At 66.1% G+C, this 56,831-nt stretch carries 52 protein-coding genes and 1 pseudogene (1 of these 53 only partly in view); 37 read left to right on the forward strand and 16 right to left on the reverse strand.

The window, feature by feature from the left end:
- The 15 genes from AC1DP9_RS13880 to AC1DP9_RS13950 form a co-directional block, all read left to right on the forward strand.
- Nucleotides 1-149 carry the 3' end of a methyl-accepting chemotaxis protein gene (locus tag AC1DP9_RS13880; protein ID WP_092295952.1) on the forward strand. Its footprint begins 1,510 nt before the window's first position, so only the last 149 of its 1,659 coding nucleotides appear in the window; its start codon lies off the left edge, out of view; its stop codon occupies nt 147-149.
- Nucleotides 150-278: 129 nt separating this feature from the next.
- Nucleotides 279-2,132: a methyl-accepting chemotaxis protein gene (locus AC1DP9_RS13885; protein ID WP_477107684.1), complete on the forward strand. Its 1,854-nt coding sequence runs from the start codon at nt 279-281 to the stop codon at nt 2,130-2,132.
- Between the two features lie 101 nt (nt 2,133-2,233).
- A complete protein-coding gene (locus tag AC1DP9_RS13890; RefSeq protein ID WP_092295946.1) occupies nt 2,234-2,986 on the forward strand; it encodes a DUF4088 domain-containing protein in 753 nt (250 codons plus the stop codon).
- Between the two features lie 413 nt (nt 2,987-3,399).
- Nucleotides 3,400-3,717, forward strand: coding sequence for a flagellar transcriptional regulator FlhD (gene flhD, locus AC1DP9_RS13895; protein WP_010812713.1), 318 nt, complete (start codon nt 3,400-3,402; stop codon nt 3,715-3,717).
- Nucleotides 3,714-4,319 (forward strand): flagellar transcriptional regulator FlhC, encoded by a 606-nt coding sequence (flhC, locus tag AC1DP9_RS13900; protein WP_092295943.1) that lies wholly within the window; start codon nt 3,714-3,716, stop codon nt 4,317-4,319. The genes flhD and flhC overlap by 4 nt, the downstream gene beginning before the upstream one ends.
- A gap of 122 nt (nt 4,320-4,441) precedes the next feature.
- A complete protein-coding gene (gene motA, locus AC1DP9_RS13905) occupies nt 4,442-5,305 on the forward strand; it encodes a flagellar motor stator protein MotA (RefSeq protein WP_092295940.1) in 864 nt (287 codons plus the stop codon).
- Between the two features lie 13 nt (nt 5,306-5,318).
- Nucleotides 5,319-6,314, forward strand: a complete 996-nt coding sequence (gene motB / locus AC1DP9_RS13910) for a flagellar motor protein MotB (RefSeq protein WP_092295937.1) — start codon at nt 5,319-5,321, stop codon at nt 6,312-6,314.
- A 61-nt stretch (nt 6,315-6,375) separates the two neighbouring features.
- Nucleotides 6,376-8,394, forward strand: coding sequence for a chemotaxis protein CheA (gene cheA, locus AC1DP9_RS13915; RefSeq protein WP_477107685.1), 2,019 nt, complete (start codon nt 6,376-6,378; stop codon nt 8,392-8,394).
- A 33-nt stretch (nt 8,395-8,427) separates the two neighbouring features.
- Nucleotides 8,428-8,922, forward strand: a complete 495-nt coding sequence (locus tag AC1DP9_RS13920; RefSeq protein ID WP_092295931.1) for a chemotaxis protein CheW — start codon at nt 8,428-8,430, stop codon at nt 8,920-8,922.
- A gap of 79 nt (nt 8,923-9,001) precedes the next feature.
- Nucleotides 9,002-9,919 (forward strand): CheR family methyltransferase, encoded by a 918-nt coding sequence (locus AC1DP9_RS13925; protein ID WP_092295928.1) that lies wholly within the window; start codon nt 9,002-9,004, stop codon nt 9,917-9,919.
- Complete coding sequence (gene cheD / locus AC1DP9_RS13930; RefSeq protein WP_092295925.1) at nt 9,919-10,575, forward strand: chemoreceptor glutamine deamidase CheD; 657 nt, start codon at nt 9,919-9,921, stop codon at nt 10,573-10,575. The genes AC1DP9_RS13925 and cheD overlap by 1 nt, the downstream gene beginning before the upstream one ends.
- Before the next feature lie 22 nt (nt 10,576-10,597).
- A complete protein-coding gene (locus AC1DP9_RS13935; RefSeq protein WP_441592652.1) occupies nt 10,598-11,674 on the forward strand; it encodes a protein-glutamate methylesterase/protein-glutamine glutaminase in 1,077 nt (358 codons plus the stop codon).
- Nucleotides 11,675-11,745: 71 nt separating this feature from the next.
- The gene (gene cheY / locus AC1DP9_RS13940) at nt 11,746-12,132 is read left to right on the forward strand and encodes a chemotaxis response regulator CheY (protein WP_144199859.1); all 387 of its coding nucleotides are present in this window, start codon (nt 11,746-11,748) and stop codon (nt 12,130-12,132) included.
- Between the two features lie 12 nt (nt 12,133-12,144).
- The gene (gene cheZ / locus AC1DP9_RS13945) at nt 12,145-12,780 is read left to right on the forward strand and encodes a protein phosphatase CheZ (protein ID WP_092295916.1); all 636 of its coding nucleotides are present in this window, start codon (nt 12,145-12,147) and stop codon (nt 12,778-12,780) included.
- 192 nt (nt 12,781-12,972) lie between these two features.
- On the forward strand, nt 12,973-14,322 hold the full coding sequence (locus AC1DP9_RS13950) for a M20/M25/M40 family metallo-hydrolase (protein ID WP_441592651.1): 1,350 nt from the start codon (nt 12,973-12,975) through the stop codon (nt 14,320-14,322).
- A 20-nt stretch (nt 14,323-14,342) separates the two neighbouring features.
- Here the strand turns inward: AC1DP9_RS13950 and AC1DP9_RS13955 are convergent, their stop codons facing one another.
- From AC1DP9_RS13955 to AC1DP9_RS13965, 3 genes and pseudogenes are all read right to left on the reverse strand, one after another.
- The gene (locus AC1DP9_RS13955) at nt 14,343-15,293 is read right to left on the reverse strand and encodes an ABC transporter substrate-binding protein (protein ID WP_477107686.1); all 951 of its coding nucleotides are present in this window, start codon (nt 15,291-15,293) and stop codon (nt 14,343-14,345) included.
- Between the two features lie 143 nt (nt 15,294-15,436).
- Nucleotides 15,437-16,072 (reverse strand): maleylacetoacetate isomerase, encoded by a 636-nt coding sequence (maiA, locus tag AC1DP9_RS13960; protein WP_477107687.1) that lies wholly within the window; start codon nt 16,070-16,072, stop codon nt 15,437-15,439.
- 79 nt (nt 16,073-16,151) lie between these two features.
- Nucleotides 16,152-16,679: pseudogene (locus AC1DP9_RS13965) on the reverse strand (thioredoxin family protein); the annotation flags it as partial.
- 238 nt (nt 16,680-16,917) lie between these two features.
- Between AC1DP9_RS13965 and AC1DP9_RS13970 the strand changes: the two are divergent.
- The 5 genes from AC1DP9_RS13970 (at nt 16,918) to AC1DP9_RS13990 (ending at nt 22,796) form a co-directional block, all read left to right on the forward strand.
- Nucleotides 16,918-17,661, forward strand: a complete 744-nt coding sequence (locus AC1DP9_RS13970) for a response regulator (protein ID WP_092295903.1) — start codon at nt 16,918-16,920, stop codon at nt 17,659-17,661.
- A complete protein-coding gene (locus tag AC1DP9_RS13975; protein WP_092295900.1) occupies nt 17,658-18,986 on the forward strand; it encodes a sensor histidine kinase in 1,329 nt (442 codons plus the stop codon). The genes AC1DP9_RS13970 and AC1DP9_RS13975 overlap by 4 nt, the downstream gene beginning before the upstream one ends.
- Nucleotides 18,987-19,084: 98 nt before the next feature.
- Nucleotides 19,085-19,792, forward strand: coding sequence for a YceH family protein (locus AC1DP9_RS13980; RefSeq protein ID WP_092295898.1), 708 nt, complete (start codon nt 19,085-19,087; stop codon nt 19,790-19,792).
- A gap of 197 nt (nt 19,793-19,989) precedes the next feature.
- On the forward strand, nt 19,990-21,777 hold the full coding sequence (locus AC1DP9_RS13985) for a sensor histidine kinase (protein ID WP_477107688.1): 1,788 nt from the start codon (nt 19,990-19,992) through the stop codon (nt 21,775-21,777).
- Nucleotides 21,778-21,932: 155 nt separating this feature from the next.
- Nucleotides 21,933-22,796 carry an oxidoreductase gene (locus tag AC1DP9_RS13990; RefSeq protein WP_092295895.1) on the forward strand — a complete coding sequence of 288 codons (864 nt, stop codon included), beginning with the start codon at nt 21,933-21,935 and terminating at the stop codon, nt 22,794-22,796.
- A gap of 40 nt (nt 22,797-22,836) precedes the next feature.
- Here AC1DP9_RS13990 and AC1DP9_RS13995 read toward each other — a convergent pair whose 3' ends face one another.
- Nucleotides 22,837-23,118 (reverse strand): type II toxin-antitoxin system RelE/ParE family toxin, encoded by a 282-nt coding sequence (locus AC1DP9_RS13995; RefSeq protein WP_441592683.1) that lies wholly within the window; start codon nt 23,116-23,118, stop codon nt 22,837-22,839.
- 9 nt (nt 23,119-23,127) lie between these two features.
- Nucleotides 23,128-23,595: an antitoxin PaaA2 family protein gene (locus AC1DP9_RS14000; protein ID WP_177219945.1), complete on the reverse strand. Its 468-nt coding sequence runs from the start codon at nt 23,593-23,595 to the stop codon at nt 23,128-23,130.
- A 428-nt stretch (nt 23,596-24,023) separates the two neighbouring features.
- On the opposite strand from AC1DP9_RS14000, the gene flhB reads away from it, so the two are divergent.
- The 6 genes from flhB to AC1DP9_RS14030 all read left to right on the forward strand — a co-directional run bounded on the left by flhB (nt 24,024) and on the right by AC1DP9_RS14030 (nt 31,912).
- A complete protein-coding gene (gene flhB, locus AC1DP9_RS14005; RefSeq protein WP_092295889.1) occupies nt 24,024-25,166 on the forward strand; it encodes a flagellar biosynthesis protein FlhB in 1,143 nt (380 codons plus the stop codon).
- Nucleotides 25,163-27,250 carry a flagellar biosynthesis protein FlhA gene (gene flhA / locus AC1DP9_RS14010; RefSeq protein ID WP_092295886.1) on the forward strand — a complete coding sequence of 696 codons (2,088 nt, stop codon included), beginning with the start codon at nt 25,163-25,165 and terminating at the stop codon, nt 27,248-27,250. Before flhB ends, flhA begins: the two co-directional genes overlap by 4 nt.
- A gap of 9 nt (nt 27,251-27,259) precedes the next feature.
- Nucleotides 27,260-29,818: a flagellar biosynthesis protein FlhF gene (flhF, locus tag AC1DP9_RS14015; protein WP_477107689.1), complete on the forward strand. Its 2,559-nt coding sequence runs from the start codon at nt 27,260-27,262 to the stop codon at nt 29,816-29,818.
- Nucleotides 29,819-29,830: 12 nt separating this feature from the next.
- Nucleotides 29,831-30,634 (forward strand): MinD/ParA family ATP-binding protein, encoded by an 804-nt coding sequence (locus AC1DP9_RS14020; RefSeq protein WP_092296232.1) that lies wholly within the window; start codon nt 29,831-29,833, stop codon nt 30,632-30,634.
- Between the two features lie 109 nt (nt 30,635-30,743).
- Entirely contained in the window at nt 30,744-31,460 is a 717-nt protein-coding gene (locus tag AC1DP9_RS14025) for an RNA polymerase sigma factor FliA (RefSeq protein ID WP_092295880.1), read from the forward strand.
- Entirely contained in the window at nt 31,460-31,912 is a 453-nt protein-coding gene (locus tag AC1DP9_RS14030) for a flagellar protein FlhE (RefSeq protein ID WP_255370854.1), read from the forward strand. Before AC1DP9_RS14025 ends, AC1DP9_RS14030 begins: the two co-directional genes overlap by 1 nt.
- 26 nt (nt 31,913-31,938) lie before the next feature.
- Here AC1DP9_RS14030 and AC1DP9_RS14035 read toward each other — a convergent pair whose 3' ends face one another.
- Together AC1DP9_RS14035 and AC1DP9_RS14040 are read right to left on the reverse strand one after the other, a co-directional pair.
- Nucleotides 31,939-32,895 carry a tripartite tricarboxylate transporter substrate-binding protein gene (locus AC1DP9_RS14035; RefSeq protein ID WP_092295877.1) on the reverse strand — a complete coding sequence of 319 codons (957 nt, stop codon included), beginning with the start codon at nt 32,893-32,895 and terminating at the stop codon, nt 31,939-31,941.
- Nucleotides 32,896-32,944: 49 nt separating this feature from the next.
- Nucleotides 32,945-34,054, reverse strand: coding sequence for a TauD/TfdA family dioxygenase (locus tag AC1DP9_RS14040; protein WP_477107690.1), 1,110 nt, complete (start codon nt 34,052-34,054; stop codon nt 32,945-32,947).
- Nucleotides 34,055-34,198: 144 nt separating this feature from the next.
- Here AC1DP9_RS14040 and AC1DP9_RS14045 point away from each other — a divergent pair, with 144 nt between their 5' ends.
- Nucleotides 34,199-35,077: a LysR family transcriptional regulator gene (locus AC1DP9_RS14045; protein ID WP_477107691.1), complete on the forward strand. Its 879-nt coding sequence runs from the start codon at nt 34,199-34,201 to the stop codon at nt 35,075-35,077.
- On the opposite strand, the gene AC1DP9_RS14050 is transcribed toward AC1DP9_RS14045, so the two are convergent.
- The 4 genes from AC1DP9_RS14050 to AC1DP9_RS14065 form a co-directional block, all read right to left on the reverse strand.
- Entirely contained in the window at nt 35,074-35,427 is a 354-nt protein-coding gene (locus tag AC1DP9_RS14050) for a DUF1428 domain-containing protein (protein WP_092295869.1), read from the reverse strand. The two genes, AC1DP9_RS14045 and AC1DP9_RS14050, sit on opposite strands and share 4 nt — an antisense overlap.
- A 68-nt stretch (nt 35,428-35,495) precedes the next feature.
- Entirely contained in the window at nt 35,496-37,433 is a 1,938-nt protein-coding gene (locus AC1DP9_RS14055) for a hybrid sensor histidine kinase/response regulator (RefSeq protein ID WP_477107692.1), read from the reverse strand.
- Between the two features lie 108 nt (nt 37,434-37,541).
- A complete protein-coding gene (locus AC1DP9_RS14060) occupies nt 37,542-39,785 on the reverse strand; it encodes an NADP-dependent isocitrate dehydrogenase (RefSeq protein ID WP_092295863.1) in 2,244 nt (747 codons plus the stop codon).
- Between the two features lie 225 nt (nt 39,786-40,010).
- Nucleotides 40,011-40,895, reverse strand: a complete 885-nt coding sequence (locus AC1DP9_RS14065) for a YihY/virulence factor BrkB family protein (protein ID WP_441592644.1) — start codon at nt 40,893-40,895, stop codon at nt 40,011-40,013.
- A gap of 204 nt (nt 40,896-41,099) precedes the next feature.
- Here AC1DP9_RS14065 and AC1DP9_RS14070 point away from each other — a divergent pair, with 204 nt between their 5' ends.
- Complete coding sequence (locus AC1DP9_RS14070) at nt 41,100-41,732, forward strand: LysE family translocator (protein ID WP_092295857.1); 633 nt, start codon at nt 41,100-41,102, stop codon at nt 41,730-41,732.
- A gap of 6 nt (nt 41,733-41,738) precedes the next feature.
- On the opposite strand, the gene AC1DP9_RS14075 is transcribed toward AC1DP9_RS14070, so the two are convergent.
- Nucleotides 41,739-42,767 (reverse strand): FUSC family protein, encoded by a 1,029-nt coding sequence (locus AC1DP9_RS14075; protein ID WP_092295854.1) that lies wholly within the window; start codon nt 42,765-42,767, stop codon nt 41,739-41,741.
- A 267-nt stretch (nt 42,768-43,034) separates the two neighbouring features.
- Here AC1DP9_RS14075 and AC1DP9_RS14080 point away from each other — a divergent pair, with 267 nt between their 5' ends.
- From AC1DP9_RS14080 to AC1DP9_RS14105, 6 genes are all read left to right on the forward strand, one after another.
- The gene (locus tag AC1DP9_RS14080) at nt 43,035-45,992 is read left to right on the forward strand and encodes a type VI secretion system Vgr family protein (RefSeq protein WP_477107693.1); all 2,958 of its coding nucleotides are present in this window, start codon (nt 43,035-43,037) and stop codon (nt 45,990-45,992) included.
- A 38-nt stretch (nt 45,993-46,030) separates the two neighbouring features.
- The gene (locus AC1DP9_RS14085; protein ID WP_477107694.1) at nt 46,031-50,758 is read left to right on the forward strand and encodes an RHS repeat-associated core domain-containing protein; all 4,728 of its coding nucleotides are present in this window, start codon (nt 46,031-46,033) and stop codon (nt 50,756-50,758) included.
- A 2-nt stretch (nt 50,759-50,760) separates the two neighbouring features.
- Nucleotides 50,761-51,150: a hypothetical protein gene (locus AC1DP9_RS14090; RefSeq protein ID WP_477107695.1), complete on the forward strand. Its 390-nt coding sequence runs from the start codon at nt 50,761-50,763 to the stop codon at nt 51,148-51,150.
- Between the two features lie 69 nt (nt 51,151-51,219).
- Nucleotides 51,220-51,567: a hypothetical protein gene (locus tag AC1DP9_RS14095; RefSeq protein WP_477107696.1), complete on the forward strand. Its 348-nt coding sequence runs from the start codon at nt 51,220-51,222 to the stop codon at nt 51,565-51,567.
- Nucleotides 51,568-52,066: 499 nt separating this feature from the next.
- Entirely contained in the window at nt 52,067-52,324 is a 258-nt protein-coding gene (locus tag AC1DP9_RS14100; RefSeq protein ID WP_144199916.1) for a hypothetical protein, read from the forward strand.
- Between the two features lie 156 nt (nt 52,325-52,480).
- Nucleotides 52,481-52,891, forward strand: coding sequence for a hypothetical protein (locus tag AC1DP9_RS14105; protein WP_250025747.1), 411 nt, complete (start codon nt 52,481-52,483; stop codon nt 52,889-52,891).
- A gap of 43 nt (nt 52,892-52,934) precedes the next feature.
- Here the strand turns inward: AC1DP9_RS14105 and AC1DP9_RS14110 are convergent, their stop codons facing one another.
- The 4 genes from AC1DP9_RS14110 to flgA form a co-directional block, all read right to left on the reverse strand.
- Nucleotides 52,935-53,105, reverse strand: coding sequence for a hypothetical protein (locus tag AC1DP9_RS14110; RefSeq protein ID WP_177219943.1), 171 nt, complete (start codon nt 53,103-53,105; stop codon nt 52,935-52,937).
- Between the two features lie 172 nt (nt 53,106-53,277).
- Entirely contained in the window at nt 53,278-53,739 is a 462-nt protein-coding gene (locus AC1DP9_RS14115) for a flagella synthesis protein FlgN (protein WP_092295848.1), read from the reverse strand.
- Nucleotides 53,740-53,748: 9 nt separating this feature from the next.
- Nucleotides 53,749-54,066, reverse strand: coding sequence for a flagellar biosynthesis anti-sigma factor FlgM (gene flgM, locus AC1DP9_RS14120; protein ID WP_149138701.1), 318 nt, complete (start codon nt 54,064-54,066; stop codon nt 53,749-53,751).
- Between the two features lie 184 nt (nt 54,067-54,250).
- On the reverse strand, nt 54,251-54,988 hold the full coding sequence (gene flgA, locus AC1DP9_RS14125) for a flagellar basal body P-ring formation chaperone FlgA (RefSeq protein WP_477107697.1): 738 nt from the start codon (nt 54,986-54,988) through the stop codon (nt 54,251-54,253).
- A 288-nt stretch (nt 54,989-55,276) separates the two neighbouring features.
- Here flgA and flgB point away from each other — a divergent pair, with 288 nt between their 5' ends.
- From flgB to flgD, 3 genes are read left to right on the forward strand one after another with little or no spacing between them, the layout of a single operon-like run.
- Nucleotides 55,277-55,684 (forward strand): flagellar basal body rod protein FlgB, encoded by a 408-nt coding sequence (gene flgB, locus AC1DP9_RS14130; protein WP_092295839.1) that lies wholly within the window; start codon nt 55,277-55,279, stop codon nt 55,682-55,684.
- Between the two features lie 12 nt (nt 55,685-55,696).
- Complete coding sequence (gene flgC / locus AC1DP9_RS14135; protein WP_092295836.1) at nt 55,697-56,104, forward strand: flagellar basal body rod protein FlgC; 408 nt, start codon at nt 55,697-55,699, stop codon at nt 56,102-56,104.
- Between the two features lie 45 nt (nt 56,105-56,149).
- A complete protein-coding gene (gene flgD / locus AC1DP9_RS14140; RefSeq protein ID WP_092295833.1) occupies nt 56,150-56,812 on the forward strand; it encodes a flagellar hook assembly protein FlgD in 663 nt (220 codons plus the stop codon).
- Nucleotides 56,813-56,831: the final 19 nt, after the last annotated feature.

Here is a 56,831-nt window from a genome sequence, read left to right on the forward strand (position 1 = left end):
CCGGCGCACTGGAAGAACAGGCCAACCGGTTGCGCGAGTCGGTATCCACCTTCCGCGTCAGCATGCAGGCCGAAGTCCGGCCGGCGCGCCCGCGCAAGGGCTTGCCGGCGCCGGAAGTGGGAAGCGGAGCCGGGTACGCAAGTATCTGAACGTCAAGACGCCGCGGGCACAACGTGGCGCCAGGAACGGGGTAAGAGCGGCCTAGCGGCCGCGATAACAACGCGGGAGGCGGCAACCGATGCCCATCCCGGTCTTTTTTGACAGAAGGGGGTAGTTCTATGCAGTGGTTCAATCAACTGCGCGTTACGACCAGGCTTATTGCCGGCTTCCTGGTCGTTTCCGTGATCGGCGCCATCATCGGCCTGCTGGGCGTTGTCAATATGGGGCGCATGGCGGAATGGACCGGCAAGATCTATAACAGCGATCTGCAGGCCCTGAAGGCCGTGCAGGACGGCAATATCAACCTCGTCTACGCCAGCCGCTCGCAGATCGCGCTGCTGTCCGCCTCGACGATGGGCGAGCGCGCCACCGAGCGCGAGACCATCGAGAAATCGCTGGCCGCCATGGAAGCGCGCGTGAAGGCCGCCAAGGACTCGTTCACCTCGCCGGAAGGCCAGGCGATGGTCAAGCAGTACGAAACGCTGGTGCCGGCCTTCCGTGAACGCATGGAGAAGTACGTGGCGCTGGTCGGCAAGCAGCCGCTGGACACGTCGCAGTTCGAATCCACCGTGTTCACCGAGAGCGCGGACCTGCTCAAGGACAGCCGCGCGCTGGAAGACGTGCTGTTCAAGATGGTCAAGCGCCGCGACGAGCGCGCCAAGCTCAACATGGACGAATCGACCAGCGTCTATAACAGCTCGCGCGTGCTGATGCTGATCCTGGTGGTCGGCGGTCTGGCGCTTTCCGTGCTGCTGGGCTGGTTCCTGGCGCGTCAGCTGTCGAAGCAGCTGGGCGGGGAGCCCGATTACGCAGCGTCGATCGCCTCGCAGATCGCCGATGGCGACTTCTCGGGCAAGGTGGCGCTGCGCAACGGCGACCGTGGCAGCCTGCTGCTGGCGATGAGCCAGATGCAGGAGCAGCTGTCGTCGATGGTGCGCGAGTTCAAGGAATCGGCGGAATCGATTGGCACCGCATCGCGCGAGATCGCGGCCGGCAACAACGACCTGTCGCAGCGTACCGAGCAGCAGGCGGCCTCGCTCGAGGAAACCGCATCGAGCATGGAAGAGCTGACCAGCACGGTCCGCCAGAACGCCGACAACGCGCGTCAGGCCAGCGGGCTGGCCGCCAATGCCTCGGAGACCGCCGTGCGCGGTGGCGAGGTGGTGGGTCGCGTGGTGAAGACGATGGACGAGATCAACGAGGCCTCGCGCAAGATCGTCGACATCATCGGCGTGATCGAAGGCATCGCCTTCCAGACCAACATCCTGGCGCTGAACGCCGCCGTGGAAGCGGCGCGTGCCGGCGAACAGGGCCGCGGCTTTGCCGTGGTGGCTGGCGAGGTGCGCAGCCTGGCGCAGCGTAGCGCCAATGCGGCCAAGGAAATCAAGGGCCTGATCGGCGACACCGTGGCGCGCGTGGACAACGGCGCAGCGCTGGTGGGCCAGGCGGGCACGACCATGGGCGAGATCGTCCAGGCCGTGAAGCGCGTGACCGACATCATGGGCGAGATCAGCGCGGCCTCCGCCGAGCAAAGCTCGGGCATCGAACAGGTGAACCAGGCCGTGGCGCAGATGGACGAGGTGACGCAGCAGAATGCGGCGCTCGTGGAGCAGGCCGCTGCGGCGGCCGGCTCGCTGCAGGATCAGGCGTCGAAGCTCCAGGATTCGGTGTCGGGCTACAAGCTGTCGCATGACGATGTGGCGCCGTCGGCGCCCGCGCTTGGCCTGTCGGCCGCCCCTGCGGCGCGTTCGGCGGCCCGGCCCGGCGTCAAGGCGGTGACCTCGGCGCTGAAGGGTGCCAAGGCCCGTGGCGCGCGTAACAAGGCCGCTGGCACGGCGCTGGTCGTGGCCGGTGCCAGTGCGGCGGCAGCGGAAGCCGCCGACGACACGGCAGCGACCGAGCCGAAGCTGTTGCGTCCGTCCGCCACGGCGGCCGGTAATGGATCCGACAACGGCGACTGGAGCGCATTCTGACCGGCGCCACGCCGCTCTGATTGCCGTGCCCAGTCGCGCCGTGCGCCCCGGCTGCAGCGTTGTAAAAGCTGCGCCGGGGCGCGTTTGCATGCGATGACATCATGACTACCGATATCAACCTGTCGCTGTCGGCCGAAGCCACGGCAAGGCTGCGCGCGGACTTCGACGCCTTTGTAAAAGTTTCCACCGGCATCGATCCGCAGTTCGTGCCGCCCGCGTTCGACGACTTCCTGCGGGCGCGGCTGATGCAGCAGGACGGCCCGCTGACCGAGCGCGCCGTGATGCGGCTACTGGCCAGCGGCGAGTACGGCTGGGCCAAGAAGGTCTTCGACAAGCAGCTCCCCAACGCGCTGGCGGCGCTGATGCGCGACGCGCAGCGCTTCGGCTTCGGCCTGGCCATCCAGCCCGACTGGACGCCGCAGCAGCGCGTGGAGCACGCGCGCGAGTGGGCCACGCAGATCCTCACCGAGGCCGGCGCCGACGCCGCCTTCACCGAAGCGCTGGCCGCGCAGATTTCTGCCTCCGCCATCGACATCCGCACGCTGGAGGAACGCATGCGCACCCCGGCGTGGCGGATATCCGACAGTCTTCGCCAACGCGCGTATGACGTCATGTACGCGTTGCAGACTGAGCAGAGCGAGGCGCTGGGCCGCAGCAAGGTGGGCGAGATGCGCGCGCTGCTGGGCCTTGCGTTGGAGTACGGCTCGGTCAGTGCCGATGAGGCCGCACGCATGCTCGAGCAAGTGGAGCGTGCGCGACCCCAGCTGTTCCGCGAGGCGCCTGATGACGTCTTCGCGCGGCTTGCCGCATGGTTGCGGCGCGTGTTTAGCCAAGGCGCGATGGTTCGTCAATAGTGGAATCTGCGGGGCGCTGTTTGGCCATGTCATGTCCACCGCACAAGGCGTGTATCCGTTTGGTACACGATGCGTTACGTGCTTGAGCACGCTTGATGTAAACCACAAGCAGGCGTGTGCTGGTGTTACAAATTCGGCGGGCCATGTCTTTTCCATGCGACATTTGCCGGACCCCAACTCAAGTAGGGATTGGCATTCCGGGCCGATTGCCGATATAAACGTAACAGTTTCACTTACACTCTGTAACAGATGTAACGTTTCTGAGAGAAGGTGTAACCGGGCGAAGTTCTTTCGTAGTACGTCGTACCCATCGAACACGCACTAAACGATCTGGTCGCCGGCAAGGGTCCTCATGGACACGAAGCTGGTAAGCGCCGGACAAGCGGTCGAAGGGTTTTGGTAGCGGGGAAAAATTGGAAAGCAGTGAAGTTCTCCAGGAGATCAGGGAGGTCAATCTCGCCTATCTTCTGCTCGCGCAAAGACTGGTGCGCGAAAACCAGGTGGAAGCCATGTTCAGGCTTGGCGTCAGCAAGGAAATTGCCGACATTCTTGCCAAACTGACCTCGGCGCAACTCGTCAAGCTGGCAGCATCGAACATGGTGCTGTGCCGTTTCCGCTTTGACGATCATGCGCTGCTGTCCACGCTCACCCACACGGCCAAGAGCCATGATATGCAGCAGATCCACGCTGCTATCCTGCTGGCCCGGCAACCTGTGGAGTCGCTCAATTGACCGCGCTCCTTCAGGCCCAGCCGGCCCGCAGCTTTACGGCCACACCGGCACCTAACCGGAAAAGCGTCCTGCAGGACGCGAACCAGACCCAGCTCGCCATCGAGCTGATTGGCCTGGGCGCGCGCCTGCAGGTGCTGGAAGCCGAGACTACGCTCTCGCGCGACCGGTTGATCCGCCTCTACAAGGAGCTGCGGGGCGCCTCGCCGCCCAAGGGCATGCTCCCGTTCTCGACAGACTGGTTCACCACCTGGCTGCCGAATATCCATTCGTCCCTGTTCTTCTCCGCGTACCAGTTCATGGTGCAGGAAGGCGAGACGTCGGGCATTCGTGCAGTAGTGGCCGCTTACCGTCTGTACCTCGAGCACGTTTCGCTGCTGGGCGGCGAAATTGTCTTAAGTTTCACCCGTGCCTGGACGTTAGTACGGTTTTTCGAGAGCAATATGCTGCAGCTTTCCTCGTGCACATGTTGCGGCGGACAGTTCGTCACGCACGCTTATGAGCCGCACGCGAACTTCGTGTGCAGCCTGTGCCGTCCGCCGTCGCGTGCTGGGAAAGTGAAGAAGCTCTCGAAGGACGCCGCAGCCACGCAGACTGAAGCCTGATCCATCGGGCCAGACGTCCGCGCGGCAATCGGGCTCCCCGGGACGGGTGAGCGGTGACCCCGCTCGCCCCTACAGGATGCCCGTGCGTGCCTGACGCGTGTTTTTCAGACGGGGATCCGATCGTGCTAGTAGTTATTGGCTATGTCGTCGTGGTGGCATCGGTGCTGGGCGGTTATGCCATCACCGGCGGCCACATGGGCGCGCTTTATCAACCGGCGGAGCTCATCATTATCGGCGGTGCCGCCTTGGGCGCCTTCGTGAGCTCCAACAGCGGCAAGGCCATCAAGGCCACCATGAAGGCCATGCCGATGCTGCTGCGTGGCTCGAAGTACAACAAGGAGTTGTACCTCGACATCATGGCACTGCTGTACGTGCTGCTCTCCAAGGCCCGCCGCGAGGGCATCCTGTTCCTCGAGAAGGAAATCGCCGACCCGGCGGCCAGCAGCGTGTTCAGCCAGTATCCGCGCATCCTGGCCGATGCGGTGATGATGGAATTCCTCACCGACTATCTGCGCATGATGGTCAACGGCAACATGAACGCCTTCGAGATCGAGGCGCTCATGGACCACGAAATCGAAACGTACCGCCACGAGGCCGAGATTCCCGCCCATGCGCTGTCGCGCGTTGGCGACGGCCTGCCGGCCTTCGGCATCGTGGCCGCGGTGATGGGCGTGGTGCACGCACTGGCCTCGGCAGACCTGCCGCCGGCCGAGCTGGGCGCCCTCGTGGCCCACGCCATGGTCGGCACGTTCCTCGGCATTCTGCTGGCGTACGGCTTCGTCTCGCCGCTGGCCTCCCGCGTGGAGCACCAGGTGTCCGAGAGCGTGAAGATGTACGAGTGCATCAAGGTCACGCTGCTCGCCTCGCTCAATGGCTACGCGCCGCTGGTGGCGGTGGAATTCGGCCGCAAGGTCCTGTACTCCACGGTGCGGCCGTCGTTCCTCGAGCTCGATGACCACGTCCGCGAAGTCAAGAGCCTGACCTGACCGGAGAGACGTCATGAGCAGCGCCCAGGATCTGCGTCCGATCATCATCCGCAAGGCCAAGTCGCACGCCAAGCCGCATGGCAACCACAGCTGGAAGATTGCCTACGCCGACTTCATGACGGCGATGATGGCCTTCTTCATGGTGATGTGGCTGCTGAGCTCGGTCTCGCCGAAGACGCTGGAAGGCGTAGCGGAGTACTTCCGCACGCCGCTGAAGGTGGCGATTGCCGGCGGCGACAAGAGCAGCATGTCGAAGAGCGTCATTCCCGGCGGCGGCAAGGACGTGCAGGCCAAGGACGGCGAGGTGATGCGCGCGCAGACCAACGATCCGTCCGACGCCCAGCGCCGGCGCGACCAGATGGACACCGAGCGCCTGCGCGCCCTGAAGGGCCGTCTCGAACAGATCATCGAGAACAACCCGGTGCTGCGCCAGTTCCGCCCGCAGCTGCTGCTGGACATCACGAGCGAAGGGCTGCGCATCCAGATCCTGGATACGCAGAACCGGCCGATGTTCCGCACCGGCAGCGCCGCGGTGGAGCCGTACATGCGCACCATCCTGCGCGAGATCGGCCCGGTGCTGAACGAGATGCCGAACAAGGTGAGCCTGTCCGGCCACACCGACTCGGCCACGTACATGATGGGCGAGCGCGCGTACAGCAACTGGGAGCTGTCGGCGGACCGTGCCAACGCCTCCCGCCAGGAGCTGATTGCCGGCGGCATGCAGGAAGGCAAGGTGCTGCGCGTGCTGGGCCTGGCGGACACCATGCCGCTGGAGAAGAAAGACGTGCTGGCCCCGGTGAACCGCCGCATCAGCATCGTGGTGCTGAACAAGCGGGCCCAGGCGCAGTTCGAATCCGAAAACGCGAGCGCGGCCGAAGTGTCCGTGCAGGCGCAGAAGGGCCGTGCCGCAGAGGAGTTGCAGGCACAGGTGGAGCAGGCGCAGGCAGCATCCGCGCCGGCGGCCAGGCCGTCCGGCAGCGGCGCTGCAGGCAAGGGCAAGATCGAATGAGGCGTGCCGCCCGTCACAGGGCGGCACATCTTCCAGAGCAATTTAGCGAGTCAGGACGGTCATGTCTGTCGATATCGATATCACGCAGTTTTATCAGACCTTCTTTGAAGAGGCGGAAGAACTGCTCGTGGAAATGGAGCAGCTGCTGCTCGGGCTGGACATCGAGTCCCCCGATTCGGAAGAGCTGAACGCCATTTTCCGTGCCGCGCACTCCATCAAGGGCGGCGCCGCCACCTTCGGCTTCGCGGCACTGACCGCGACCACCCATATTTTCGAGAACCTGCTTGACCGTACGCGTCGGCGGGAACTGGCCCTCAACCGGGTCATCATCGACACCTTTTTGGAAACCAAGGACGTGTTGCAAGATCAGCTCAACGCCTACCGCAACGGCACCGAACCCGATCCGGAAACGCTGGCGCGCATCTGCGCCGTCCTGCAGCAGCTGGCCGAGGAAGCCGGCGGCGAGCCGGGCCATGCGCCGGTGGCCGCTGCCGCTCCGGCCCCCGTGGCCGCCGCACCCGCTGCCGGTGGTGGCGCTGGTAACCTGAAGATCAGCCTGCTCAAGGTATCGGYCGGCGACCAGGCGCTGCTGCGCGAGGAAATCGCCAATCTGGGCGAGATCACCGGCCAGCAGGAATCCGACGGCGACCTCGTCATCTGGCTGAACAGCCAGTGCAGCGCCGACGACATCATCGCGGTCTGCTGCTTCGTGATCGACGACAAGCAGATCACCGTGGAAACCGTGGCTGCTGGCGCTGCGCCGGCCGCCGCCGCAGCACCCGCCCCGGCCCCGGTGGCCGCGCCGGCACCTGTAGCCGCTGCGCCGGCCGCCGCCGCGCCTGCCAAGGACAAAGAAAAAGAAAAGGCCAAGCCGGCCGCCGGCGCCGCCGCGCCGGATTCCGGCTCGATCCGCGTGCCGACCGAGAAGGTCGACCAGATCATCAACCTCGTGGGCGAACTGGTCATCACGCAGTCGATGCTGGCACAGACCGCTTCGTCGCTGGACCCGGTGCTGTTCGACCGCCTGTTCTCGGGCATGGGCCAGCTGGAGCGCAATGCGCGTGACCTGCAGGAAGCGGTGATGTCCATCCGCATGATGCCGATGGACTACGTGTTCTCGCGCTTCCCGCGCCTGGTGCGCGACCTGGCCAGCAAGCTCGGCAAGCAGATCGACCTGGTCACGTTCGGCAAGGCGACGGAACTCGACAAGAGCCTGATCGAACGGATCATCGACCCGCTGACCCACCTGGTCCGTAACAGCCTGGATCACGGCATCGAGACCCCCGAAAAGCGCGTGGCCGCCGGCAAGGAGCCGACGGGCCAGCTGATCCTCTCCGCGCAGCACGCGGGCGGCAACATCGTCATCGAAGTGAGCGACGACGGTGGCGGCCTGAACCGCGAGCGCATCCTGGCCAAGGCGATCCAGAACGGCCTGCCGGTGTCCGAGAACATCAGCGACGAGGAAGTCTGGCAGCTGATCTTCGCGCCGGGCTTCTCGACGGCCGAGGTGGTCACCGATGTGTCCGGCCGCGGCGTGGGCATGGACGTGGTCAAGCGGAACATCCAGGAAATGGGCGGGCACGTGGAAATCGCGTCGCGCCCGGGCAATGGCACCACCACCCGCATCGTGCTGCCGCTGACGCTGGCGATTCTGGACGGCATGTCGGTGCGCGTGGGCGAGGAAACCTTCATCCTGCCGCTGAACTGCGTGATGGAGTCCCTGCAGCCGAAGTCCGAGGACGTGCACACCGCCGCCAACGGCGAGCGCGTGATGAACGTGCGTGGCGAATACCTGCCGCTGCTGGAGCTGCACAAGGTCTTCAACGTGACCGGCGCGCTGCAGGAGCCGACGCAGGGCATCGCCGTGATCCTGGCCGCCGAGGGCAAGCGCTTCGCGCTGCTGGTGGACCAGCTGATCGGCCAGCACCAGGTGGTGCTGAAGAACCTCGAAACGAACTATCGCAAGGTGCCCTGCATCTCGGCCGCCACGATCCTCGGCGACGGCAGCGTGGCGCTGATCGTGGACGTGGGCGCGCTGCAGCGCACCGGCGTGCGCCGCCAGGACGCGGTTGCACAGTAACTGACAGCATAGCGACAGCAAAGGAGCACTGACATGGCCGGCATCGGACACATCGATACCCAGGCGGGCGAAGCCTCTGGCCAGGAATACCTGGTCTTCACGCTCGGCACCGAGGAATACGGCATCGATATCCTGAAGGTGCAGGAGATCCGCAGTTACGAGACCGTCACCCGCATCGCGAACGCCCCCGGCTTCATCAAGGGCGTGACCAACCTGCGCGGCGTGATCGTCCCGATCGTGGACCTGCGCCTCAAGTTCGACCTCGGCAACGTGCGCTATGACCACCAGACCGTGGTGATCATCCTCAACGTGGCGGGCCGTGTGGTCGGCATCGTGGTGGATGGCGTCTCGGACGTGCTCACGCTGACCGGTGACGATATCAAGCCGGCGCCGGAGTTCGGCGTGTCGGTGTCGAACGAGCACCTGACCGGCCTCGGCTCGGTGGAAGGGCGCATGCTGATCCTGATCGATATCGAACGCATGATGACCAGTTCCGAGATGGAGCTGGTGGAAGCCGAACTGGCCTGATCGGGCCAGCCGGCAGATCGCCCCCGAAGCCTCATTAGATTTACCCGCCGCGACCCGGCACTCCACGAAGATACACACCATGACGCCGCTCCGTTCTTCCTCCAGCGCCATCGGGAAGCCAGGCGCGGTTGCCGCCCCCGCCGCGCCGGTGCTGGCGCCGCTGCGCGACGACATGCGTGACTTCCTGCTCACCGAGCATGATTTCGAGAAGGTGCGCGCGCTGATTCACAAGCGCGCGGGCATCTCGCTCGGCAGTCACAAGCGCGAGATGGTCTACAGCCGGCTCGCGCGGCGCCTGCGCTCGCTGGGGCTCGCCGATTTCGGCAGCTACCTGGCCCTGCTCGAGTCCGATGATCGCTCCCAGGAATGGGAGTTCTTCACCAACGCGCTGACCACGAACCTGACCTCGTTCTTCCGCGAGGCGCACCACTTCCCGCTGCTGGCCGAGCATGCCAAGAAGGTTGGCCGGCCCTACAGCGTGTGGTGCGCGGCGGCTTCGACGGGTGAGGAGCCGTACTCGATCGCCATCACCCTGGCCGAGGCACTCGGCGACCGCGCCGGTTCGGTGCTGGCCACCGACATCGACACACAGGTGCTGGCCAAGGCCCGCGCCGGCGTGTACACGGCCGAGCAGGTGGGTCGGCTCTCGCAGGAACGGCTGAAGCGCTTCTTCCTGAAGGGCACCGGCGCACGTTCGGGCTCGGTCAAGGTCAAGCCGGACCTGGCGTCGACGATCGCGTTCGAGCCGCTGAACCTGCTGGCGCCGGAATGGGGATTGCGCGAGAAGTTCGACGCCATCTTCTGCCGCAACGTGATGATCTACTTCGACAAGCCGACCCAGGGCCGCATCCTGGAACGGTTTGCCCCGTTGCTCAAGCCGAATGGCCTGCTGTTCGCCGGCCATTCCGAGAATTTCTCGTATGTCACGCGCGCGTTCCAGCTGCGTGGGCAGACGGTATACGAACTGGCCGGCAAGGGCGGCAGCGGAGGTGCATGATGCGTACGCCCCAGATGCCGGAAGCCATTGCCACGCGCAAGTATTTCGACCGCGAGTTCGGCAAGCAGGCCATCAAGCTGCTGCCGAACGAGTACTACGTGAGCGGCGAGGACGTGGTGCTGACCACGGTGCTCGGCTCTTGCGTGGCCGCCTGTATCCGTGACGAAGTGGCCGGCGTGGGCGGCATGAACCATTTCATGCTGCCGGACGACGAGAACGCCGGGCCGGACCGCATGCTGTCCGCCTCGATGCGCTACGGCTGCTACGCGCTGGAAGTGCTGATCAATGAACTCCTGAAGATGGGCGCCCGACGCGAGCGCCTGGAAGCCAAGGTTTTTGGCGGCGGTGCGGTGCTGGCGAACATGACGACCCTCAATATTGGGGATCGGAATGCCGATTTTGTATTGAAGTACCTGAAGACCGAAGAGATTCGGCTGGCGGCGCAGGATCTGCGTGGCCCGCACGCGCGACGGGTGAGTTATTTCCCGCGCAGTGGCCTGGCGCTGGTGCGCCGGCTGACACGACAAGACGATACGGTAGGCGTGGAACGCGAGGAGCGTGCGCTGGCACGCGCGATTTCCACCTCCACGAAGGCGCCCGTACGAGGCGCAGTGGAATTGTTCACGCGGCAGGCTACGGCAAGGGTGCCGACCTGAAAATGAGACGTAGAGACCAGATATGACCGCCGCGAAGATCAAGGTGCTGTGCGTGGATGATTCCGCGCTTATCCGCAGCCTGATGACCGAGATCATCAACAGCCAGCCAGACATGGAAGTGGTGGGCACCGCCCCCGACCCGCTGGTGGCGCGCGACCTCATCAAGCGCCTGAACCCGGACGTGCTGACGCTGGACGTGGAAATGCCGCGCATGGACGGCCTCGACTTCCTCGAGCGCCTGATGCGCCTGCGGCCCATGCCGGTGCTGATGGTGTCGTCGCTGACCGAGCGCGGGTCCGAAATCACCATGCGCGCGCTGGAGCTGGGCGCGGTGGATTTCGTCACCAAGCCCAAGCTGGGCATCCGCGACGGGCTGATGGAGTACACGGACACCATCGCCGACAAGATCCGCGCGGCGTCGCGCGCCCGGGTGCGGGCCCCCCGCGCCGAGGGCGCGGCCGAAGGCGCCCCGCCGGCGCCGCTGCTGCGCACGCCGTTGCTGTCGACGGAAAAGCTGATCATCGTGGGCGCGTCCACGGGCGGCACCGAGGCCATCAAGGAATTCCTGATGCCGCTGCCGCCGGACTGCCCGGCCGTGATGATCGTCCAGCATATGCCGGCCGGCTTCACGAAGTCGTTCGCGCAACGGCTGAACGGCCTGTGTCGCATCACGGTCAAGGAGGCCGAGCACGGCGAGCGCGTGCTGCCGGGCTATGCGTACATCGCGCCGGGTGACTCGCACCTGTTGCTCGCGCGCAGCGGCGCCAACTACGTGGCGCACCTGTCGCAGGAAGCGCCGGTGAACCGGCACCGCCCGTCAGTCGACGTGCTGTTCGACTCCGCCGCCGTGCATGGCGGCAAGAACGTCACGGGCGTGATCCTGACCGGGATGGGCAAGGACGGCGCGCGCGGCATGCTGCGCATGCGCGAGGCCGGGTCCTACAACCTTGCGCAGGACGAGCAGTCCTGCATCGTGTTTGGCATGCCGAAGGAGGCCATCGCCACCGGCGGCGTGCATGAAGTAGTGCCCCTGCATTCGATGAGCCAGCGCGTCATGGCGCACCTGGCCACCTTCGGTGCGCGGGCGCAGCGCGTGTAGGGCACCGGCCCTGGGCACGCGCCGGGCGCAGTTTTCGTATTTGTTATCCACAACCGTATTGGAGCCGTATAGTGGACAAGAACATCAAGATCCTCGTGGTCGACGACTTCCCGACCATGCGTCGGATCATCCGTAACCTGCTTAAGGAACTCGGTTTCACCAACGTGGAAGAAGCCGAGGACGGCGCCGCCGGCCTGGAGAAGGTGAAGGACGGCAGCTTCAATTTCGTCGTGTCCGACTGGAACATGCCGAACATGGACGGCCTGACCATGCTGCAGTCGATCCGCGCGATTCCCGAGATCGCCAAGACGCCGGTGCTGATGGTGACCGCCGAGGCCAAGAAGGAAAACATCATTGCTGCAGCGCAGGCTGGCGCCAATGGCTATGTGGTGAAGCCGTTCACCGCGGCGACGCTGGACGAGAAGATCACCAAGATCTTCGAGAAGCTGGGTCAGTAAGAGGGGCACGACATGTCGACGACTCAGACTTTCAGCAATGAATCAGCCGATCAGATCATCCATCGCATCGGCAACCTCACGCGGATGCTGCGCGATAACATGCGGGAGCTGGGGCTCGACAAGGAAATCGAGCGGGCCGCACAGGCCATTCCTGACGCGCGCGACCGCCTGAGCTACATCGCCGCCATGACCGAGCAGGCCGCCGAGCGTACGCTCACGGCCGTGGAACTGGCGCAGCCGCTGCAGGAAGACCTCGAAGCCCGCGCCAACGCGCTGGACAAGCGCTGGGACGCGTGGTTCGAGACGCCGGTGGAACTGGGCGATGCCCGGGCCCTGGTGCTCGACACGCGCGAGTTCCTGACCGAGGTGCCGCAGAAGGCCAAGGCCACGGGCAGCCACCTGCTCGAGATCATGATGGCCCAGGACTTCCAGGATCTGACGGGTCAGGTCATCAAGAAGATGATGGACATGATCCGCTCGCTGGAGCAGGAACTGCTGCAGGTACTGATCGACAACGTACCGGCCGATCGTCGCGTGGAAGCTCCGCCCACGCTGATGAACGGTCCGCAGATCAACCCCGAGGGCAAGGCCGACGTGGTGTCGGACCAGTCGCAGGTGGACGATCTGCTGGCAAGCCTGGGCTTCTGAAGCCACATCAGGTCATGGCAGGATGCAACGGGACAATCGCGTCGGGCGATTGTCCCGTTTGTTTTTGGAGACGGTCCCGCGAGCACATCGCCGCATTCGCTGGCAGAATGTGATCGCTCCCCGGCTTCGCGGTACCGAGCAGGTCCCGGGCCGGGTTTTTGTGTCGTATCACTGCCAGAGGATACTGTCGCCATGCCAGCCCGTTGCCGTACCGTCTTCGCCCGTCACGTCGTCCCGTTCGCCACGCTGGCCTTCGCCGGGGTCGCCTCCGCACAAACGCTGACGGTGCCGCAGGTCTCGCCCCAGGTTGACAGCACCTATACGCGCCTCGAGGCCTCGCCGGTGGTGAAGAAGCTGCTCGACGACGTAAAGGCAGACGACGCCCGCGCGCTGACTGAACTGAAGACGATGACGGAGATTCCCGCGCCGCCGTTCAAGGAGTCCGCGCGCGCGCAGTATTTCGTATCGCGCCTGAAGGCGCTGGGGCTGACCGATGCGCGCATCGACGCCGAGGGCAATGCCATCGGTATCCGCAAGGGCACTGGCAACGGGCCCAAGCTGCTGATCTCCGCCCACCTCGACACCGTGTTCCCGCAGGGCACCGACGTCACCGTGAAATCGCGCGACGGCAAGCTCTATGCGCCCGGTATCGGCGATGACACGCGCGGCCTGGCCGTGCTGCTGTCCTGGCTCAAAGTGCTCAACGAGAACAACGTCCGCACGGTGGGGGACATCGTGTTCGTGGGCAACGTCGGCGAGGAGGAACTCGGTAACCTGCGCGGCATGAAGGCAGTGTTCCGCGATCATCCCGATATCGACGGCATGATCGGCCTCGAACCGGGCACCGGCGAGCGCGTGCTGACGCAAGGCACCGGCAGCCATCGCTACGAAATTACGTTCCGTGGCCCGGGCGGCCATAGCTTCGGCGCGTTCGGCCTGCCGAGTGCCATCCACGCGATGGGCCGCGCGATCGGCAAGGTCAGCGATGTCCGCACGCCGACGGACCCCAAGACCACGTTCACGGTCGGCACGGTGGGGGGTGGCACATCGGTCAACGCCATTGCCGGAGATGCCAAGATGGCCATCGACATCCGCTCCAACGGCACGCCGGCCCTGCTCGAAACCGAGAAGCACATCATGTCCGCCATCGCATCGGGTGTGGCTGACGAGAACGGCCGCTGGTCGCCCACCAAGGGCAATGAGATCACCTTCCAGGCAAAGCAGATCGGCGACCGGCCGGCAGGCCAGACCGCCACGGACTCGGTCATCGTGCAGTCGGCCGTGCGCGTGATCAAGGCCAATAGCAAGGAAGCGCCCAGCCTGCGCGGCGGCAGCACCGATGCCAATGTGCCGATGTCGCTCGGCATTCCGGCGGTTATCCTCGGCAGCGGCGGCAAGTCGGGCGGTTCCCACTCGCGCGACGAATGGTTCGACCCGACCAATGCCCATGAGGGTGCGCAGTGGGCACTCACCACGGTGCTCGGGCTGGTCGGCGTGGAAGGCGTGAGCGAGCCCTTGCTCGCCAAGCGGCCGACGAAGTAGGGCGCTGCCCCGGATCGCTGTCAGGCGGGCAGTCCGAAGCGGGTGTCGAACGTCGATGCCACCTCGAGCCGCTGCTTCAGCAATCCGGATTTGAGGTAGAAGTCGGCGGTCTGCTGCTGGATGGCGACGAGGCTGGCATCGATCGGCTGCCATGTCGTATGGCGTCGCTCGAACTGCAGCCGCGCCGCCTCCGGCGAGATGCCGATGATGCGCGCCAGCGTGGCGGAGAACTCCGCCGCGTGTTCATAGGACCAGACCTGGGCGCGCACCACGCGCTGGAGGAAATCGGCCAGGACCGCGCGCTTGGCAGCGAGCGCCGCGTCGGTGGCGGCGAGATAGCTGAGCCCCGACCACAGGCCACGCCCGCTGACGAGTACCCGGGCGTGGCCGCTGGTCTCCGCCATGGCCGTGTACGGTTCCCAGGTCGCCCACGCATCGACGGAGCCATTGGTCAGCGCGAGCTTGGTATCGGCTGGAGGGAGGAAGCGTATGTTGGCGTCCTCGGGTTTCAATCCGGCTGACGCCAATGCCTTCAGCGTCACGAAATGGCCAATCGAACCCCGGTTCGTGCCGATGCTCTTGCCTTTGAGGTCAGCCGCGGTCTTCAGCGGTGAATCGGGCCGCACGAGGATGGCGGTGCCATAAGGGTCCGACCGGTTGGCCCCAATCAGCTTGATCCGCGTACCCGCCGCGAGTGCGAAGATCGCCGGCGCATCGCCAATCGGCCCGCAATCGACCGCCCCCGCATTGAGCGCCTCCGCCAGCGGCGCAGCGGCCGGGAACTCCGTCCACTGGATATCGTAGCCAATGCCCTTGAGCGCATCGGCGGATTCGAGCAGCGCCCGCAGGCCACCCTTCTGGTCCCCCGCCTTGAGGACAGGGCGCGACTGCCCACGCGCGGTGGAAATCAGCACAGGAGCGGCGGCAAGCGTGGCGCCATAGCGCAGGAACTGGCGACGGGAAGCGGTCATCGGAATCCGTTCGAACAAGGCCGGACTGGCCAACAGTCCAAGACCCTACGCCGTGCCCCCGACGATGCGAACGAATGTTTTCGCGCTTTGTTATGCGGGGGTGGGAGCTTCCCGGAACGCCCCGGTCCCCTAGCCATCTCCCGCTACCGCCTAGCCGCCGGTGCGTTCTCCGCAAACGCCTTCACGTCCCGCAGCCGATCCACGATTTCGGCGATGTGTGGCCATTGCTCCAGTTCGATGCCCGCGCGCTCCGCGTTGATCGCTTGGGGGAAGAGGAAGATGTCGGCGATTGTCGGCGTGTTGCCGGCCACGTAGGGGCCGGTGCGGCGGGCGCCGAGGCGGGCTTCCACGGCGGTCAGGCCTTCCAGGATCCAGTGGCGGTTCCACGTCACCACGCCCGTCGCGCCCATCCCGGGCATCTTGCCGAGGTAGGCCGCCACGCGCGGTGGCACCAGCGCGTGGATTTCGCTGGCGATGGCCAGGGCGATCGAGCGGGAGAAGGCGCGGCCCGCGCCGTCCTTGGGTAGCAGCGGTGGCAGCGGGAAGCGCTCGTCGAGGTACTCCACGATGGCCAGCGACTGGGTCAGCAACTCGCCTTCGTCGGTCTGCAGCGCCGGCACCAGTCCTTGTGGATTGATGCCGAGGTAGTCCGCCTGCCGGTTCTCGGCACCGTCGCCCAGGATGCCGACGGTGACCATCTCGACCTGCACCCCCTTCATGGCCAGCGCGATACGCACGCGCGATGTGGCCGACGAAATCTCGTTCTCGTAAAGCTTCATGCTGAATCTCCGTGGATTGGCCGTCGGGTTACTGCGCCGGTGCCGCTGCCGGTACTGGCGCCGCTGCCGCGCCAGCCTTGGCTTCCTTCAGCAGCGTCTGGATGATCTGCTCGGACTTCTCGTAGTCCCCTTCGCCCACGTGGTAGTGCCGGATGCGCCCGTTCGCGTCGATGAAGTACAGCGCCGGCCAGTAGTTGTTCTGGAAGGCGCGCCAGATCTTGTAGTCGTTGTCGATGGCGATGGGGTAGGTGAGCTTGAACCGCTTCAGCGCGTCGCGGACGTTACCCACGTCCTTTTCGAACGGAAACTCGGGCGTATGCACGCCGATCACGGTCAGCCCCTGGTCCTTGTACTTCTCGGCCCAACTGCGCACGTACGGCAGCGTATTGATGCAGTTGATGCACGAATAGGTCCAAAAATCGATCAGCACGACCCGGCCGCGCAGTTGCGCCATGTTCAGCGGAGGCGAGTTGAGCCAGGTCGTCGCGCCGTCCAGGGGGGGCGCCGGGGCGTCCGTGCGGGCGGCGCGGGCGTCGCTCAGGCCGGGAAACTGGCCGTTGGCCAGGCTGATGCCGACGGCGGCAAGCGCCGCCAGCGCCATGGCGCCAAAGGTGCGGCGCGTGAAGGAAGAGGGGGTGGTCATGGCAGTGCGCTCCGTTCGGGTGGTGTATGGTCGCTATCAGACACCGTGCGCGTGTACCGGATGTATCGCCCGCCGGCCGCCAGGTAAGGTATTGTCTGCCCGGCTTGGCCAGATACACTGGCATACAAAGGGAAGTGCAACCAATCGCCAGAGCGGGCAAACTCCGCTCATCGCCACTGAAATCTACCAAGAGCGCCGCCAGATGGACGCCCATATCGACCATATCCTTGTTGTTGACGATGACCGCGAAATCCGCGAGCTGGTGTCCACCTACCTGACCCGTAACGGGCTGCGGGTGACCATTGCGCCGGACGGCCGCCACATGCGGACCTTCCTGGAGTCGAACGTCGTCGACCTGATCGTGCTGGACATCATGATGCCCGGCGACGACGGCCTGACGCTGTGCCGCGAACTGCGCGCCGGGAAGCACAAGAGCACCCCGATCCTGATGCTGACCGCCCGCAGCGATGAGACAGACCGGATCATCGGCCTCGAAATGGGCGCCGACGACTACCTCGCCAAGCCGTTCGCCGCGCGCGAGCTGATGGCGCGGATCAAGGCGGTGCTGCGGCGCACCCGGATGCTTCCGCCCAATCTCCAGGTGTCCGAGGCGGGCCGGCTGCTCACTTTCGGCGACTGGCGTCTCGACACCACCGCCCGCCATCTGCTGGACAAGGACGGCACTGTCGTGGCCCTGAGCGGCGCCGAGTACCGGCTGTTGCGCGTGTTCGTCGACCATCCGCAGCGCGTGCTGAACCGTGACCAGCTGCTGAACCTGACGCAGGGCCGTGACGCCGAGCTGTTCGACCGCTCGATCGACCTGCTGGTCAGCCGCCTGCGCCAGCGGCTGGGCGATCACGCCCGCGAGCCGATCTACATCAAGACGGTGCGCAGCGAGGGCTACGTGCTGGCGATGCCCGTCGAGATCACCGAGGCACGCGAATGACCACGGCCGCCCTGGTAGCGCCGCAGTCGCGGGTGCGCTGGTGGCCCGGCACCCTGAGCGCACGGCTGTTCCTGATCCTGCTGGCGGGGCTGGTCATCGCCTATGCGATGTCGTTCACGGTGCTGTTCATGGAACGCTACGTCACCGCGCGCACGGTCATGCTGGGCACGCTGGAAAACGAAGTGGCCACTTCCATCGCCATTCTCGACCGCCTGCCCGCCGCCGAGCGCCCGGACTGGATCCACCGGCTGGACCGGCCGACGTACCGCTACGTCCTCGGCCCTGGCCTGCCGGGCGTGCCCGACATGACCATGCGCGCCAAGGACATCGCCAACAAGATCGAGGAGGCGGCCGGCCAGCGCTTCCCGGTCCGGGTCGAGATGATTCCGGGCGACGGCAAGCGCCTGCAGGCGCACCTGACACTGAGCGACGGCAGCCCGCTGACTATCGACGTCCATCCTGCCATGGCACCGCTGGCGCATTGGCTGCCCTATGTGATGGTGGCGCAACTCGCGCTGCTGGTGCTGTGCAGCTGGTTTGCGGTGCGGCAGGCCATCCGGCCGCTGGCGACGCTGGCCGATGCGGCGAACACGCTCGACCCGAACCAGACCACGCCGCGCATGAGCGAGACCGGCCCGAGCGAGGTGGCCCACGCGGCGGTGGCGTTCAACGCCATGCGCGACCGCATCGCCCATTTCGTGGAGGAGCGCGTGCGCATTCTCGCGGCCATCTCCCACGATCTGCAGACCCCCATCACGCGCATGAAGCTGCGTGCCGAGATGGCCGAGGAGTCTGTCGAGAAGGACAAGCTCATCAGCGACCTGTCCGAGATCGAGCGGCTCGTGCGCGAGGGGCTGGCCTATGCGCGCAGCACGCACGTCGATGGCGAGGCCGATACGCGTATCGACATCGGTTCGTTCCTGGAAAGCCTGGTCTACGACTATCAGGACACTGGCAAGGCCGTGACCATGGAGGAATGCGTGGGCGGGGCGATCGTCACGCGCCCGCATGCCCTGCGGCGCATCCTGACCAACCTGATCGACAACGCCCTGAAGTTCGGCGGCGCGGCCGAGATCGTCGCCCGGCGCGACGCCGATGGCGCCCTGCGGCTGATGGTGATGGATCGCGGCGCCGGCATCCCGGAGGAACAGCTCGATGCGGTGCTCCAGCCGTTCTATCGCGTGGAGGCCTCGCGGAACCGCGATACCGGCGGTAGCGGGCTGGGGCTGGCCATCGCGCAGCAACTGGCGCAGGCGCTCGGCGGCAAGCTGGCGCTGCGAAATCGCGAAGGCGGCGGACTCTCCGCGGAGGTGATCCTGCCTTGATGGCCTGATGCGCCGCGCGGGCGGCAGTTGCATCGTCCCCGCGCTTGCGATCCAATGGGCGCCTTCGCGTGATCACGCCCCTCACCTTGATGTCATCGATGAATGCCAATACAGAAATCCCGGCGCGGCCGCCGCTGCGCGCGCTGACGGCGCTGGAAGGCCGCGTGGTCGCTGTGCTGCTGGAGAAGCAGTACACCGTGCCGGACACCTATCCGCTCTCGCTCAATGCGCTGGCGTCGGGCTGCAACCAGAAGACCGCGCGGTCGCCGGTGATGAGCGTGTCGGAGGACGAGATCCTGACGGCCATCGACGGCCTGAAGTCGCTGAGTCTGGTGTTCGAGGGCAGCAGCAGCCGGGTGCCGCGCTTCGAGCAGAACATGGCCAAGGTGCTTGGCGTGCCGAGCCAGTCGGCGGCGCTGCTGTCCACGCTCCTGCTGCGCGGCCCGCAGACGGCGGCGGAGCTGCGCCTCAACACGGCGCGCCTGCACGCCTTCGCGGATATCTCGTCCGTGGAGGGCTTTCTCGATGAACTCGCCGAGCGCAATCCGGCCCTCGTTATCCGCCTGCCGCGCGCCCCGGGCGAGCGGGAGAGCCGCTGGATGCATCTGCTCTGCGGCGAGGTCAGCGTGGCAGACCTGGCGGCGCCGCGCGGGGCGTCGGCGCCGGAAGGCGGCTCGTCTTCGGAACTCGAAGCGCTGCGTATCAGCCAGCGCGAGCTGGCCGACAAGGTGGCGCGGCTGCAGGCCCTGGTCGAAGAGATGGCCGGGCAGCTCGGCATCGAGGTGGAACCCGGGCGGCTCGGCTAGCCACCCGCGCAGCCGCCGGCCCCCACGCTAGATGGCAGTTGCGTTAAACCCGCCGCCCCGCCAACGTGGGGGTGTTGCGGGGAGGAATCAGTCCGCGCGCGCGGGCGCCGTTATCGGCACGGCGTAAAAGGTTCGATGCTATAAAGGGGCGTCGGCCGTCACACGGCCTTGTTTGCCTGCGCCCTTCCGGAATCCTCATGAGCCAGCCCAGTGGCGACATCCAGTCCGCCATGGTGCGACTGCTGTATCGACAGTCGCATGGGGTCCTGTTCGCCAACTTCGTGATTCCGGTGGCCATCGTGTACGCGCTGCGCCACAGCGCATACATCGGGCCGCTGCTGTGGTGGATGGCGATGGTCTATGCCGTCACGCTTGCGCGCATTCTGCTCTCGACGGTGTTCTATCGGCATGAGTCCAGCGCCACGCCGCGCGCCTGGGCTAACCGCTTCGCAGCGATGTCATGGGTATCGGCGGCGTTGTGGGGATGGGTCGGCTCGACCGCGCTGTTCCCGCCGGGCGCCGAGTGGACGGCTTTCGCCTGCATCGTCCTGGCCGGCATGACGTGCGGCGCCGTGCCGGCGCTGTCCGCCCAGCCACGCATCTACGTCGGCATGGTCTTGCTGATGAGCGGCCCGTTCATCGTCCATTGCGCGATGCGGCCGGAGCCTATCTACAACGTTTACGCGGCATTCGGGGTCGCCCTGGTCGTCGTGAACAGCTATTTCAGCCGCGTCACGTATCAGACCCTGCTGACCGGGGTGAAGCTGCGCTTCGAGAATCTCGCCCTGATCGGCCAGCTTGAGCATGAGCGCGACCGGGCAACCGCGGCCGACATGGCCAAGACGCGCTTCCTGGCCGCCGCCAGCCACGACCTGCGCCAGCCGGTGCATGCGCTGGGGCTGCTTTCCGCTTCGCTGTCGGCGGTGGCGGAGCGTGGCGATGTCCGCGCTGATGCGGCCACGCAGATCAGCCGGCGCCTGAACGGCACGCTCGACCGCATGGGCGGACTGCTCGACGGGCTGCTGCACGTGTCGCGGCTCGACGCCGGCCTGATGCCGGCACGGCGGCGCCCGCTGTCCCTCGGCAAGCTGCTCGCCGAACTGCGCGACGAGTATGCCGAGCAGGCCAGCCAGCGCGGCAGCACGCTGCGCGTGCGGGTCGCCCAGGCGTGGATCGACAGTGACCCCGAGCTGCTGCGGCGCATCCTGGACAACCTGTTGAGCAACGCGCTGCGCTACGCGCCGCAGTCGCGCATCGTGGTGGGCGCCCGGCGCCGGCCCGGCGCGATCGAGATCCAGGTCCTGGACAGTGGGCCCGGCATTGACCCCTCGCAGCAGGCGCTGGTCTTCGAGGAGTTCGCCCAGTTGCCCAATGTGCAGAGCGAACACGGGCTGGGCCTCGGTCTCGCCATCGTGCGTCGGCTGGCGGACCTGCTCGGCCATCCCGTGAAGCTGCGCTCCACGCCCGGCCGGGGGAGCAACTTCTCGGTGACCGTGCCACTGGCGCGCGATGTCGAGCCGGAAGCGCCGGCCCTGACCAGCGCCGAAGGTCGCGCCCCGGCGGACCTCCAGGCGCGCTATGGCGTGATGCTGGTCGACGACGATCCCCAAATCCTCGCGGCGCTGGGCGACCTGCTCGCGTTCTGGGGCCACACGGTCTATGCGGGCGCCACGGTCGAAGCGGTCTGCGCCGCCCACCAGCGCGCGCGCATCGCCGGCCCGGCCCCGGTAGACCTGATCCTGGCCGACTACCGGCTGGCCGCGCAGGTGACCGGCCGGCAGGCCATCGCGTGGCTGCGCGAGTACCTCGACACCGAGGTGCCGGGCCTGATCGTCACCGGCGACACGGCGCCGGACCGCCTCAAGGCGCTCCACGCCAGCGGCTTCCGGGTGCTGCATAAGCCGATTGCCGCGCCGTTGCTGCGGCAGGCGATCGTCGAGACGGTACGTGGCGGCACGATGGCCGAGAGCCTCCATTCCGGCTAAGGTCGATTCACAACCAGTAGTTGCTTTTCATGCAATCCACATCACCATTGTTTGTGGAAGTCTGACTACCTACCATGGGTCTCAACGGTAACCGACACGCCGCGACGATCGCAGCGAAGGCCGGAACCGAGCCAACCCAATCCCAGGAGTCAGTCATGTCCGATTCGAAGCAATCCCAAAGCAAGGTCTGGTTCATCACCGGTGCGTCGCGCGGTTTCGGCACGCTGTTTGTCCGCAACGCGCTGGCACGCGGTGACCGCGTCATCGCCACGGCGCGCAATCCCCAGGCCATCGTCGATGCCATTGGCGACCAGCCCGGCCTTCTCGCGGTCAAGGTCGATGTGACCAACGAATCGGACGCCGTCGAGGCCGTGCGCCAGGGCGTGGCCCGCTTCGGCCGGATCGACGTGCTGGTGAACAACGCCGGCTACGGCGTGCTCGGCGCGGTGGAGGAGACCAGCATCGCCGAAGCGAAGGCTAACTTCGACACCAACGTCTTCGGCATGCTCGCCGTCAGCCGGGCCGTGCTGCCGCAGATGCGCCAGCAGCGCAGCGGCCATGTCATCAATATCTCGTCGCTGGGCGGCTACTCGGCCTATCACGGCTGGGGCGTCTATGGCGCCTCGAAGTTTGCGGTGGAGGGGCTGACCGAAGCCATGTCCCAGGAGCTGGCCCCGCTGGGCATCCACGCCACGGTGGTTGAGCCGGGCTTCTTCCGCACGGACTTCCTGAACGACAACTCGCTGGTTGCCACCAAGACCGAGATTGCCGACTACGCCGAGACGGTGGGCGCGATGCGCGTCTTTGCTGCTGGTGCCAACCACAACCAGCCGGGCAACCCGGAGAAGCTCGCCGAGGCGATGCTGCAACTCGTGGACAGCGACCATCCCCCGCTGCGGCTGCCGCTGGGCACGGACGCCATCGCCCGCATCGAACAGAAGCACAAGTTCGTGGAAGCCGAGCTGGCCGCATGGCGCACCCTGGCTGAGTCGACGGATCACGCGGACGTGGTGCGGTAAGGCAGCCGGGTTAGCGGTCAGGCATGGCCGCCAACCCGCGCTAAGTGAGACGCCGACGCTGCTGACGCGTACCAACGATACGCAGGATGTGAATGACCTCCTCCTGCGGATGCCATGCGTAGACCAGCACGTGTTCGCGATTCAAGATAATGTGTCGTGTACCAGGCACTTTTCCGGCGGGATACATTGCTGGAAACCTGACAAGCGCTTCGAGGCGATCGGCAATGAGCAGGTTCAGGTTCACGGCGGCCAACCGGTTGTCAGCGGCGATGCGGTGGAACAGGGCCTTGCGTTCCTCCCGTGCGGTCGTTGACCACTCCACCCTCAACGGTCAACTCCCCCGGTTCGAATCGCGGGCGATGCTGGCCAGCAGCGCCTCATTCTCTTCCGCCATTTCCCGCAATACGACTTCGTGCGGCACGCGCGGCCGGGAATCATCTAACCCCGCCTGCACCTGCCCCTTAAACCACCGGTCATAAGCCGCCGCCTCGTGGGCCGCGCGCATGCGCTCGGCGGCGTCCAGGCGGGGACGGGCGACGTGGGTGCCAGGCTGGAACGCCGTGGCGTCGACTTCGAATTCTGCTATCTGCATACGGACGAGAAAGTTGACCAACGTGTCGAGCTTCGGCCAGACGCGGACGTTGCCGCGCCGGACCACCAGGGTGCTCTCGCTCGTCCCGTACCGGACCACGATCCGCCAGCCGCCCGTCTGCGCCACGGCGCGTACGCGCTGCAGGCTGCCGGAGGCGGACAGTTTTTCGAGCATCGTCTGGTCGATGGTGGCCGTCTGTGCCGTCATGGCATATCCCCTCAATTGTGATCGATACGGGGAATATGCTACCAAACATCTATTGGCTGGCAGCCGATCCACTACAAAATGCGAGATTTGCGAAAGCCAGGCCAGACTACCCGGACTGCCGGCAAAGACTGTCGAATTGCTGTTGAGATCACATGTTTGGTGCAATCTTTAACGAAAACACATCATTGCGTGGTACCGGCAAGACATGGCAAGATGGCCGCCCGATCGGTGCCAAAACGACGCCGGAGTGGCCGCCACCGCACCTTTGCCCTAAAGGTCGGTACCCCCCGGGCCGTTAACTCCGCTGCCCCCCTCATTCCTGAAACAGGCACCTGTTTCCCTCCCTTTTCCCCTGAATGCCAGCGCCCCCGGGATTTGATAATCCTCGCTGACGAAGTGCCGCCTGCGCGCTTCGCGTTGGAGCGTCCATGTCCGAGGAAAGCGATCTCGAGAAAACCGAACCCGCCTCACCCCGGCGCCTGGAAAAGGCGCGCGAGGAGGGGCAGGTGGTGCGTTCGCGCGAGCTCGGCACGTTCGTGATGCTGATGACGGGCGTGATCGGCCTGTGGGTCATGGGCGGCACGCTGGGCCGCCGGCTGGACGCCGTGATGCACAAGAGCCTGGCTTTCGAGCCGGCCACCGCGTTCGACACCAACCGCATGCTGTCGCAGTTCGGCATCGCCATCTGGGACAGCCTGCTGGCCTTCCTGCCGCTGCTGCTGATGTTCGGCGTGGCCGCGCTGATGGCCCCGCTGGCGCTGGGCGGCTGGCTGTTCGCGAGCAAGTCGTTCATGCCGGATTTCTCGCGCCTCTCCCCGCTGCAGGGGCTGGGCCGGATGTTCTCCTCGCATTCGCTGGTGGAACTCGGCAAGGCCATCGCCAAGTCGCTGCTGGTGGGCGGCGTGGGCGCCTGGATGGTCTGGCGCAAGCTGCCGGAGGCCGTGGCGCTGATGAACGCGCCCGTGCAGGAGGCGCTGCTGCACCTGATGGAGCTAGTGCTCTACGTGTGCGGCGTGGTGTCCGGCTCGCTGCTGCTGGTGGTGGCGCTGGACGTGCCCTGGCAGCTCTGGACGTTCTACAAGAAGCTCCGCATGACCAAGGAAGAGGTCAAGCAGGAGATGAAGGAAACCGATGGCGATCCGCACATCAAGGCCCGCATCCGGCAGCAGCAGCGGGCCATGGCGCGTCGCCGCATGATGACCGAGGTGCCCAAGGCCGATGTGGTGGTGACCAACCCCACGCACTTCGCCGTGGCGCTGCGCTATGAGGAAGGCGGCATGGGCGCGCCGCGCGTCGTCGCCAAGGGAACCGAGGAAGTGGCCGCTCGCATTCGCGAACTGGCCGCCGAACATCGCGTGCCGATCCTGTCCGCGCCGCCGCTGGCGCGGGCGCTGCACCGGCACGTGGAGCTGGGGCATGAAATCCCGGCGGGCCTGTATACCGCCGTGGCCGAGATCCTGGCCTGGGTCTATCAACTGAAACACTGGCACTACTCCAACGGTCCGCAGCCTTCGGGACCGACGGAGCTGGTGGTGCCGGACGAACTTGCCGTACCGGAAGCCCGCGCATGAACGCACTGACGAATTTCTTCAACATCCCGGGCCTGCGCTCGGGTGCCCAGCTGAAGGCGCTGGCAGGACCGCTGCTGATCGTCATGATCCTCGGCATGATGATCCTGCCGCTGCCCGCGTTCGTGCTGGACCTGCTGTTCACGTTCAACATCGCGCTGTCCATCATGGTGCTGCTGGTGGGCATGTACACCCGCACGGCGCTGGACTTCGCGGCGTTCCCGGCCGTGCTGCTGTTCTCCACGCTGCTGCGCCTGTCGCTGAACGTGGCCTCCACGCGCGTGGTGCTGCTGGAGGGCCATACCGGCCCGGACGCCGCCGGCAAGGTGATCGAGGCCTTCGGCCACTTCCTGGTGGGGGGCAACTTCGCGGTGGGTATCGTGGTGTTCGCCATCCTGGTGGTGATCAACTTCATGGTGATCACCAAGGGTGCGGGCCGTATCGCCGAAGTGGGCGCGCGCTTCATGCTCGATGCCATGCCCGGCAAGCAGATGGCCATCGACGCGGACCTGAACGCCGGCCTGATCAACGAGGAAGGCGCCCGCAAGCGCCGTACCGAAGTGGCGCAGGAGTCCGACTTCTACGGCGCCATGGACGGTGCCTCGAAGTTCGTGCGCGGCGACGCCATCGCCGGCCTGATCATCATGTTCATCAACGTCGCGGCCGGCATGGTCGTGGGCATGGTGCAGCATGACCTGGACTTCGGCACCGCGGTGCACAACTACACGCTGCTGACCATCGGCGATGGCCTGGTTGCGCAGATCCCGGCGCTGGTGATCTCCACCGCCGCCGGTGTGATCGTCTCGCGCGTGTCGAACGAGCAGGACGTCGGCCAGCAGCTTACCGGCCAGCTCTTCTCGAACCCGCGCGTCATGTTCCTGACCGCCGGCATCATCGGCGCGATGGGCATCATCCCGGGCATGCCGCACTTCGCCTTCCTGCTGCTGGCCGGCGCGATGGCCTGGTTCGGCCGCTACATGCTGCGCCGCGACGCCGTGCAGGCCGAGACCAAGGTCCGCGAAGAGCGCAAGCCGGCCGTGGCCGCAGAAGCCGCCGAAGCCACGTGGGAAGACGTGACGATGGTCGACCCGCTGGGCATGGAAGTGGGCTACCGCCTGATCACGCTGGTGGACCGCGGCCAGAACGGCGAACTGCTGGGCCGTATCAAGAGCATCCGCAAGAAGATTGCGCAGGACATCGGCTTCCTGGTGCCGGTGGTGCATATCCGCGACAACCTCGAACTCAAGCCCAACGCCTACCGCATCACGCTCAAGGGCGTGGAGATCGGCAGCGGCGAGGCCACGCCGGGCCAGTGGATGGCCATCAACCCCGGCCAGGTCAGCGGCACGCTCCCGGGCCCGGTCACGCGCGACCCCGCTTTCGGCCTGCCGGCGGTGTGGATCGACGCCAGCCTCAAGGAACAGGCGCAGGCCTACGGCTACACCGTGGTCGACGCCAGCACCGTGGTGGCCACCCACCTGAACCACCTGATCCAGATGCACGCCTCCGAGCTGCTGGGGCGCCAGGAAGTGCAGTCGCTGCTGGACCGCATCGCCAAGGAATCGCCGAAGCTGACCGAAGACCTCGTGCCGAAGACGATCTCGCTGACCGGCCTGCAGAAGGTGCTGCAGAACCTGCTGGACGAAGGTGTGCCGATCCGCGACATGCGCACGATCCTCGACGTGGTGGCCGAGCACGCCACCAAGGTCAGCGAGCCTACCGAACTCACGGCGCTGGTGCGCGTGGCGCTGGGCCGGGCCATCACGCAGCAGCTGTTCCCGAACAATGCCGACCTGCAGGTCATCAGCCTCGACGCCGGCCTGGAACGCGTGCTGACGCAGGCGCTGGCCAACGGCGGCGGCATCGAGCCGGGCCTGGCCGATGCGCTGCTCCAGCAGGCGCAGGGCGCGGTCGGCCGCCAGGAGCAGATGGGTCTCGACCCCGTGCTGCTGGTGCCGTCCCCGCTGCGGCCGCTGATGGCGCGCTTCCTGCGCCGTACGCTGCCCCAACTGAAGGTGCTGTCGCATGCCGAAGTCCCGGACAACCGCAACATCCGCATTACCGCAATGATCGGCGGCGCGGCGTAAGGAACGAACATGAGCGTGGCGAAGTTTGTGGCGGCCAATGGCCGCGAAGCGATGCGCAAGGTGCGCGAGGCCATGGGCCCCGACGCCGTGGTGCTGTCGAACCGGGCCATCGAGGGCGGCGTGGAGATCGTGGCGATGCGCGATGCGGACCTGGGTGCCGTCAGCGCCACGGCGCAGCCGTACGCGCCATCCGCGTCATCGGCGTCATCGGCGTCATCGGCATCGATGCTGTCGATGAGCCCGATGGCGCCGCTGTCTTCGATGCCCCCGTCGTCCTCGATGTCTCAGTTCGCACCGGCCCCGATGGCGCAGATGCCGTCGATGATGGCCGCCGACGCGTCCGACCCGGCCGCGCTGGGGGACCTGCGCGGCGAGCTGGCCTCGATGCGCAGCATGCTGGAGCGCCAGTTCGCCGGCCTGGCCAACACGCCCGCCGGCGTGGCCGCTGGCGACCCGCTACGCGAGTCGCTGTTCGAATGGCTCGTCAACGCCGGCTTCTCGGGCCAGCTTTCGCGCACGTTGCTCGCCCACCTGCCAGTCGGCACGGACCGTCCGGCCGCGATGGCCTGGATCCGCCAGGAACTGGCCCGCAAGGTGCCGGTGCTGGCCGATGAGGACACGCTGTTCGCGCAGGGCGGCGTGCTCGCGCTGATCGGCCCGACCGGCGTCGGCAAGACCACCACCACCGCCAAGCTGGCCGCGCGCTTCGTGCTCCGCCACGGCCCGGGCAAGCTCGCGCTGCTGACCACCGACCGCTTCCGGATCGGCGCGCACGAACAACTGCGTATCTATGGCGACATCCTCGGCGTGCCCGTGCATGCCGTGAAGGACGCCGCCGACCTGCGCTTCGCGCTGTCGGCCATGAAGGACAAGCACCTCGTCATCATCGACACGGTGGGCATGAGCCAGCGCGACCGCAGCCTGTCCGACCAGATCTCGATGCTGGCCGGCGTGCAGGCCCCGATGCAGCGTGTGCTGCTGCTCAACGGCGCCGCGCACGGCGACACGCTCAATGAAGTCGTCCACGCCTACCGCAACGACACCGCTGGCGACGCCGCCGGGATCGACGGCTGCATCATCAGCAAGCTGGACGAAGCCACCCACCTGGGCTCGGTGCTCGACGTGGTGATCCGCCACCGCCTGCCCGTGTTCTACGCCTCCACCGGCCAGCGCGTGCCGGAGCACCTCGAACTCGCTCAAGCCGATGCCCTGGTCGAACGTGCCTTCCTGACGCCGCGCCGTGGCTCGCTGTTCGCCGATGCCGATGTGGCGCGCCGCCAGGCCAGCGCCGCCGAGCCGGCCCAGACCGAGCGTGCCGGCGCCGACGATGTGCTGCGCTCGCTGACCGACAGCGCCAACGCCGTGGGCGTGTGCGTGGAAGAACTCAACGGCGCGCAGTACGGCTTCGACGTGGCCCGCTCGCTGTGGCAGCAACGCGGCGCCGGTGCGCCGGCGCTGCGCCAGATGGCCCAGCAGGTGCGCCTGTCGATGTGCCGCGACGCCAGCCGCGCGTGCGACCGCTACGTGCTCGCTGTGACCGGCACCGCCTCGCAGACCGTGCCGGGTCGCCGCGCCCCGCAACTGCTGCAACAGACGCTGTGGCTGGCCGACCGTGACGGCACGCCGCTGGCCACCACGGTGGTGCCCGCCGGCCGCACGCGCCAGTCGATGGCCGAAGCCGAGGCGGAAGCCGAAGCCGCCACCGTGCGCGCCACGCTGGCCGCCGCCCGCACCGTGGTCAACCTCAATGCCTCGCTGCCGTCCGCCGCCACGCTGGCGCGCTGGCAGCAACTGGGCGAACGCTGGGTGGCCGGCACGCGCAAGACCACGCGCGTGATTGCCGACGGCGCCGCCAACAAGCTCGACACCATTGCCGATACGCTGACCTTCCTCGCCATCGGCGACACCACCTGCCGCGACCGCGACGCCGTGCACTGGCTCGGCCACTGCATGGTGCGCGTGCCCGAAGGCCAGGTGCGCGCCGCCGCCCGTGGCCGCGGCCAGGGGGCCGGCGCCGAGGCCGGCACCGAGGCTTGCCTCGTGGTGTCCCGGCTGGTCGATCGCGAAACCGGCGACATGCTGTCCGTGGACTACGTGCTGTGCGACCCGGCGCTGGCCGACGTGGCCGCCCAGGTGGCCCGCTGGGCCCAGTGGACGCACCACGCGGAAGAGCAGTTCCGCACGCTGCGCCATGCGATGGAGCACTTCGCGCAGGGCAGCGAGGGCAACGGTGCGGGCGACGACGACACGCTCGGCACGCTGGTCTCGGTGCAGCTCGGCCTGACCGCGCTGCGCCTGCAACACAACCCGACGCCGACGGCGCCCGCGTTCCTGTCGCGCCTGGCTGGCCGCGCCACCGCCCGCGTCAACGCGCCGGTGTCCGGCACCGTGCTCAACGAAGGCATGGGCCGCCTGCTGGCGCTGCTGGACGTGCTCGAGAACTACCCGGGCCGCAACGTGGCTTCGGCCCCGGCCCCGGCATTCGACGACACGCCTGATTCGGCGCGCCAGGCGATGGACGCCCTTGGTGCCAGTGCCGCCCGTCAACTGGCCCCCGCAGGAGAGTAAGCCTTGAACCTGATGGGCTCCGACCAGGCGGAAAGCCTGCGCCGCATGCTGGCACCGCGCGTCACCCGGCGTATCGCCGTGGTGGGCTGCGAGGCCGGCGCCGGTGCCACCACCGTGGCGCTCGGGCTGGCCAACGCGCTCGCCATGCAGGGCGAACGTGTGCTGCTGGCCGATGAAGACCGCGCCGCCGCGCGCGCCACCCGGCTTGCCGGCGCGGCGCCGAAGGCCACGCTGGCCGATGTGCTGGGCGGCCGGATGCCGTTCGACGCGGCGGCGGGCACCCGTGCCGCCAGCGGCGTGGCCGTGCTGCCGGCCGGCAACGTGCCCGCCGGCGCGCAGATCGACGACCGCGCCTTGCCGGGCATCCGCACGGTGCTGGTCGATGCGCAGTCGAGCGAGTCCGGCGCGCTGTCGCCCATGGCCGGCGCGGCGCACAACTTCGTGATCGTGATGCGGCCCGAGGCCACGTCGATCACCGCTGCCTACGCCTGCATCAAGCGGCTGCACCATGAATTTGCATGCCGTCACTTCCAGCTGATCGTCAATATGGCGGACAAGGAAGCGACGGTGATGGCCCTCTCGCGCAACCTGGCCCGCACGGCGAGCCAGTACCTGGGCGTGGAGGCAAGCCTGGCGGGCTACCTGCCGCTGGATCCGCTGGTGGCGCGTGCGCTGCAGCTGGGCCGTTGCGTCGTGGAGGCCTATCCGGCCGCCGCGGCCACCGGCGCGCTGCGCCACGTGGCCAGCGGCATCGGGGCATGGCCGCTGCGCCAGGAAGCAGTCTCTCCGGGGATGGCCGCGGCCGTTCCCGCCTGATACCAGAACAAGAAGTCGCAACAACCGGACCGACACTCAGCCAGCCAGTCCGCCCCGCAAGGAAAGTGGGGCGCTGGCACCGAACCAAGTTATTACCGAGAATTCCACCATGTATACGATTCAGGGAAAGCTCGAACAGGCAGACGTGGTCAAGTCACACGCGCCGCTGGTGCGACGGATCGCGTTGCAACTGGCGGCCAAGCTGCCTGCCAGTGTCCAGATCGACGACCTGATCCAGGCCGGCATGATCGGCCTGCTCGACGCTGCCAAGCGCTATGAAGACAACCACGGCGCCCGCTTCGAGACCTACGCGAGCCAGCGCATCCGAGGCGCGATGCTCGACGAGGTGCGCGCCAACGACTGGCAGTCGCGCAGCCTGCGCCAGTTCACGCGCAAGATCGAGCGCACCCAGCGCAGCCTCGAACAGAAGCTCGGCCGCACGCCGATCGACTCCGAGGTGGCCAAGGAACTCGATATGGCGCTCGACGAATACCAGGAGCTGCTCAACGAGGTCTACGGCTGCCAGCTGCTGCACTACGAGGACTTCGAGCGCTCCGGCGAGGAAGACTTCCTGGACCGCCATCTCGGCGTGACCGACGACGGCAACCCGCTGACGGTGCTGATGGAGTCCGGCATGCGCGAGGCGCTGATCCGCGCCATCGACAAGCTGCCCGAGCGGGAAAAGCTGGTGCTGTCGCTGTGCTACGACCAGGAACTGAACCTGCGCGAGATTGGCGCGGTGCTGGAAGTGACCGAGTCGCGCGTGTGCCAGATCCGCAGCCAGGCGATTACCCGCCTGCGCAACCAGCTGCGGGGTTTGCTGTAATGCGTGGCTGGCTGTCGATGACGGTGGCCGCGCTCTGCGGCTTCCTGCCGGCGATCCTGTCGGCGCAGGGCTTGACGAAGGCAACGCTCGAAATCGGCCCGTCGCGCCATGCCTGGACTGGCTCGGCGGTGGGCCCGATGATTGCGAACCGGGGCCAGCGCGCGCTGTCCGCGCCGATCGTGCCGGGCGGGGTGCTGCCGCAGTCGGCTGGCGTCATCACCGCGGTGCGCTGGCGTTACAGCTTCACGCGCGTGCCGCCGCCGGACCTGCAGGCCTACCTCTGCAATGCCGACCGCTGCGTGATGCTGCCGGGTGCCGAGGGCAAGACCAACGCCTTCGTTGGCGACGATGCCAGCAAGGGCTTCGTATTCGCCTTCCGCGTGCCGGGCAACGGCGGCCTGGCGCCGTCGCTGCAAGGGCGCAGCAATGAGGTGACGGTCAGCTTCCGCTAACCGTCCCGGGCTTTACATCTGCCGCCTCACGCCACGCGTGTGTGCGTGACGGCCACCACCTTCGCCCATCGCGCGATTTCCGCCTGCAGGAACTGCGCGAACTGGGCGGCGCTATTCCCCACCGGTACCAGACCTTCCCCCTGCAAGCGCTTGCGCATGGCCGGTGCCGCCACGGCCGCACGGGCTGCCGTCTCCAGTTCCCGCACCATGTCCGGCGGCATGCCGGCCGGGCCGAGCAGGCCGTACCACGAGCTGTAGTCGAAGCCCGGCACGAGATCGGCAATCGGGGCGAGGTTCGGGAACGCCGCCAGCCGCTGCGGGCTGCTCACGCCGAGCCCCTTGAGCTTGCCGGCCACAAGCAGCGGCTGCACCGTGGCCACGTTGCCGAGCAGCAGGTCGGCCTGGCTGCCCACCACATCGGCCACGGCCGGGCCGGCGCCCTTGTACGGCACGCTGACGATGTCGATGCCGGCCTCGTGCTTGAGCATCTCTCCCGCCAGATGGTTGGCGCTGCCCACGCCGGCCACGGCGATGCTCAGCTTGCCCGGCTTCGACTTCGCCAGCGCCACCAGTTCGCGCAGGTTGCTGACGCCAAGGTCCGGGCGCGACACCAGGATCAGCGGCGAACTGGCGATCAGCGAGATCGGCGTGAAGTCCTTGATGGCGTCGAATGGCTTTTTCTCGAACAGCGCCGGATTGATCGCGTGGCTGGTGTAGCTCAGCAGCAGCGTGCCGCCATCGGGGTCCGCCTTGGCCACGGCGATGGCGGCGATATTGCCGGCCGCGCCGCCCCGGTTTTCGACGATGAAGGGATGCTTGAGCCGCTGCTCCAGCTCGGCCGACAGGGAGCGCGCGACGATGTCGGTGCCGCCGCCCGGCGTGGCGCCGACGAGGACTTTCGTGACGGCCGGCGCCGCCCGCGCCAGACCCGGGGGCAGGATCAGCGCCGCCGACAGCAGCGCGAGGAAATCGCGTCGTTCCATGGTTGTCTCCGTATTTATCTTTGTATTTTTTGTGGGGCGATGCTGGCGCCTAGGCCGTGGCGGGCTGGGTGGCCGGTGCCCACGGCATCAGCGGCATGCCCAGTGCGGCGGCCTGGCGGCGCTCGTAGGCGTCGAACTCGGCACTGCGCGCGCTGCCACGGAGCCCGCCTCGCACCGCACCCGCGCGGACGTCGGTGAAGTAGTCGGCCCACTCGTCCGGCAGCGGCTGGGCGCCCGGCACGGCCAGCCAGAGCCGCAGCAGGTGGCGCTTGCGGTCGAACTCCTCGTAGTCCTCGAAATTCGTGCGCGAATGCACGGTGACATAGTTGTTCAGCAGTTGCAGGTCGCCCTGTTCGAGCTGCATCGAGAAGCACAGGCTCGGGTCGGTCAGTAGCGCGTCCAGTTCGTCGAGGGCCGCTTCCTGGGCCGCCGTCAGGCGCGGCACATCGTCGAAGTCGCGCTGGGCGGCCACCACGTTCTTGCGGTTGGTGCGCATGGCGAAGGCCCAAGGATGGTTGCCGAGGATGGTGCAGGCATAGTGCGGCGGCTGGGCGGGGTCCTGCGCGCCCTGGTAGCTGTAGTGGAACGGGGCGTGGAGCACGGCTTCGAGGTCCGGGCGGCGGCGCAGCATGGCGTCGCGCAGGGCGATCGAGCTGACTACCTTGCTTGCGCCGCCGCTGCGGGCCGCGCGGCGGCACAGCAGGCCGACCACGTCGCAGGAATCGGTGTGGAAGTCGAGGCCGGCGTTGGTGTTGTAGCCGCGTCCGTTCTTGCCCTTGTACGCGGCGCCCACGTCGCGCACATCGTTCATGAAGTCGCTGGCGCGGTTCTGCGTGCGCGCCACGCCCATGTGCAGGCCCATGCCCCAGTAGGCGAGGCGGGTCTCGTCCTCGGTCCAGCGGTGCACGGGAAAGCCCTTCAGCAGGCACATGCCCCAGCGGCCCTGCGTGGTGTCGATGGCGCGGGCCAGCGCGTCGCGGGCGGCGGCGTCGAGCGGGAAGTCATCGGCGGTCATCTCCAGCAGCGGCTTGTCCAGCGCGATGGCGTGGGTGAGAGCGGTGTCGAAGCTGGCCACTTCGGCGGCGGAGAGGCGCTGGATCCAGGAGGTGTCGCGGTCGGCATCGGCGGCCAGCCACGCGGTGGGACGATAGGCGGTCATGGGGCGGTGTCTCGGAGTCTTATGGAAGGGACGTCTGGGTGCGGGCGCTGGGGGGGCGCCTTGCATGACGTCGTGCAGCCAGTCTAAGCTTCAGAACAGCTAAGAAAAAGTGACGTTCCTTGACGTCGCTGATAAGGAAAACTGATGAAGCTGGAGACCTTCGCCACCCTCGCTGCCGTGATCGAGGAGGGCTCGTTCGCGGCGGCTGCCGCCACGATGCACCTCACGCCGAGCGCGGTCAGCATGCAGATGAAGCAGCTGGAGCAGTATGTCGGCCAGCCGCTGTTCGACCGATCCGGCCTGCAGGTACGGCCCACCGCCGTGGCCCGCGAGGTGGCCGCCGCCATGGAGGGCGGGCTGCGCTACCTCCATGCGCTGCGGCGCCGGGTGTCCGTGGCCGTGGAGGGTTCGGTGCGGCTCGGGGTGATCGAATCGATCCAGCCGGTGCTGCTGCCGGGCACGCTGCGCTACCTGCGCGACCACTACCCGAAGCTGCGCGTGCGGCCGGTGCGCGGCCGCAGCGCCGGGCTGCTGGATCTGGTCAAGGCGGGGCAACTCGATGCGGCGGTGGTGGCCCGGCCCGAAACTGGCCGCCTGGCGAACCTGCGCTGGCATCCGGTCGGCACGCGGGAGATGGTGCTGATCGCCCCGCCGGACGCCGGGGAGGCCAGCGCGGCCGAGCTGCTTGCCCGCTACGACTGGATCCGCTACGACCGCGCCACCGTCACCGGCGCCATGGCGGCGCGGTACGTGCACGGGGTGATGCCGGAGAAACGCAGTGCGATGGAGTTCGACAGCGTCATCGCCATCGTCGCCATGGTCAGCGCGGGGCTGGGCGTTTCCGTGGTGCAGTTGATGGACCCGACGGTCTGCGACCGCTACCCGGTGCGGCGCGTGCGGCTGGGGGCCGACGCGCCGACGCTGCAGATCTCGCTCGTGTCGCGCAAGGCGGACGAGGACAGCCGGGTGCTGCAGGCGCTCACGGAGGCCGTGGAGCGCACCTTGCTGCCGGGCGTCCGCTAGGCGTCCACGATGACCTCGAAGCCGCCGAAGATCATGCGCTGGCCGTCGAACGGCATCGGATCCATGCCTTCCTTGAGCCGCTCGTCGGCCATCGCGGCGGCCATGCCCTTGTCGCGCGCCTCGCGCGACGGCCACAGGATCCACGAGAACACCACCGCCTCGTCGTCCTTGCGCTGAACGGCCATGGTGAACGAGGTGACCTTGCCTTCCGGCACGTCGTCGCCCCAGCACTCCACCACCTTCAGCGCGCCGTGCTCCTTGAACACGGTGGACGCCTTCTGCGCCACCTGCCGGTAGGTTTCCCGATTGGCCGTCTTCACGGCCAGCACGAATCCGTCGATGTATGCCATGGCACTCGCTCCGCTGGGTCTTGGGCTTATCACCATAGACCATGGCCGTGACGTATGACGAAGAGTGCCTATTTAGGGGGCGATGCAGCGCCGCCGCAATTGGCGAGGAGCGCCAGCAAGGCCTCCAGCCCCACCGGCTTCACGAGGTGGGCGTCGAAACCATGCGCGCGGGTGCGGTCGCGGTCGGCGGCCTGGCCCCAGCCGGTCAGCGCGACCAGCATCACCGGGCGGTCGCGCCAGGTCTGGCGGATGCGCGTGGCCACCTCGTAGCCATCCATCGACGGCATGCCGAGGTCCAGCAGCACCACGTCCGGCCACCATTGGGCGAGGGCCTCCAGCGCGCTCGCGCCATCGTAGGCCACCGTGGCGGTCGCGCCGTACATGTCCAGCAGCATCGCCACGCTGTCGGCGGCATCGCGGTTGTCGTCCACCACCAGCACGCGCACCGGGTTGGGCAGCGAGCCGGGCCGGCTTTTCGCGTCGTCAGCCGCAGCGGGGCCATCGCTGGCCGGCAGCGAGACGGTGAAGGTGCTGCCGAGCCCCAGCCCGGGGCTGGTGGCCTGGACGTCGCCGCCATGCATCTGCGCCAGCTTGCGCGTCGTGGCGAGCCCGATGCCGAGCCCGCCCTGCGAGCGCGGCGCGTTCTTGTCGAACTGGCCGAACAGCGCGAACAGCCGCCCCAGATGCCCGGGCGGGATGCCGATGCCGGTGTCGGCCACGGCGGCGTGGATGCTGGCGGCGTCGCGCCACGCGTGCACGTCGATGCGTCCACCCGGGTCGGTGTAGCGCACCGCGTTCGCCAGCAGGTTGCCGAGGATCTGCGCCAGCCGCACCGCGTCGCCGAGCACCGGCAGCGGGGTGTCGGCCGGCTGGAGCGTCAGCACGTGGCCCGCCTGGATGGCGGCGGGGCGGGCGGCCTCCACGGCATTGCGCAGCACGTCGGCGAGGTCGAGCGGCTCAACCTTCAGCTCGATCACGCCCCGCGTGATGCGGGAGACTTCCATCAGCTCGTCGATCAGCCGCATCATGTGCTCCACCTGCCGGTCGAGCATGGCCTGGAGGCGCGGCGCGTCCATCCGGGTGGCAGCGGCGGCCTGGAGCTGGAGCGCATTGTGGATGGTGGCCAGCGGGTTGCGTAGCTCGTGGGCCAGCGTGGCGAGGAATTCGTCCTTGCGGGCGTCGGCCTCGCGCAGGATGGCTTCGGCCTGCTTGCGCACCGTGATGTCGAGCGCCGTACCCAGCACATTGGCTTGATGCCGCCGGCGACCCTCGCCCTCGAACTCGACCTGTCCGTTGGCCGCGTGCCAGTGCTCGCTGCCATCGGGCCAGAGGATGCGGTAGTCCACCTCGAAGCCGCCGCCACCACTCTCGTCGGCCGTGGCGATGGCGGTTTCCACGGCCTGCAGCAGCCGGGGCCGGTCATCGGGGTGCACGCGCTGGAGGGTCTTGGCCAGCGGCATGACTTCGGCCTCGCCGCCGCCGCGCAGCTCGCGCATGCGCGCATCCATGTAGACCAGCCCGGTTTCCGTGTCCTGCCGGAAGGTGCCGAGCCGGGCGATGGCCACGGCCAGCTGCGCCTGGGTTTCGGTCTTGCGCAGCGCCGCCTCGGCCTCGCGCCGGGCGGTGATGTCGCGGAACAGGATGCCGACCAGCGGGCGGACGCCATCGCCCACGCGGAAGGCGTGGACCTCGAACCAGCGGTCCAGCGCGCGCGCCTGCTCGACGAAGCGGCGCGGACGGCCGCGCAGCGCCACCTCGCCATAGATCTCGAACCAGTGGGCCTCGTGCCCGGGCGCCAGGTCGCGCATATTGCGGCCCTGCGCCTGATGCAGGCCGGTCTGGGCCTCGAACACGTGGTTGACCGTGACAAAGCGGTAGTCGATCGCCCGGTCGCCGTCGAAAATCACCTCGATGATGCAGAACGCCTGGTCGAGCGCGTTCGCCAGCGCGAGGAAGGCGGTGCTGTCTAGGCCGGCGGCGGCGAGGGCATGCGGGGATTCCTGCACGATGTGGCTTGCCTGGTGGTCAATGCAAAAACGGCCGGCACCACGCATTGCGCGGGTCCGGCCGTTCCGGCGATTCCGCCCCGGGTGCCGGGGCGGAGGGAGCAGTCATCAGCCCTTCACGGCCTCCAGGGCCGCGTTGAGCGTCTTGCTCGGGCGCATCACCGCGTCCAGCTTGTCGAAGTCAGGCTTGTAGTAGCCGCCGATGTCGGCTGCCTTGCCCTGCACGTCCGACAGCTCGCCGACAATGGTCTTCTCGTTGTCGGTCAGCGTCTTGGCCAGCGGTGCGAAGGTCTTGGCCAGTTCGGCGTCGTCCTTCTGCGCGGCCAGTTCCTGGGCCCAGTACATGGCCAGGTAGAACTGGCTGCCGCGGTTGTCGAGCTGGCCGGTCTTCGGCGACGGGCTCTTGTTGTTGTCGAGCAGCTTGCCCGTGGCGGCGTCCAGCGTCTTGGCCAGCACCTTGGCGCGGGCGTTGCCGGACTTGATGCCCAGCTCTTCCAGCGACACGGCCAGGGCCAGGAACTCGCCCAGCGAATCCCAGCGCAGGTGGTTCTCTTCCACCAGCTGGGCCACGTGCTTCGGAGCCGAACCGCCGGCGCCGGTCTCGTACAGGCCGCCACCGGCCATCAGCGGCACGATCGACAGCATCTTGGCGCTGGTGCCCAGTTCCATGATCGGGAACAGGTCGGTCAGGTAGTCGCGCAGGATGTTGCCGGTCACCGAGATGGTGTCCAGGCCGCGGATCACGCGTTCCAGCGTGTAGCGCATGGCGCGCACCTGCGACATGATCTGGATGTCCAGGCCGTTGGTGTCGTAGTCCTTCAGGTAGGTTTCCACCTTCTTGATCAGCTCGGCCTCGTGCGGACGGTACGGGTCCAGCCAGAACACGGCCGGCGTGCCCGAGTTGCGGGCGCGGGTCACGGCCAGCTTCACCCAGTCACGGATCGGGGCATCCTTGACCTGGCACATGCGCCAGATGTCGCCCTGCTCGACCTTCTGCGTCAGCGCCGTCAGCACTTCATTCGTGGCGTTGTCGACGATGCGGGCCTCGCCGTCTTCGGCAATCTCGAACGTCTTGTCGTGCGAGCCGTACTCTTCGGCCTTCTGCGCCATCAGGCCGACGTTCGGCACCGTGCCCATCGTCACCGGGTCAAAGGCACCGTTGGTCTTGCAGAAGTTGATGATTTCCTGGTAGATCCGGGCGAAGGTCGATTCCGGGATCAGGCACTTGGTGTCCTTGGTGCGGCCGTCGGCGCCCCACATCTTGCCGCCGATACGGATCATGGCCGGCATCGAGGCATCGACGATCACGTCGTTCGGTGCGTGCAGGTTCGAGATGCCCTTGGCCGAATCCACCATCGCCAGTTCCGGGCGATGTTCGTGGCAGGCGTGCATGTCGCGGATGACTTCCTCGCGCTTCGACTCCGGCAGGGCCTCGATCTTGGTGTACAGGTCCACCAGGCCGTTGTTCACGTTCACGCCCAGTTCGTCGAACAGCTTCTGGTGCTTGGCGAAGGCGTCCTTGTAGAAGACCTTCACGGCGTGGCCGAACACGATCGGGTGCGACACCTTCATCATGGTCGCCTTCACGTGCAGGCTCAGCATGACGCCGGTCTTGCGCGCGTCTTCCATCTGTTCTTCGTAGAAGGCCAGCAGGGCCTTCTTGCTCATGAACATGCTGTCGATGACTTCGCCGTCCAGCAGGGCCACCTTCGACTTCAGGACGATGGTCTTGCCGCTCTTGGTGACCAGTTCCATGCGCACGTCACGTGCGCGGTCCAGCGTGATCGACTTTTCGCCGTGGTAGAAGTCGCCATGCTTCATGTGCGCCACGTGGGTGCGCGAAGCCATGCTCCAGTCACCCATGCTGTGCGGGTGCTTGCGGGCGAAGTTCTTCACGGCGGCCGGTGCGCGGCGGTCGGAGTTGCCTTCGCGCAGCACGGGGTTCACGGCGCTGCCCAGGCACTTGGAGTAGCGCTTCTGGATGGCCTTTTCTTCGTCGTTCTTCGGATCTTCCGGGTAGTCGGGGATCTTGTAGCCCTTCGACTGGAGTTCCTTGATCGCGCTGACGAGCTGGAACAGCGAGGCGCTGATGTTCGGCAGCTTGATGATGTTGGTGTCCGGCAGCAGCGTCAGGCGGCCCAGTTCGGCCAGGTTGTCCGGCACGCGCTGCTCTTCGGTCAGGAATTCGGGGAATTCGCCCAGGATGCGGCCAGCCACCGAGATGTCGCTGGTCTCGACGTTCACGCCAGCCGGGGCTGCGAACGTGCGGATGATGGGCAGGAAGGCACTGGTCGCCAGCAGCGGAGCTTCGTCGGTCAGGGTGTAGATGATGGTTGGCTGCTGGGTACTCATTGCTTATCTCGCATCAAGAATCAGGTTGGAAAATGCCCCGGGTGGGTCACAGCCGGGGGCAAGACCCGAATTTTGCCTTATTTTTGGTGTCGGGAGGGGCGAACCATTGCGGTTTTTGCGCGGATGTATGCAAAGGCATTCAGATGTCGAAGTCGTCTCTGTCGCGCATCAAGCCTGCAAGTCCGTCAATTGTCGGTCATCTTCCTTCAAATTGCCGACTGACGGCTAGGTGTGGAACCCTTGCGGCGCAGGGTCCACGCCGGAGCGCTCCACGGCGGCAATGACCTGGGCGCCGAACAGCAGCAGCGTGGCGGCAATCTCCAGGCTCAGCAGCACCACGATGGCCGTGGTCAGGGAGCCGTACACCCGCCCCACCTGCGACAGCGTGGCGAAATACCAGACCAGCACGTGGCGGGACACCTCCCAGAGCACGCAGGCGAAGACCGCCCCCACCAGCGCATGGCGCACGGACAGCCGGCCCACCGGCATGACGAGGTAGATCGAGGTCAGCAGCAGGATCTCGCCGGCCAGCCCGAGCAGGTAGAGCAGGGTGCCGGACAGGCGGTCCAGCGACCATTCATGGCCGAGCACCTCCAGGTGCCGTTCGCCGATGGTCTGGAGCCCGCCCGCCACCAGCGTTACCACCAGCAGTCCCACGCTCAGCACGAGGATGTAGCAATAGGGCAGGATGGCCGAGACGAGGAAATGCCGCCGCCGGATGGCCACGCGATGGATGAAGATGACCGACATGGCGTTCTCCAGCACGGTGAAGGCCAGCGAACTGAAGAAGATCATCGTCACCAGCAGCACCCAGCCGAGGGCGCGGTGGTCCATGAAGCGCGCCAGTTCGGCCACCAGCGCGCGCGACTGCCCGGGCAGTAGCCATTCCAGATAGCGCGCCAGCGTATCGAGCAGCCGAGCCGGGTCGATCACGTGCGACAGGCCAATCAGCATCAGGATCAGCAAGGGCACGATCGACAGCAGCGCGTAGTACGCCACCGCCCCGGCCAGCAGCAGGCCCTGGTTGGCGCGGAATTCCCGGAGCGTGGTCAGGATGAAACGCCCGGGGTGCTGGAGGACGTGCCGGATGCGGGTGTCGAGGATGGGCATGGGAGGCAAGGAGGCGTCACAGACCAATGTGGCCCATCGGCGGTGCCCCGGCAAGGCGAGTTTGTCCGACACGGTGCCCGGGGCTGTACACGGTGCTGTACAGATCGGCCCGAAAGTCATGCCGATCTGTATCCAATCGACGCTGGCCCCCGTCCCTATAATGGCCCGATCCCCCGAAGTCGCCCTTTTTGAAGGAAATCCGACATGCTCGACTGGCACGACCTGGCCTTTTTCGCCCTGGCGGCCCTTGTTCTGGTGCTGACGCCGGGGCCGAACATGATCTATTGCGTGTCCCGCGCGCTGTGCCAGGGCCGAGCGGCGGGGCTGGTCTCGCTGGCGGGCGTGCTGCTCGGGTTTGTGGTCCACCTGATGGCCGCCGCGCTGGGGCTGACCGCGCTGCTGATGGCGGTGCCATTCGCCTTCGATGCCATCCGGCTGGCCGGCGCGGCCTACCTGCTCTGGCTGGCCTGGCAGGCGGTGCGCCCCGGCGGCGCCGCGCCGTTCCAGGCCCGGGCGCTGCCCGACGATCCACCGCGCAAGTTGTTCAGCATGGGCTTTGTCACCAATCTGCTGAATCCCAAGGTGGCGATGTTCTACCTGTCGTTCTTCCCGCAGTTCCTGCATCCCGAGCAGGGCTCGGTGCTGTGGCAGAGCCTGCAACTGGGCGCGGTGCAGATCGGCGTCAGCGGCGCGGTGAATTTACTGCTGGTGATGGGGGCGTCCGGGATTACCGCATTCCTGTCGCGTAGCGAGCGGTGGTTGCGTGCGCAGCGTTATGTGATGGGAACCGTACTTGGCGCGCTGGCCATGCGCATCGCACTGACAGACCGGAAGTAGCCCGATTCAGCGCGTGGCGTAGGGAAAGTGATGCTGCGCCGCCATCTGGGACAGATGGTCGCGCAGATGGCCCAGCTCGGCCGACAGCTGCAGCGTCAGGAACGCGAACGAGCTATGGCCGATGGACGGATCGTCCGGGTGCGGCGCCGGTAGGGTGATGTTCTGGCGAACCATGGACTCGTCGCCGGCTTCCAGCGCGCTGGAAATTTCCAGCAGCAGGTCGCGGATGCAGTGCTCGTCCCCGCAGGCATCGATGCTCTCGGGCGGAATCGTCGCCAACATCTCCAGCGCGCTGATGCACACCCGCGCGCAGTGCTGGACCTCCTCCAGATCCGCCGGCAGCGTGCCGGTTTCCTTCGCTACCGAGGGGATCAGGCTGCGCAGCTGCACCAGCGGCGGGCCCAGCTTCATCATGGCCTGCTGCCGCTCGCTCTCATCCGCAAAACCCCGCTCGATCTTGGCGTGCACGGCCGCACAGGCGCGCAGCAGCCCGGCCAGCTTGAAACGCCACGAATATGACGCATAGGCCGGCAGCGCGAACGAGAACACCAGCGCGATGGCCGTGCCGATCATCACATCGACCGTGCGCCAGAGCGCGTCATAGACGTTCTGGTCGCCGTGGCCGGCCGTGATGACCACCGTAATGCCAGCCAGCAGCGCGATATATCCCCCCTTGCCGACCGCATGGTAAGCCGCATACCCGCACGCCACGGCGATCAGCAGGTAGGTCAGCAGCGGAATGCGGAAGTAGCTTTCCTGGAGGATCAGGAACAGGCCGACGAAGGCGCCGATCAGCGTGCCCACCCCGCGCTCGGCGGCGCGGCGGCGGATATTGCCGTGATGCTGGAGCCCGCCAATGACCACGAGCACCGTGATCGACGCCCATTCGCCATGCGGCACGTTGATGCCGGTGGTCAGCGCGATGGACACCAGCAGGGCCAGCGCCACGCGCGTGGCGTGGAAGATGCGGGCCTGGCGGAATCGGCGATCGGGGTCGAACAGCGCGCTTGTTGTATTTCGCAGGGCCTCAAGCATGGGGGCGATCACCTTCAGGGGGGGGCCGGGACGCTTGTAGTGTATAGAGCCCGGCGCACGATCCGCAACATGGGCCGCCGCTTCCCTGGCGCTGGGGGTTCCTGGCCGCCATCTGAAGTCATGCAGATCTCATTGAAGTTTATCTAAGCGCACTTTCGAACTTGTCATATTCGATGATGCGAGCCTTCGCCGCATTGTGCTGGCTGCGCCGCGCAGCAGCCGATGCAGCCGTCGCCTTGCCTTCATCCTGTGTCGACATGCTCCGATATGCGCAACCCCTCGCCGTCGCCGTCCCGTACCGTCTCTGTCCGTTGCGCCGGTCTGCCCACGTTGATGGGTGCACCGGCGCTGGTGTTCTCGCGGCTGTCCGGGACGGAGCGGCTGTGCGAGTTGTTCGAATACGAAGTGCAGCTGAAGACGCCCGACGCCCGGTATGCGCCGTCCGGTCCGGCAGCGAACCTCGACACGCAGGCCCTGCGCGGCCAGGAACTGACGGTGGCCATCGAACTCGATGGCAGCGGCACCGGGCCAGTTGGCCGCACCGGCGTGGGCACGCGGGAGATCACGGGGCTGATTACCGACGTGCGTGGCCCGATCCCGCAAGGCCGGCAGATCGCCTACTGCCTGACGCTGCGCCCGTGGCTCTGGCTGGCCACGCTGACCACGAACTTCCGCGTCTTTCAGCAACAGACCGTGGTCGGGATCCTCGAAGCGCTGCTCTCCGCCTACACCTTCCCCATCGAATGGCGCCTCGACGTGGGCCGCTACCCCAGCCGTGAATACCAGGTCCAGTACGGCGAGAGCGACTTCGATTTCTTCCAGCGCCTGACCCAGGAGTGGGGCATTTCCTGGCACATCGCGCACAGCGATGGCAAGCACCGGCTGGTGCTGACCGATGCCAACAGTGCCTTCGCGCCATACACCAGCCCCGCCTACCACACCATTCGCTGGCAGCGCAGCGCGGACCGCATCGACGAGGAGTGCCTGCACGCGTTCGTGCTGCACGACCGCCTCGTGTCCGGCCAATGGGCCAGCTCCGACTACGATTTCGTCAAGCCAGGTGCGGATCTGGCGGTGCGCTCGGCGGCGCCGCTCGATACCGCGCATGCCGAGGCAGAGATCTATGAATATCCGGGCGACCATGGCCAGCCCGCCACCGACAACGACCCGTGGCGCGAAGGCGGCCATCTCGCCCAGTTGCGGATGGAGGCACTCCGCCAGCACGGCAGTCGGGCGAGCGGACGCGGCCACGTGCGCGCGATGGTGCCCGGATGCACGTTCAAGCTGAGCCATTTTGTCCAGGACAAGGCCAATCGCGAGTACCTGATCCTCGGCACCGATCTTGAGATCGAAGATGTCCCCGAAGTGTCGGGCATGGGCCAGCAGTGGCGTTGCGAGGTCGCCTTCACGGCGCAGCCGACGAACGTGCTGTTCCGGCCCGAGCGGACCCTGCCCAAGCCGCGCACCAGCGGCCCGCAGACCGCCACGGTGGTCGGGCCGGAGGGCGAGGAGACGTGGACCGACGCGTACGGGCGCATCCGTATCCAGATGCATTGGGACCGGATCGGCCAGCGCAACGCCAACAGCTCATGCTGGGTGCGGGTGTCTTCGGCGTGGCAGGGCAATCGCTTCGGGGCGGTGCACGTGCCGCGCATCGGCCAGGAGGTGGTGGTCGAGCACCTGAATGGCGATCCCGATTGTCCTATCGTCACCGGCCGTGTACCGAACCGTCTCAATATGCCGCAGTGGCCGCTGCCGGCGCAGCACGCGCTATCCGGCTTTGTCAGCAAGGAGTTGCATGGCGAGCGGGCCAACGCCTTTGTCCAGGACGATACCCAGGGAGAAATCCAGACCCAGCTGCAGAGCGGCCATCAGACCTCGTGGCTGGGCCTCGGCTTTCTGACGCGCGTGCTGCACGGCGCCGGGCGCAAGGACAAACGGGGCGAGGGTTTCGAACTGCGCACGGACGGGCAGGGCGTCGTGCGCGCCCACGGCATGCTGCTGACCACCGAGCGACGTGCCAACGCCCGGGCGCATCACAAGGACATGGGCGAGACCGTGGAGCGGCTGGCCGTGGCGCGCGCGCAGCAGGAAACGCTGGCCGAACTGGCGCAGCAGCACGCGGCGCAGGACGCGGCCGACCAGGCCGACCACGCCGAAGTGGCCCGCGCCATCCAGCAGCAAAACGAGGACATCCACGGCACAGGAACTGCCAATGCGGATGCCGGCAGCTTTCCGGAACTGTCCGCGCCGCACCTTGTGCTGGCCAGCCCGGCCGGCATCGAGGCCACCACGGCGCGCTCGACGCACCTCGCTTCGGGCGAGCATCTGGCGCTTACCAGCGGTGGGCATACCAGCCTTGCCGTGGGCAAGCGGCTGCTGGCCAGCGCGAGCCGGGGAGTGCGGATCTTCATCCAGAGCATGGGGTGGCGGCTGGTGGCGGCCGGCGGCGACATCGACCTGCGTGCGCTGCGCGACAGCATCAACCTGCTGGCCCGGCTCGGGATCACAGCCACCGCCGACCGGATCACGCTGTCGGCCCGACAGGAGCTCGTCATCAGCGGTGGCGGCAGCAGCACCACCTATGGCGCGGGCGGCATCACGCATCGCACGGGCGCCGCGTATGTCATTCGCACCGCCAGCTATGCCCTGATCACCGCGCAGCGCGGCGCCGTGGCGTTCCCGCCGGCGCGCAAGCCCGGGCAAGGCAATCTCGAACTGTTCAACCGCTACGCCAACCACACCGGCATCGGCGGGGAGTTCCGCGTGGAGGATGCCTTGGGCAAGGCCGTGGCCGGCCGGCTGAACGCTCAGGGCTTCGCGGCGGTCAGTGGGCTCGCACCGGGCCCTGCCACGGTGAGCTTCGGCAAGGACCCCGCCGATACCTGGGTCGAGGCCAGTCATGTCGGCCAGCCGGAATGGCCACCGCGCGTGGCGCGAACGGAGGAAGACAGTGCGGTGGCCCAGAGCGCCGCCGGGCTTGTCGCGGAACAGGTGCGCGCTGCCGCGAGCCGGGCCAGCGAGCTTGGCCAGACGCTGCAGAGCGCGCGACAGCTCGCCGCGGCGGTCAAGACTATTCCCGATGGTTTGGCGGAATTCGGCCTGTCCGGCGCCCAGTCACTGCTGGGCCAGGCAGTGCAGACGTCGATGCCGGTGCCGACACTGGCCAAGGCCGTATCGCATCCCACGCGGCCTTCGATCGCCACGCCGGGGTTTGTTTCCTGATTCCCGCCGAAGCCCATCCATCGCCAATACCCCAAGCCATGCCCGAACCGAGACCTTCGCCCGCTCCGCGCCCGCCCGAGACAGCAGTGGCCCCGCTCAATACCATCGACGTGGAAGATGTGGGCCGGGGTGCCGCGCAGGTCGATGCGTGGCTGCGGCAGGCCAGTGGCGGGCTGGTGACGCTGGCGCGCATCCAGACCGTGGCCGGTGGCTTGCCCGTGCTAGGCAACATCATGGCACTGGTCGATGCACTCAACGACATCTTCGTGCTGATGCGCAGCCGCTCGCGCGATGTGCTCGACTGGGCCAGCCTCGGGATCAACCTGATCGGCGTGCTGCCGTTGCCACCGGGCATGGCAGCGGCACGCATGAGCCTGCGGCCCACGCTCGCACTGGTTCGTCAGGAACTGCGCCAGGCTGCCACAGCCACACTTGGCGATGGGCTGATCGAGGTGCTGGTCGGACATTTGAACGCCACCATCATCGGCGAGCTCGACGACTTTGTGCAGCAGGCGCAGACGAAGCTGGGCGCCATCCTCGACGATGCCGGCGCGTTGGGCGAGAGGCTGCTGGGCGAGATGGCCGGCGGAATGGAAGCCGTCGCGCTGGGCCAGCTGGATGCCGCCGGCAGTGCGCGGTCGGCCCGCACGCGAGCCGGTGTTGCAGCCGGGCAGTGGCTTAACGACCCCCGGGCGGCCATCAGTAATGTCTTTGGCGCGGTGTGGGATGCCCACAAGGCGGCGGGCAAGGCGGGGGCCAACAAGGCGGTGCGGCTCGCGATGCCCGAGAAGATGCGGCAGCAGGTGGCGGCCAGCGCGGGCGCCTTGCGCGAGATGGGCCCGACGCTGCGGGCGCAACTGGCGAAGTTGGCTGATCCGCGGGCCGCGCACAGCCTCGGCTGGCTGCTGGCGATACTTGCCCAGGCGGTGGCGCGCTGGCGCCAGAAGCGGCGCGCCGGCCAGAGCGCCAATGTTCACCCGAAACACACCAGCGAGGCGCGGCAACGCGCGCAGGATGGCGAGCTGGGCGCCATCGGCCGTCAGGCGCCAGCACGGGGCAGCCCGGGCTGCCGGAACTGCCCGGCGCCGTCCGGCAGCCGGCGCAGCATCAGCTTCGCCACCGGCGACGAGACGCTGTCGCACACCGATTTCATCCTGCCGGGGCAGCTGCCGCTTGCCTGGACGCGTACCTACCGCTCGAGCCTCGCCGCCTACGACACCGGTATATCGAACCAAAGCGGCGCGCGTTGGATCACCCCGTACACCACCTGCTTCGATCGGGCGTCCAAAGGGGTGGTGTATCACGCGGCCGATGGCCGTAGCCATGCCTATCCGCTCCCCGAGATCGGCAAGTTCCACCACGATCCGATCGAGAACATCACGCTTGTGCGGGTGTCGGAGAACACGCTGACGCTCGCTCGGGGCTTCGAGGGTCAGGAGACCTATCGCCTTCACGGGCAGCGCTTCCGTCTGACCGGCATCGAGCTGCGCAGCGGCGCGGGCGTGGCGCTGCACTATGACCATCGCGTTCATGGCGACACTGTGTTGTCGGACGTGATCGCCTATCAGGGAGCGGCGACGCTGGCGCATATCGGCATCCGCCCCGACGCGGCCGGGCGCATTGCCGAACTGTGGCAGATCGTCGACGGCCAGCTCGTGCGGCAGCTCTCGCGCTATACCTACGACGACGCGGGCGATCTCGTGATGGCGCAGGACGAGAACGCCGCCCATTGGGACTACACCTACCGGCATCACCTGCTCACGCGCTACACGGACCGCACCGGGCGCGGCACGAACCTGCAGTGGCACGGCGACGGACCGGATGCACGGGCCGTACGCGAGTGGGCCGACGACGGCAGCTTCGATACCCGCCTGGCGTGGGACCCCGACATCCGCGTGACCTGCGTAACCGACGCGCTCGGCCATGAAACCCGCCACTACTACGACATCCTCGGCTACACCTATCGGATCCGGTATCCCGACGGACTATCCGAATGGTTCTTCCGCGACGAGGCCAAGCATGTCGTCAGGCATGTGCATGGGGACGGCGCCGTGGACCGGTTCGCCTACGACGGACGCGGCAACCTGCTCGAGCACCTGCGCCCGGACGGCAGCGCGGTGCACTACGCCTGGGACGACGCCGATCAGCTCATTGGGATCCGGGACGCCGAGGGTGGGCTGTGGCAGCGCCGTCATGACGACCGGGGCAACCTGATCGAGGAGACGGATCCGCTCGGACACAAGACCGAATACGCCTACAACCAGGCAGGCCTGCTGGTGGAGATCCTCGACGCCCGGGGCGGGAGGAAGCAATTGGCCTACACCGCCTCGGGGCAGCTCGCCAGCTACACCGATTGCTCGACCAAGACCAGCACCTGGCAGTACGGCGCACGCGGCGAACTGGTGAAATTCGCCAATGCGGCAGGCGAGGCCACCCAGTACCAGTACGAGGGTGGCCAACTGGCCAGCGTCAGCCATCCCGATGGGCGCGCGGAAACCTTCGAGCGCGACGCGGAAGGTCGTTTGCTGGCGCATACCGATGCGCTGCACCGGCGCACGACTTGGCACTACGGCGAGGCCGGCCTGATAGCGGGGCGCACGGACGCGGCGGGCCGCATGCTTGGCTACCAGTGGGACAAGCTCGGACGGCTCACTACGCTCGTCAACGAGAACGACGCGAGGACCGAGTTCCACTACGACCCGGTGGGGCGCCTGCTTGAGGAAACCGGCTTCGACGGCCGGACCACGCGCCACTACCATGACCCGGCGACGGGCAGAATGGCGCGGAGCGTCGATGCCGGGCAACTGCAAACCACGTACGCGTTCGATGCCTCTGGTCGCCTGATTCGCCGCGAGGCCGGCCGGCTGGATCGACAAGGCCAGGTCGGGCGCAGCGAGGCCGAGACCTTCGCCTACGATGGCAACGGCCGCATGATTCTGGCCGAGAACGCGGACAGCCGCCTGCAATGGTTCCACGACGCCGCGGGCAATGTGGTGCGCGAACATCAGCACTACCGGTGCCTGGAGCAGCCGCTGGTGGCGGTCTGGCGGCACGAGTTCGACGCGCTGCACCAGCGCATCGCCACGATCCGCCCGGACGGGCACCGCGTGGCCGTGCTGACCTACGGCGCGGGCCACGTGCACGGCGTGATGCTTGATGACCGCGAACTGGTCCATCTTGAGCGCGACGACTTGCACCGGGAGGTGCTTCGCACACAGGGCAATCGGCTCTCCCACGCGCAGGCGTACGATCCGGCGGGGCGGCTGATGGAACAGACGCTGTCTCACGTCGATGGCTCGCGGGCGGGCCATCGTTTGCTGCACCGCCAGTATCAGTACGATGCGGTGGGACAGCTATCGGGCATCCATGACATGCGGCGCGGCGCGCTGCGATATCGCTATGACCCGGTCGGGCGGCTGCTCGATGCGCACAGCGCGCTCGGCAGCGAAACGTTCGCCTTCGACCCGGCCGGCAACCTGCTCGATGATCCCGAGACGCGCCTGTATGAAGCCACTTCGGCACATGGAAGACGGGCCACCGACAGCCGCCTGACCGGCCACCCCAGGCTGGTGGACAACTTGCTCCGGCAGTACGCGGGCACCCACTATCAATGGGACGAGTGCGGCAACCTCACGGAGCGCCGGATCCATGGCGTGACCGGGTCCTTTACGTGGGATGCCTTCCACCGGCTGGTCGGTTACCGCACTGCGGACCAGTCGGTGCAATACATCTACGACGCGCTCGGGCGCAGGCTGGTCAAGTCGTCATCCGCCCACGGCGTGACGCTTTTCGGTTGGGATGGCGACCAACTGGCGTGGGAGAGCCAGCCTGGACGCAGCACGCACTATCTCTACGAGCCCGGCACATTCGTACCGCTGGCGCAGGCGGTGCGCCATGCCGCCATCGCCCTGCATCGCCAGCCCGACTACGCGGGCGACTACGATATCGATGACGATCCGCTCTGGACCGAGGACATCGCCCCGCAGCCGTTCGACGCCATCGCCTGGTACCAATGCGATCACCTCGGCACACCGCAGGAGCTGACCGATGAAGCCGGCGAAATTGCCTGGAGTGCGCAGTACCAGGCATGGGGCGCCGCGCGCGAGGTCATCTCCGAAGCGGCGCGCAAGGCAGGCATTGCCAACCCACTGCGCTTCCAGGGCCAGTATTACGACCCCGAGACAGGGCTGCATTACAACCGGCACCGGTACTATGATCCGGTAAGCGGGCGGTTTGTCAGCAAGGACCCGATTGGGCTGGAAGGCGGGATTAATGCCTACGCGTATGCACCGAATCCGGTGCAGTATCTCGATCCCCTCGGACTTTCAGCCCTTGAAAAGACAACAACTTTCTACCATGCAGGGGATATTAAAGGGGGAATTGATCCTGCAAGGAGTCGCGCAAATCTGGATTTTAACCCCGCAGGAAAAAGAGGATTTTATGTGACGACAGATAGGGCGCAAGCAGAGGATTGGCGTTCAAATAAGCGCCCAACCATTACCACGTTTGCCGTTCCGGATGCGGAATTACAGAAATTGAATATAAAAGTATTCGATTTTGCAGACTCGGAGTGGGCTGATTTTGTCACGCGAGGCCGTAAGGGTACGCTTTCTCATGGGTACGATGCGATAAGCGGGCCTATGGTTAAAAACCCACTAGCAGTAAAAGAGAGTGGTGCTTATCCGAAAAGTAGTGGCTGCCAGATGGCAGTTTTTTCCGCAAAGGCGATTTCAATATTTAATGCATCCATGAGGGAGGATTGTTAGTCATGATGGACGAAGGAAGGATTGTCGATGGTATTCGAATCATTAATGACAAGAACCCGAGGGAAGTCGTTATTTTCAACTTTCATACGTGGGTGGAGATTATCGCGGGACTTATGGTCAAGTATGGTGGAAAAAATGAGGTCGAAGCCAAGACCATTCTTCTTGAGTCGCCCTTAGTAGAAAACGCCCTGAAAAACTATATGGCTGTAGTTTTACGTGCCCATGAGGTAGATTATCATTGGGCGATGCTCTATGCCCATGGGGAGGGATATTGGTTGAGGGGAATCGACACAAACGAACCGGAAGGCTATAAAGAATGGAATGCCCAGTACAGAAAAGACCGCAACCTCAAAGCCGAAAGCTTCGAATTTGACGATGACGCACCAACCTAGCATTGCTGATGCAGATTTTCCGCGAAGGGGATCTTGATTTTCGACAAAGCCAACAGGAGGACTGCTAGGATGGACGAACGCAAAATTGTCGATGGCATCGTCATCATCGATGACCACGATCCCCGGCAAGGCGTCGTTTTTAATTTTCGAACCTGGGTGTCAATCATAAAGGCAATCATGGTTAGATATTCGGAAAAGAGGGAGTACGAGGCCGAAAAAATAATTATGGATTCTTGGCTCGTGAAGAGGGCTCTAGAGGCTTATATGGCCATTGTCGTACGGGCACATGAACTCGATTATCGTTGGGCTATGATACTCGTTCATGGGGAGCGCTATTGGCACAGGGGGATAAGTGAGATCGAGCCAGATGATTTTTCTGGGAGTGGGAGGCGGAATATAAAAGGGATCACAACCTGAAACAGGAGAGCTTCATTTTCAGACATCCACCAAAAAATCCCCCCGTGACGCAACACCCCTGCTAGGCGAAGGCGTATCGTCGAAACGCGTCGCAAGACGCGCTGGGCCCACTCTGGCCAAAGCCGACACTTTCCCGACGACGGATCCTTAGTTCTCGTCTGCGAAACCGCCGACATTACCCGATACTCATCACCACGAGGCAGGCAATAGCGATGTAAACAGGCGCCATGCCAGTGTCCGAAGATCACCGTATTTTCCGCTTGGAGCGGGGGGCTGCGCTTGATATTAAAGGTAGTCAAGCCTACAGATGAAGTGCGTCGGCTTTTTTACGCGTGGGCGTAAAGCTTTCGCATGGATATGATGCAGTAAGTGGCCTCTTGGTAAAAAATCCCGGTGCCGTAAAAAATGGTGCGCACCCTGTGGCTAAAGGGTGTCAGTTTGCAATTTCCTCGGCGAAAGCCGGTGAGATGTTCACACAAAATCGGGGAGGGTTAGTGCGATGGATGAAGACAGGATCGTGGACAGCATCTTGGTTGTTGATGATGAGGATCCAGGGGGATGTCATTTTCATACCTGGGTCTCGATCATGGAGGCAATCATAGCGAGATATGCATTCAAAACAGAGGCTGAGGCGAAATGTCTGGTGCGCTCCTCATTTGGTGGGGCTCTGAATGGTCATATGGCTATTGTTATGCGTTCGCGCGACCTTGAATATCATTGGGCGATGCTGTTGGCGCATGGTCCGCAATCTGGATGAGGGTATCGACTCGCGTGAGCCCGAAGGTTTTTGGGGTTGGGAAAAGCAATACAGAAAAGAGCATAACCTGCAGGACCGGAGCTTTGTGACAGTGACGAATCGCCGGAGTAGCGTAACAGGCGAGAAATTGCAAATAACGAGAGTGATGAGCTAGCAATGGATGAAAGCAAAATTGTCGATGGTATCGTCATCGTTAACGACCGCGATCCCAGAGAAAGTGTTGTTTTCAATTTTCGTTCCTGGGTGGCTATAATTAGGGCCATCATGGTGAAATATGCGGGGAAAACGGAAGACGAGGCCGACGCCATACTAATGAATTCCTGGCTTGTGGAAGAAGCTTTGGATGACTATATGGCCATAGTCGTACGCGCTCATGACCTCGACTATCACTGGGCCATGATATTAGCGCACGGTGAGTGTTATTGGTGGAGAGGTATCGACTCCAGGGAGCCGGAAGGCTTTTGGGAGTGGGAGGAGCAGTACAGGGTGGACCACAACCTGGAATCGGATGACTTTATTTTTAGTGATGAGGAGCCAGCGCCTCCGATCGCAACCGATGCGAAATAGGGCGGAGCGCCCCTCACGCGCCAGCCCGCCCACGCCCACATCCCTACGACGGATCCTTAGTCCGCGTCCGCGAAACCGCCGACATCACTCCAATTCCCAGTACCACCAAGCAGGCAATACCGATATAAACCGGAGCCAACCCAGCGATGCTGAGGCCCCAGGCGATGCCGCCGACAAGCAGCATGAGCCCGATGAGATAGAGCGCGAAGGACATGAGTGACACCTCCCAGACAGAAAGTGGTGGCATCCGCGCGTGTCGTGCGGATGCGCCTGTCTGTCAATGTAGGCAAGGTGCCTGCCGGCCGGGATCGGTCGATGACCTAGCCTTGCGTAGGCCGGTTCTGACTACCGCCGGGTTGGGACCGGCGGTGTGATGCGTATGTAACTCAGCCGGCCGCCAGGCTCACGCCGCTTGCGGCGTTCTGCGCGCGGCCGTCGCGGCCATACATCTCGTTGGGGCCGGAGCCGCCCTGGCGCAGCACCTGGATGGCTTCCTGCGTGAATTCGAGGTGGGCGTTGACGATGGCGCCGTTCAGCGCGTTGGCGTCCTTGGCCTTGCTGGCGAAGAACACCACCTTGCGCCACGCTTCGGTCACGTCCGCATCCACCAGCCCGCCCACGAGCAGGCCCGCCGGGCCCACGCGCAGGCCCAGCGCAATCATCTGCGCCTCGCGCGCCGCGGTGGCGCGCGTGAGGCCCTGAGCCAATTCCATCTTCTGGTTGAGCAGCTCGCTCAACGCCTGGAAATCCTGGCGTTTGATGGCGTCGCGCTCCTCGGCGAGAGTGCGGCCAAATGCGGCGATGGCGTCAGCTTCGAGCTTCAGGGTCTGGATCAGGGCTTGGCTCATGTCAGGGAGTTATTGGCTTTCGCCTTGGCTCAACTCGCGCAGCGAAGCGAGCAAGCCATCGGCGATCTTGCTAGGATCGATCTTGATCCTGCCTTCCGCGATTGCCTGGCGGATTTCCTCGACCTTCGCGGTATCGATGTCGTCGTCGGTCTCATTGACCAGGCGCGAACCGATCTCACGTACTTGCGCGGTCAGCGGGCTGACGCGCACGCCGGTCAGGGCGCCGGAAGTCGCGGACGAGGCGGCACCGTTGGCGGCCGGACGGGCTGCGCTGTCGGTTGCCGCGGCATCGGCGGGCAGGGACGGAGTGGATTGGTTGATCTTCACGGTGAAATCCTTGCTGGGTTCCCTTGGCTTATCGGATGTTCCACCCGGAACTTTAGGGTTTTTGCATCCTGATCAGGGTTGGGCGGCATTCTCGCACGCGCCGCCTACGCCTGCTCTTACTTCCTGCTTCCTCGGGAATCCAGGCGACTACTTCAGGCTTCTTCCGTTAAAAAAGTGACGCTTACTACTGCAGGACAACCGTGTCGCCGCTCCGGACGAGGCCGCTGACGACCTGACCGTTGCGCAGACGCACCTGCACCGAATTGCCGGTGGCGGCATCGGCCAGCACCTTGCCTTCACTGGTGAGCTGGAACGAGTCACCTTCGACGGTCACGTTGACGGTCTGGCCCGACTTCACGGCAATCGACTTCTTGAGTAGATCGGTGCGCATGGGCGAGCCGGCCGCGATGCGGTTGGCTGCCACGGCGCCGGCTACCTGTGCCGGATCCGTCACAACGGCGCGCGGCAGCGCGGCCAGGTCGCCTTGGCGCATTTCGAGGTCCGCGGCGCTGATGGTCTCGCCGGGGGCCATCGCGCGGGCCGCCACATAGTAATCAGTCAGTACCGACACCCGGGCCTGGACGTAGCGCGTCCAGGGCCGGTCGCCGCCGCAGCGCACGCCCACGGCCACGCGGCCCCATGGGGCGGCGCCGGACGGCAGGAACGGGTCGGGAAGAATGCAATCGGGCGCGCGGCCGCCCGAAGGCGGCACCACCTGCACGCTGACCTTGCCCGGCAGGCCGGAGGCCTGGCGCAGCAGGAACTGTTCGACGACCACGCGTACGGGGTCGTCGGCAAACGGGGCGGGAGCCGACGGCGACGCCACCGGCGTGACCTGGGCGGGCGCGGCGGCGGACGGCTGGGCCAGCGCGAAGCCGGCCAGCACCATCAGCCCGGCGGCGGCCTGGCGAGTGAGGTTCATAGGGGTCATCCCAGCAAGGATGGGGGCGGCGGCACGGGCGGGTCCGCGCGATGTCGCCACACAACATCGGAAATACAACAACGAATCTGTGGGGCAATTGTAGGCAGCCTCGCGCGAAGGGTCGGCGCGAATTGCGCGGATTTCTCGGTCCTATTCGCACGATTGGCGTGACAGGCCGGCCCCTAAGATGGCAACCCTGAAGAAGCCCCCGACCGGGATGCGTATACGTATTCCCAGGTCTACGGCAGTTTTCTCCCCGAAGTTGAAGCCAGAGCAGGAAAGGCAGACATGATCGACAGACTCGATGCGGCGTTGCGCTTCCAGCAGGAAGCCCTGAGCCTCCGGACCCAGCGGCAATCGGTGATTGCCTCGAACATCGCCCACGCGGACACGCCGGGCTACAAGGCACGCGATTTCGATTTCGCCAGCACCCTGGCGACGTCGGTGGAGCGCGGCCGCCAGAGCGAAGGCATGACGCTTTCCACCACGCAGGTGCGCCATCTGCCGGGCCAGGCGCCGACTTCGGGCAGCGCCGACCTCGACTACCGCATTCCGCTGCAGTCGAGCATGGACGGCAACACCGTGGAAATGGACACCGAGCGCGTGGCGTTCGCCGACAACACGGTGCATTTCGAAGCCGGCCTGACGGTCATGAGCAGCAAGATCAAGACGATGCTGTCGGCGATCCAGAGCTAACCAGGACCGACCATGCCCAGCATGAACATTTTCGACGTGGCCGGCTCCGCCATGGCCGCGCAGTCGCAGCGGATGAACGTGACGGCCTCCAACCTGGCCAACGCGGACAGCGCCGTGGCGCCGAACGGCCAGCCGTATCGCGCCAAGCAGGTGATTTTCGAGATGGCGCCCACGCCAGGCCAGTCCGACGTGGGCGGCGTGCAGGTGGCCGGCGTCATGGAAGACGCCGCCCCGGCACGGATGGTGCACAACCCGTCGCACCCGCTGGCGGACGCCAACGGCTACGTGACGATGCCCAATGTGAACCCGGTGGAAGAGATGGTCAACATGATCTCGGCGTCGCGTTCGTACCAGGCCAACGTGGAGGTGCTCAACACCGCCAAGACCATGATGCTGAAGACGCTGACGATCGGTCAGTAATCCACAACTTTTCGAATCCTTCCAGGAACCGCCGGAACCGACACCATGACGACCACTTCTTCCGTCAACAGCAACTCCGCCGTCAACGACGCGCTCAAGGGCGGCAGCTCCAGCGCGGCAGATCTTCAGAACAACTTCCTGAAGATGCTGGTGACGCAAATGAACAACCAGGACCCGCTCAACCCGATGGACAACGCCCAGCTCACCTCGCAACTGGCGCAGATCAGCACGGTGAGTGGCCTGCAGACGATGAACGAGACCCTGACCGCGCTGCTCTCGCAGACCGCGGCCAGCCGCGCGATGGACTCCGCCAACCTGATCGGCAAGACCGTGATGGTGCCGGGCAACGCGATCACCGTGGCAGACGGCGTGGCCACCAAGATCGGTGTGGACGTGCCGTCCACGGCTGACTCGGTGACCGTGCAGGTGCTCGACAAGAACGGCAACGTGGTCCGCAACATCGACATGAAGGGCCAGACCGCCGGCGTGCACGACATCGCCTGGGACGGCAAGAACGACCAGGGCAACGCCGTGGCCAATGGCGAGTACACCTTCAAGGTGTCCGGCACGGCCGAGGGCAAGGATGTCAGCGCCATCGCGCTGGTCTACGGCAAGGTCCAGTCCATCAGCGGTGACAGCACCGGCGTGCTGGTCGAACTTGGCGACGGCAAGACCGCCAACGTCGACGACGTGCGCCGCATTTCCTGATCCACTTTTACGTATCACC

The sequence above is a fragment of the Cupriavidus sp. 01L43 genome (assembly GCF_056399925.1).

What these genes read in the sequence shown, in the direction of transcription:
- AC1DP9_RS13885 (WP_477107684.1), top strand. Translation starts at nt 279, where the DNA reads ATGCAGTGGTTCAATCAACTGCGCGTTACGACCAGGCTTATTGCCGGC.
- AC1DP9_RS13890 (WP_092295946.1), top strand. Translation starts at nt 2,234, where the DNA reads ATGACTACCGATATCAACCTGTCGCTGTCGGCCGAAGCCACGGCAAGG.
- motB (WP_092295937.1), top strand. Translation starts at nt 5,319, where the DNA reads ATGAGCAGCGCCCAGGATCTGCGTCCGATCATCATCCGCAAGGCCAAG.
- AC1DP9_RS13920 (WP_092295931.1), top strand. Translation starts at nt 8,428, where the DNA reads ATGGCCGGCATCGGACACATCGATACCCAGGCGGGCGAAGCCTCTGGC.
- AC1DP9_RS13925 (WP_092295928.1), top strand. Translation starts at nt 9,002, where the DNA reads ATGACGCCGCTCCGTTCTTCCTCCAGCGCCATCGGGAAGCCAGGCGCG.
- cheD (WP_092295925.1), top strand. Translation starts at nt 9,919, where the DNA reads ATGCGTACGCCCCAGATGCCGGAAGCCATTGCCACGCGCAAGTATTTC.
- AC1DP9_RS13935 (WP_441592652.1), top strand. Translation starts at nt 10,598, where the DNA reads ATGACCGCCGCGAAGATCAAGGTGCTGTGCGTGGATGATTCCGCGCTT.
- cheZ (WP_092295916.1), top strand. Translation starts at nt 12,145, where the DNA reads ATGTCGACGACTCAGACTTTCAGCAATGAATCAGCCGATCAGATCATC.
- AC1DP9_RS13950 (WP_441592651.1), top strand. Translation starts at nt 12,973, where the DNA reads ATGCCAGCCCGTTGCCGTACCGTCTTCGCCCGTCACGTCGTCCCGTTC.
- AC1DP9_RS13955 (WP_477107686.1), bottom strand. Translation starts at nt 15,293, where the DNA reads ATGACCGCTTCCCGTCGCCAGTTCCTGCGCTATGGCGCCACGCTTGCC.
- maiA (WP_477107687.1), bottom strand. Translation starts at nt 16,072, where the DNA reads ATGAAGCTTTACGAGAACGAGATTTCGTCGGCCACATCGCGCGTGCGT.
- AC1DP9_RS13970 (WP_092295903.1), top strand. Translation starts at nt 16,918, where the DNA reads ATGGACGCCCATATCGACCATATCCTTGTTGTTGACGATGACCGCGAA.
- AC1DP9_RS13975 (WP_092295900.1), top strand. Translation starts at nt 17,658, where the DNA reads ATGACCACGGCCGCCCTGGTAGCGCCGCAGTCGCGGGTGCGCTGGTGG.
- AC1DP9_RS13980 (WP_092295898.1), top strand. Translation starts at nt 19,085, where the DNA reads ATGAATGCCAATACAGAAATCCCGGCGCGGCCGCCGCTGCGCGCGCTG.
- AC1DP9_RS13985 (WP_477107688.1), top strand. Translation starts at nt 19,990, where the DNA reads ATGAGCCAGCCCAGTGGCGACATCCAGTCCGCCATGGTGCGACTGCTG.
- AC1DP9_RS13990 (WP_092295895.1), top strand. Translation starts at nt 21,933, where the DNA reads ATGTCCGATTCGAAGCAATCCCAAAGCAAGGTCTGGTTCATCACCGGT.
- AC1DP9_RS14000 (WP_177219945.1), bottom strand. Translation starts at nt 23,595, where the DNA reads ATGACGGCACAGACGGCCACCATCGACCAGACGATGCTCGAAAAACTG.
- flhB (WP_092295889.1), top strand. Translation starts at nt 24,024, where the DNA reads ATGTCCGAGGAAAGCGATCTCGAGAAAACCGAACCCGCCTCACCCCGG.
- flhA (WP_092295886.1), top strand. Translation starts at nt 25,163, where the DNA reads ATGAACGCACTGACGAATTTCTTCAACATCCCGGGCCTGCGCTCGGGT.
- flhF (WP_477107689.1), top strand. Translation starts at nt 27,260, where the DNA reads ATGAGCGTGGCGAAGTTTGTGGCGGCCAATGGCCGCGAAGCGATGCGC.
- AC1DP9_RS14020 (WP_092296232.1), top strand. Translation starts at nt 29,831, where the DNA reads ATGGGCTCCGACCAGGCGGAAAGCCTGCGCCGCATGCTGGCACCGCGC.
- AC1DP9_RS14025 (WP_092295880.1), top strand. Translation starts at nt 30,744, where the DNA reads ATGTATACGATTCAGGGAAAGCTCGAACAGGCAGACGTGGTCAAGTCA.
- AC1DP9_RS14030 (WP_255370854.1), top strand. Translation starts at nt 31,460, where the DNA reads ATGCGTGGCTGGCTGTCGATGACGGTGGCCGCGCTCTGCGGCTTCCTG.
- AC1DP9_RS14035 (WP_092295877.1), bottom strand. Translation starts at nt 32,895, where the DNA reads ATGGAACGACGCGATTTCCTCGCGCTGCTGTCGGCGGCGCTGATCCTG.
- AC1DP9_RS14040 (WP_477107690.1), bottom strand. Translation starts at nt 34,054, where the DNA reads ATGACCGCCTATCGTCCCACCGCGTGGCTGGCCGCCGATGCCGACCGC.
- AC1DP9_RS14045 (WP_477107691.1), top strand. Translation starts at nt 34,199, where the DNA reads ATGAAGCTGGAGACCTTCGCCACCCTCGCTGCCGTGATCGAGGAGGGC.
- AC1DP9_RS14050 (WP_092295869.1), bottom strand. Translation starts at nt 35,427, where the DNA reads ATGGCATACATCGACGGATTCGTGCTGGCCGTGAAGACGGCCAATCGG.
- AC1DP9_RS14060 (WP_092295863.1), bottom strand. Translation starts at nt 39,785, where the DNA reads ATGAGTACCCAGCAGCCAACCATCATCTACACCCTGACCGACGAAGCT.
- AC1DP9_RS14065 (WP_441592644.1), bottom strand. Translation starts at nt 40,895, where the DNA reads ATGCCCATCCTCGACACCCGCATCCGGCACGTCCTCCAGCACCCCGGG.
- AC1DP9_RS14070 (WP_092295857.1), top strand. Translation starts at nt 41,100, where the DNA reads ATGCTCGACTGGCACGACCTGGCCTTTTTCGCCCTGGCGGCCCTTGTT.
- AC1DP9_RS14075 (WP_092295854.1), bottom strand. Translation starts at nt 42,767, where the DNA reads ATGCTTGAGGCCCTGCGAAATACAACAAGCGCGCTGTTCGACCCCGAT.
- AC1DP9_RS14080 (WP_477107693.1), top strand. Translation starts at nt 43,035, where the DNA reads ATGCGCAACCCCTCGCCGTCGCCGTCCCGTACCGTCTCTGTCCGTTGC.
- AC1DP9_RS14085 (WP_477107694.1), top strand. Translation starts at nt 46,031, where the DNA reads ATGCCCGAACCGAGACCTTCGCCCGCTCCGCGCCCGCCCGAGACAGCA.
- AC1DP9_RS14090 (WP_477107695.1), top strand. Translation starts at nt 50,761, where the DNA reads ATGATGGACGAAGGAAGGATTGTCGATGGTATTCGAATCATTAATGAC.
- AC1DP9_RS14095 (WP_477107696.1), top strand. Translation starts at nt 51,220, where the DNA reads ATGGACGAACGCAAAATTGTCGATGGCATCGTCATCATCGATGACCAC.
- AC1DP9_RS14100 (WP_144199916.1), top strand. Translation starts at nt 52,067, where the DNA reads ATGGATGAAGACAGGATCGTGGACAGCATCTTGGTTGTTGATGATGAG.
- AC1DP9_RS14105 (WP_250025747.1), top strand. Translation starts at nt 52,481, where the DNA reads ATGGATGAAAGCAAAATTGTCGATGGTATCGTCATCGTTAACGACCGC.
- AC1DP9_RS14110 (WP_177219943.1), bottom strand. Translation starts at nt 53,105, where the DNA reads ATGTCCTTCGCGCTCTATCTCATCGGGCTCATGCTGCTTGTCGGCGGC.
- AC1DP9_RS14115 (WP_092295848.1), bottom strand. Translation starts at nt 53,739, where the DNA reads ATGAGCCAAGCCCTGATCCAGACCCTGAAGCTCGAAGCTGACGCCATC.
- flgA (WP_477107697.1), bottom strand. Translation starts at nt 54,988, where the DNA reads ATGAACCTCACTCGCCAGGCCGCCGCCGGGCTGATGGTGCTGGCCGGC.
- flgB (WP_092295839.1), top strand. Translation starts at nt 55,277, where the DNA reads ATGATCGACAGACTCGATGCGGCGTTGCGCTTCCAGCAGGAAGCCCTG.
- flgC (WP_092295836.1), top strand. Translation starts at nt 55,697, where the DNA reads ATGCCCAGCATGAACATTTTCGACGTGGCCGGCTCCGCCATGGCCGCG.
- flgD (WP_092295833.1), top strand. Translation starts at nt 56,150, where the DNA reads ATGACGACCACTTCTTCCGTCAACAGCAACTCCGCCGTCAACGACGCG.